Source organism: Actinoplanes sp. NBRC 103695, from assembly GCF_030269485.1.
Classification (GTDB): domain Bacteria; phylum Actinomycetota; class Actinomycetes; order Mycobacteriales; family Micromonosporaceae; genus Actinoplanes.
In genome coordinates, this window is sequence record NZ_BSTL01000008.1 from 330,432 (window position 1) to 374,196 (window position 43,765).

Here is a 43,765-nt window from a genome sequence, read left to right on the forward strand (position 1 = left end):
GGTGCTGTCGCGGTACGTCTCCGCGATCGTGCTGCGCACCCACGGCGACGATCGGCTGGCCGAGCTCGCCTCCGACGTCCGCGTCCCGGTGGTGAACGCGCTGACCGACGGCTACCACCCCTGCCAGCTGCTCGCCGACCTGCAGACCGTGCGGGAACGGCTGGGCGCCACCAAGGGCGTCAAGCTCGCCTACGTCGGGGACGCGGCCAACAACATGGCGCACTCCTACCTGCTGGCCGGGGCGACCGCGGGCATGCACGTCCGGGTCTCGGCGCCCGCCGGCTTCGACCCGTCGGCCGCGGTGGTGGCCCGGGCGGCCGAGATCGCGGCCTGGACGGGCGGCTCCGTCGAGGTGCTGCGCGACCCGCGCGAGGCGGCCGACGGGGTGGACGTGCTGGCCACGGACACCTGGACGTCGATGGGGCAGGAGGGCGACGGGCGGGACAGGTTGACGCCGTTCTGGCCGTACCAGATCTCCGCCCAGCTCCTCGGTGTCGCGAGCCGCGACGCGATCGTCCTGCACTGCCTGCCCGCGCACCGCGGCGAGGAGATCACCGACGAGGTGATGGACGGGCCGCAGAGCGCCGTCTTCGACCAGGCGGAAAACCGCCTGCACGCACAGAAGGCGCTGCTGGCCTGGCTGGTCGAACACGGCGAGGAGTCGTGACCGGGCCCGGGACGCGGGCCGGCCGGCACGCGCGCGTCGTCGAGCTGATCCGTGAGCGCGCGGTGCGCTCGCAGACCGAGCTGGGCGAACTGCTCGCGGCCGACGGGGTGCAGGTCACCCAGGCCACCCTCTCCCGCGACCTGGAGGAGCTCAACGCCGTCAAGGTGAGCGGCGCCTACGTCATCCCCGAGGACGGCCGCCGCCCGCTGCGCGACGCCGAACAGGCGCCGGCCCGGCTCATCCGGCTGCTGCGCGAGCTGCTCACCGGCGTCGACGCCAGCGGCAACCTGACCATCCTCCGAACCCCGCCCGGGGCGGCGCAGTTCCTTGCCAGCGCGCTGGACCGCTCCGGGCTCTCCGACGTCGTCGGCACCATCGCCGGCGACGACACGATCCTCGTCGTGGCCCGCGACGTCTCCGGTGGCAAGGCCCTGGCCGACAAGCTCGCCGAGTGGGCCGGCCACGCCAGCGACACCATGGAAGGGAGCACCCCGTGACCGAGCGGGTCGTACTTGCGTATTCCGGAGGTCTGGACACCTCCGTGGCCATTCCGTACCTCGCCGAGCAGGTGGGCGGCGAGGTGATCGCGGTCGCGCTCGACGTCGGGCAGGGCGGCGAGGACATGGAGGTCATCCGGCAGCGCGCCCTCGACTGCGGCGCCGTGGAGAGCGTCGTGGTGGACGCCAAGGACGAGTTCGCCGCCGACTTCTGCCTGCCGGCGCTGCGCGCCAACGCCCTGTACATGGACCGCTATCCGCTGGTCTCGGCGCTGAGCCGGCCGCTGATCGTGCGTCACCTGGTCGAGGCGGCCCAGCGGTACGGCGGCACCGTGGTCTCGCACGGCTGCACCGGCAAGGGCAACGACCAGGTGCGTTTCGAGGTCGGCATCGGCGCGCTCGCGCCCGGTCTGAAAGTGATCGCGCCGGCCCGGGACTTCGCCTGGACCCGGGACAAGGCGATCGCGCTGGCCGAGGAGAAAGGCCTGCCGATCGACGTGTCGCACCGGTCGCCCTACTCCATCGACCAGAACCTGTGGGGACGCGCCGTCGAGACGGGCTTCCTGGAGGACATCTGGAACTCGCCGATCGAGGAGCTGTACTCGTACACGGCGAACCCGGCCGAGCCGCGGGACGCCGACGAGGTCACCATCACCTTCGACCAGGGCGACCCGGTCGCCGTCGACGGTGAGACGGTCACCCCGCTCGAGGCCGTCGCGGAGCTGAACCGCCGGGCCGGCGCGCAGGGGATCGGCCGCCTCGACATGGTCGAGGACCGTCTCGTCGGGATCAAGAGCCGCGAGGTGTACGAGGCGCCCGGCGCGATCGCCCTGATCGCCGCGCACCAGGAACTGGAGAACGTGACCGTCGAGCGGGACGTCGCCCGGTTCAAGCGGTCCGTCGACCAGCGCTGGGGCGAGCTCGTCTACGACGGCCTCTGGTTCTCGCCACTGAAGGACGCCCTCGACGCGTTCATCGCCGACACCCAGAAATACGTGACCGGCGAGGTGCGGCTGACCCTGCACGGCGGCCGCGCGGTGGTCACCGGACGGCGCTCCGAGGCGAGCCTCTACGATTTCGGGATGGCTACCTACGACACGGGGGACACCTTCGACCAGTCCCTGGCGAAGGGTTTTGTGCAGCTCTGGGGCTTGCCCTCCCGGATGGCGTCGGCGCGGAACAAGCGGCTCGGGTGATGGCGGACAACAAGACGTCCCTGTGGGGCGGCCGGTTCGCCGGTGGGCCCGCCGAGGCTCTGGCCCGGCTCTCCGTCAGCGTGCAGTTCGACTGGCGGCTGGCCCCCTACGACCTCGCCGCCTCCCGGGCACACGCCCGGGTGCTCGCCGCGGCCGGCCTGCTCGACCCGGACGAGCTCGGCAAGATGCTCGCCGCCCTGGACGACCTCGAGGCGGCGTGCGCGTCCGGCGAGTTCCGGCCCACCGTCGACGACGAGGACGTGCACACCGCGCTGGAACGCGGCCTGCTCGAGCGGCTCGGGTCGCTCGGCGGCAAGCTGCGCGCCGGCCGGTCCCGCAACGACCAGGTCGCCACGGACCTCCGGCTCTACCTGCGCGACCACGCCCGCGGGGTGGCCGGCGCGGTGATCGAGCTGGCCGACGCGCTGACCGAGCAGGCGGCGCTCAATGTGGACACCCCCGCGCCCGGGCTGACCCACGTGCAGCACGCGCAGCCGGTCAGCTTCGGCCACTGGCTGCTGGCCCACGTGCAGCCGCTGCTCCGCGACCTGGACCGCCTCGCCGACTGGGACCGCCGCTGCGCGATCTCCCCGCTCGGCAGCGGCGCCCTGGCCGGTTCGTCGCTGCCTCTCGACCCGGCGGCGGTGGCCAAGGAGCTCGGCTTCACGGCGCCCGCCGCCAACTCGATGGACGCGGTGGCCGACCGCGACTTCGTGGCCGAGTTCCTCTTCGTCACGGCCCTGATCGGTGTGCACCTCTCCCGCCTCGGCGAGGAGGTCGTGCTCTGGACGTCCACCGAGTTCGGCTGGGTGGAGCTGGACGACGCCTTCGCCACGGGTTCGTCGATCATGCCGCAGAAGAAGAACGCGGACATCGCCGAACTGGCCCGCGGCAAGAGCGGCCGGCTGATCGGCGGCCTGGTCGCGGTGCTGACCATGCTCAAGGGGCTGCCGCTCACCTACGACCGGGACATGCAGGAGGACAAGGAGCCGGCCTTCGACGCGGTCGACACCCTCCAGCTGCTGCTGCCCGCGCTCGCCGGGATGATCTCCACGATGACCGTCCGCGTGGACCGCCTCGCCGCGGCCGCCCCGGTCGGCTTCTCGCTGGCCACCGAGGTCGCCGACTGGCTGGTCCGTAAGGGTGTGCCGTTCCGCGACGCCCACGAGATCACCGGCCGCCTGGTGGCCTTGTGCGCGGCGCGCGAGTGCGAGTTGGAGGACGTCACCGACGACGACCTGAAGACCATCAGCGAGCACCTCGACCCGTCGGTCCGCCAGGTCCTCTCGGTCCGTTCGGCGCTGGCCGCCCGCACCACCTTCGGCTCGACGGGCCCCGGCCCCGTCGCCGAGCAACTGGCCACCGTCCAGCACCGCCTCGACACCTGCCGCCAATGGGCCATCGAGACCGTGGTGCCCCGGTGACCATCGACAACGTCCTGCCCGCACGTCGGTGAGCAACGATGACCGTATTCCGCTGGCGGTTCACTTCTCCGAGCGGTCGGTCTTCAACGGCGAGCACGACGGCCTGGCGATCGCCGACCGCAAGCTCGACGGCGTGGAGGCCGACCTCGCCCTGGCCCGTGGGCGCGTCATCCACGCGCGCTTCCTCGCGGCTCCTCCTGCCGAAAGACGGGAGGAGCCCCAGGAGCTTGCCCTCTTCGAGCGGGCGGCCGAGCTTTACCGCGAGCTGGGCGACCAGCGCGGTGAAGGCGAGGCCGTGCTCTGGGCGGGCCTCTTCCACCAGGTCGTCCGCGACGACGAGGCGGCGGCCGTGCCGGCGCTGGAACGCGCGGCCGAACTGGGCGACCCGCTGACGATGTCCTATGCGCTGCGGCACCTCGGATACGCCGACCATGTCGCCGGGCGGCTGGACGACGCGCGTCGCCGGTTCGAGGAGTCGACCCGCCTGCGCCGGGAGCTCGGTTTCCTCCCCGGGGTGGCCGCCAACCTGGTCGGGCTGGCCTACGTGGCGGCCGCGCAGGGCAACCGCGACGAGGCGATCGCTTTCGCCGACGAGGCCATCCAGCTGGCGACGGACAACGCCGCGTCGGTCATCGCCGGCATGGCCGCGCAGGCCCGCGCCGACGTCTCCGCCTGACAGAGCGCCTGTCTCTGGGAGTGTCTAGCGGGCGTGTCGCTCGCGATGAGTAGCACCCAACACTTCCGGCTCACACCCGTAGTACCCGGTGAGAGAGAAAGGGTGTGAACCGTGATGTCGGACATGTACCTGCTCGCCGTGGTGCGCATGAAGGAACTGCGGCGCGAGGCCGAGCTCCACCGGCGAGGCAAACCACCGCGCAGGCCCCGGGCGAGGATTGTTTTGGCAACCTGGTTGGTGGCCCTGGCGACACGACTGGCGCCGGAGACCACCCGCTACGCGATCGGGGGCACGCGATGACGGACAGAGGCGTGATCGAGGGACAGGGCGTGCTCGACCTGACCCACATGTCGAAGGAGGACCTGGCCGGGATCAGCGGCCTGGCCAAGATCGGCGCGGTCATCGTGCCGGCGTCGCTGGCCGGCGCGTACGCGGCCATTCCCGCCGAAGACATCGGGGGGACGGTCTACGTGCCGGACGGCGCGAAGGTCCGCGTGCACGCCGGCACGCTGGTGGTCGGCGGCGACGGGCTCGGCGCGTCCGACGAGACGCTCGTCCTGGTCGGCGCCATGGTCATCACCAGCCCGGTCACCGGCGAGGTGCCGCAGCGGATCAACGTGGTCGGCTCGCTGATCGCGCCGCGCGGCAGCGAGGCCGCGCTCGGCCCGGTCCTCGGCGACATCACCGGCGCCGTCACCTACTACCGCTACGTCGAGGGACAGCAGGTCAAGGTCCAGAGCGGTCAGGTACGCCTGTCGGGCGCGGCGCTGGCCAACACGGCCGGCGAGCCCAGCGACATCCTGGTCGCCTCCGGGCAGGTGATCATCACCGGCGAGGTGGGCGAGATCGGCTACTCCCAGCTGTTCCTCTCCGGTCAGGTGATCGCCCCGGAGGCGGCTCAGGCCCTGCTCGAGCCCCGGCTGGACGTGCAGGGCCAGGTCGTCTGGTACCGCTCGGGCGACCCGCGGCTGTTCATGGACGACGTCGAGCTCGGCGCGGACTACTTCCGGCTGCTCGACCACAAGATCACCCTGCTGGTGTTCGGTGATCTCATCCTCTCGGCGGGCGTCACGGCCGAGCAGCTCATGGAGAAGGTCGCGGACGTGGTCCTGTTCGGCGACGCGGTCGGGCCGGCCGAGGCGGTGCCGGCCCTCCAGGTGCTGGCCACCTCCGAGTTCGGCCGGATCCGGACGGCCGATGGATCGCACGGTTGAGTTCCGCGAGCTCTACGACGCGCACCGGGTCGCCGTGCACGCCTACTTCGTGGGCCGCACCGGCGACCGGTGGCTCGCCGCCGATCTGATGCAGGAGGCGTTCCTGCGCGCGTGGCAGCGTCTGCCGGAGCTCGCCGGCCTCCCCGACGACGACGCGCGGCGGGCGTGGATCTTCGCGGTGTCCCGGAACCTGTCCATCGACGAACACCGCAAGGCCCGCACCCGAGCCGCGACCGACGCCGCCATGCGCCGCGAGCCCCCGGACGTCGGTGCGCCGGCCAGCACGACGGTCATCGCGGCCGAGCGGGTCGCGGTCGTCGCCGAGGCGATCAAGCGCCTCCCCGAGCAGCAGCGCGTCACCCTGTCCCTGGCCGCCGCCGGAGGCCTGACCAGCGCCGAGATCGCGTCGGCGCTGGGCATCCCGGCCGGCACCGTCCGCTATCGACTCTCCCTGGCCCGCCGCACCCTGGCCGCCGCCCTGGACTCCTACGAGGAGGATCACCCATGAGCCTCGACGACGCCCTGCAGTCCTGGGCCTCCCAGGTCGCGCTCCCCGAGACGGCCGCCGACGAGATCTTCCGTGAGATCGTCGCGGCACCGCCCGCCGCGCGTGTCCGCCGCCGGGCCGCAGCCCCCGCGCCCGGCGTCGATCCACAGTGGTGGAAGCGGTTCTCGACCCAGCTCACCAGCACGATCGTCATCAGCACCCGGCCACGGCGCGTCTTCACCTGACCGCCGGTGTTCGACCCTGATCGAAGATCCCCGCACAGACCCGCCGAACCTCGATACCATCGTCGGACATCGATCGGAGGTCATCTTGATCATGTCCCGGAAGCTCGCCGCGGCCGCCATCGCCCTGGCCGGCCCCCTCGTCGCCGCGCCGGCCGCGTCCGCCGCGCCGCCCGCCTGTTTCGACCGGTCCGCCGCCACCACGTTCGAGGAGTCGCGGATCGACACGCCCGCGCTGCCCGGCGGTCAGCAGGTGCCGTCCGCGCTGGTCGAGGCCGGCGGGTTCACGTCCTATGTGGAGAGGCTCCGGACCGACCTGTGCAAGGCGCGCTCGGTGGCCGCCGCCGACCGGGTGCTCGCGCAGCACGGCCGGCGGCTGTGGCACGACGCCGTGGAGCGCGCCCAGGGCCGGCTGTGGATGGGGACGATCGAGCGCTACGACGACCGCCCGCTCTACTGGACCCGCCTGATCGGCACCCGCGACCTGCGGCAGTGGCGTCCCTCCTTCGGAGTGTCCGACGAGGCCCGGGCGGGTCTGTTGCGCACTTTCGAGTACGCCGCCCGCGGCGTCACCACGGCGAAGTTCCCCACCCGGGACGCCGTGACCAAGGTGCTGGTCAGCGGCTTCGACCCGTACCAGCTGAACAACGAGATCCGCCGCTCCAACCCGTCCGGGGCGTCGGCCCTGCAACTGGACGGGGTGACCTTCAAGGCCGGCGGTAAGACGATCCGCATCGAGACGGTCGCCCTGCCGGTGACCTGGTCGGGCTTCAACGCCGGCATCGTCGAGGACGCGTTCGGCCCGCACCTCGCGGCGAACGCCGGCGGTCAGCGCGCCGATCTGATCATGACGATCAGCCAGGGCAACCGCGGCACCATGAACATCGAGCAGTGGGCCGGCGCCTGGCGCGGCGGCAGTCCCGACAACAACAACGAGGGCACCCCCGAGCCGATCCCGCCGGCGGCCGGCTGGCCGCAGCCGAGCCCGCAGCCCGAGTTCATCGAGACGACGCTGCCCTACCAGGCGATGATCGACGCCCGGACCACCCCGTGGCCGACCCGTCTCAACCAGCAGCTCTGCGAGTGGGCCGCCGGCGACCGCCCGACCGGCCCGGTGACCTGCAAGACCACCGGCCCGACGCCGGGCGGCCAGGCCGAGTCCGGCGGCGGCGGCAGCTACCTCTCCAACGAGAGCATGTACCGCTCCAACCGCCTCCGCCTGGCCCTCGGCGCCACCGACATCCCCGGTGGCCATCTGCACATCTCGGCCCTCGTCTACCCGAGCAACCCGCTGGTGATCATCGACCAGGCCTTCGCCGCCGACCGCGCCCAGACCATCGAGCAGACGATCGCCCTGGTCAAGGCCGCCGGCGCGAGCGTGTCCGGATAAAGATCAAAGTTCAAGGGCCTTCTTTCCCGCGTCCGTCGGGGTCCGGACCGTATGCTCCCGCGGGCTACGGGCTGGGGCCCATCGGGGATGGCCCGAGCCCTTCCGGGTCCGTGCGCGCAAGCACAAGACTGTTCCTGCGCGACGGTGACGAGGTCCGCACCTGCAGCACCTACGCGAGAGGCGTCGACCGGCTGCTGTTCAGCAACAACATTCGTGACCTGAGTGTCTGCGGCCGCCAGGAGGACTGGGAGGACTCGCCTCCCGGCTGGCCGCAGCACCCGACCTACGGCTGAGGATCAGCCGAGAACCTCCCGCAGCTTGGCGGCGAACTCCGGGGGCTTGCCCGCGTAGCCGAACTCGCCGCCGAGGAAGCCGCCGTGGTGGCTCGGGAACACCGTCGCCTCCTGGCCGAGCAGCCGCGCGGTCGCTCTGGCCGTACGCCCGGTGTAGGTGTTGCCGGTCTCCTCGCCGACCGCGATCACGATCCGGGTGGACGTCGAGCCCAGCGCCGCCGCGTCGGGGCGGTACTCGACGATCGCCGAGGAGTTGTTCGACAGCAGTGGGTCGTCGCGGGTGCCGTCGTCGCCGGTGGGCATCCCGAACGCCGCGGGGTCGGGAGCGGGCCGGGCGAAATACTCGTCGGTGAACTCGCCCTCCCACGATGTCATGGCGATGAACGCGGCCATGCCGGCGCCGTGTCCCTTCGACTCGTACGCCTCGTTGAAGCCGGCCCGCGCCCGGTCGGCCGCCTCGGTATCGGGCAGCACCGCGTTGATCGGCGGCTCGTGGGCCACCAGCGTCGCGACGTCCGCCGGGTGGGTGGCGACCAGTTCGAGGGCGGTCACCGCGCCGCCGCTGCTGCCGAAGACGTCGACCGGCCCGAGTCCGAGCGCCTCGATCAGCAGGTGCAGGTCGGCCGCCTGCTGCTGGGGAGTGTTGGTGAGGAGCGCGTCGGTGCGCTTGCTGCGGCCGAGGCCCCGCGGGTCGTAGGTGATCACCGTACGGTCGGGGAAGTGTCCGGCGAGCGCGCCGAACCCCTCAGCCGTCATCGGCTGGCCGATCATCAGCAGCGGGCGGTGTGGACCGCCGGCCGGGCGGACGTCGTAGACGAGCTCGGCGCCGGGCACCGCGAGTGTGTGCGTCTCCATGCCGTGAGACTACGACCGGTAGGCGCGTTCCTGCAGGTGGTAGAGCTGCGCATACGCCCCGCCGGCGGCCATCAGCGCGGTGTGCGTGCCGGATTCGGTGACCCGGCCGTCGTCGACGACCACGATCAGGTCGGCCATCCGTACCGTGGTGAAGCGGTGGGAGACCAGGACCGTGACCGCACCTCGCGCCGTGGCCTCCCGCACCTGGCCGACGAAGTGCTGGAACAGCTCGTGTTCGGCGAGCGGGTCGAGCGCGGCCGTGGGTTCGTCGAGCACCATCAGCAGGGGCGGCGCCGGGCGCATCAGGGACCGGGCCAGGGCGAGACGCTGCCACTGGCCGAGGGAGGGCTCGATGCCGCCGAACGCGGCGCCCAGCCGGGTGTCCAGCCCGTCCGGCAGCGCCGCCAGCACCGGGTCGGCGCCCGCCCGCCCGACGGCCGCCACGATGGAGTCGCGGTCGCGGATGTGGCGGACGTCGCCGACGCCGACGGTCTCCCGGGCGCTGAGGCGCAGCCGGGCGAAGTCCTGGTACATGCCCGACATCCGGGACCGCCAGGCGGCCGGGTCGATCGTGGACAGGTCGCGGCCGTCCGCCTCGATGCGGCCGGAGGTGGGCTCGTACAGGCCGGTCAGCAGCTTGATCAGGGTGGACTTGCCGGCGCCGTTCGCGCCGACGACGGCCACCGTGGACCCCGCGGGCAGGCGCAGGTCGAGGCCGTGCAACGTGTCCTGGTCCGCGCCGGGATACCGGAAACGTACGCCGGTGAGCACGATCCCGCCGGCCAGACGCTCCGGTGCGGGCTCGCCACCGCGGGACGCGGCCGCGTGGTAGCGGCGCAGCCACCAGTAGTGCCCGACCACCTCGCCGGCCTGCGCGACCGTGGTCAGGTTGCGCAGCATCGTGCGCAGCTGCTCCTGCAACTGGGCGGCCAGCGACACCACCATGACGACCGCCCCGGGACTGCCGGCCACCGCGAGGGACGCCACCCCGAGCGCGGCGCCGAAGCCGGCCGCGTACAGCAGCCAGGCCGCCGCCTGCGTGACCGCGCCGTGCGCCCGCGCCCGGGCCTCCAGCGCGACCGCCTCGTCCCACAGCTCCGCGGCCCGCGCGCTCAGCGCCGGGCCGCCGCCGGAGAGCATGACCTCCTTGGCCGGTTCCGGCTCGACGCAGAGATCGTGCAGCCGGCGTTCGCGGCGCAGCAGCTCGGCCCCGGTGTCGCGGGCTTCGCGGAGCAGCCGGTCGGCGCGGCGCTGGGCGAGGAACAGCGGGACGGCCAGCAGCGCCAGCGGGACGAGCAGCGGGCTGACCCAGGCCAGCAGCCCGATCGTCACGGCCAGGCTGAGCAGCGCGGTGCCGGCGTTGAGTGCGGTCCACGGCATCGCCACGATCGCCTCGCCGCCGCTCAGCACCCTGTTCCAGCGGTTCACGTGCGGCCCGTGCTCCAGGTGCGCGACGGTCGGCGTGGCCGCCACGGTGTGCACGATCTCGGCGCTGAACGCGATCCGGACGCGGCCGGTCAGGTAGAGCGTCAGGTTCCCGGCGACCCGGCCCGCGGTCGACGACGCCGCGTAGGCGAGCGCGCCCAGGATGACGGCCCCGGCGGTGACCGCGCGATCGGAGGCGGTGGCCCCGTCGACGAGCCAGCGCTGGCTGAGGCCGATGCCGGCGATGACGCCCGCCTGCCCCGCGGTGAGCGCGGCGAGCACGATCGCGGCGCGGCGGTCGGTCCGCAGGGTGAGCGCGGCGATGTGCCGCAGCAGGCGTACCCAATCTCTCATCTTTGAAAGGCCTCGGCCTGCAGCGTGAAGAAGCGGTGGTAGTCGCCGCCCAGGGCCAGCAGTTCCTCGTGCGTGCCGTCCTCGGCGACGCGGCCGTCGCGGATCAGGACGATCCGGCCCGCGGGGCGCACGGTGGAGAGGCGGTGGGAGATCAGGACGGTGGTGGTGGTTTCCGGTACGCGGGACACGACGCGCTCGTGGAAGTCCGCCTCGGCCCGCACGTCCAGATGCGCGGTCGGCTCGTCGAGCACCAGCACACGCCGGCCCGCCCCGATCGCGAACAGCGCCCGGGCCAGCGCCACCCGCTGCCACTGGCCGCCTGAGAGATCGGTCCCGCCGGTGCCCTCCGTCCACAGTGATCGGTCCAGTCGATCGGCGAGCTCGTGCCCGCCCGCGTCGTGCAGCGCCTCGCGCACGGCGTCGTCGTCGCCCGGCGTGAGCGAGGTGATGTTGTCCCACATGGTCGCCGGGTAGTGCACGAAGTCCTGGAAGAGCACCGCCAGCCAGGCATTCGCATCCACCGTGGACGAATCCGCGCCGCCGACCGTGACCCGCCCGGACGTGGGACGGTAGAGGCCCGCGAGCAGCTTGACGAAGGTCGTCTTGCCGGCGCCGTTCTCGCCGACCACCGCGACCGTCTCGCCCGGGCGCAGCGTCAGCGAGAACCCGTCGAGCACCGGCCGGTCGGTCCCCGGATAGTGGAACACCACGTCCTCGAAGCGGATCACCGGCTCGCCGGCGCTTCCGGTGCCGTCACCGCGCCGCGGCATCGCCGCCAGCTCGTCGTAGGCGGTGACGCCGCGCAGCCCGTACTCGATGTCGAAGGCCTCCATCCCCATCGCGCCGATCGCCAGCACACCCATCCCCGCCAGCACACAGGTCACCAGCCGGGCCGGATCAAGATCACCATTCAGGACCGAGATCGCGGGTACGCCCGGAGCGGCCGCCCCGGTGACGGCGGCGAGCAGCACGAACCACCACTGCCGGTGGAGCGCGACCATCATCCGGCGGTAGACGGGCCCGTAGGCGCGGTGGGCGGCCACCCGGAACCGGCCGGTGAACCAGCCGGCCAGCCCGAAGAGCCGCACGTCCTTGGCCGCGCCGATCACCGCCTGCTCGGCCACGTAGTGCTCGTGGCGCTGCGCGGCGGTGTCCGCGTCCAGGACGGCGATCATCGCCAGCCACTCCCGGCGCAGGAATGCCCGGCCCACCAGCGACACGACCAGCAGCCCGACGGCCAGCGGCACCGAGAAGGTGGCGAGCACCCCGGCCGCGGCGACCGCGCCGGCCATCCGGAACATCAGCTCGACCTGCCCGGTGGCGGCGTTACCGGCGCTGCGTTCCCGGGCGATCCCGATGCCCGCGTCGACCACCCGCGCCGCCCGGTCCTGGAAGTCGCGGCTCTCCAGGTCGGCGAGCGTGGGCAGGGCGGTGGCGATCCGGCGCAGGCCGGCCCGCAGCTCGCCGTCGATCCGTTTGGCGACCAGCTCGCGCAGCGGCACGAAGGCGGTCCACGCCAGCTGATCGGCCAGGAACAATGCGGCGACCACCGCGACGTTGCCCAGCGCCGGGCGGGCGACGAGCGCCCCGACGGCGACGGCCTGGGCGGCGGGCAGCAGCGCCCGGGCGACCTGCACGACGAGCAGCGCCACGGTCAACGGGCGCCCGGCGTACCCGAAAAGCCGCAGCAACCGCAACCGCTCGCGCACCACCCGATGACGATATCGGTCACAGCGCGACAGTGGCGGCCCGTGGCCGCGGGGGAGTAAACCGGGATCATGACAGCACCCACGTCCGGCGACGAGCCGAAACCCTGGCGGGTCGAGGGCGGCCCGCCGAAACGATCGCGCCGCCGGCCCTGGGTGCAACTGGTCGTCATGCTGCTGGTGCTGCTGGCGGTCAACTGGATCGTGACGTCGGTGCTGCTGCGGCCGGAACCGCGGGTCGCGGTGTCCTACACGTTCTTCGTCACCCAGGCGCAGAAGGCCAACATCGAGGAGATCACCTCCACCGGCGACACCATCGAGGGGACGTTCCGGGAGAAGGCGGCCTACACGCCGCTGGGGGAGAAGAAGAGCGAGCAGGTCGACCGCTTCACCACCGAGCGGCCCACCTTCGCGGCGGACAACCTGTTCGCGCTGCTCCAGGCGCACGGCGTGGCGGTGAACGCGAAACCGCCGGATGCCCCGGCGCCGGTCTGGCAGCAACTGCTGCTCGGCTTCGGCCCGGCGCTGCTGATCATCGGCCTGCTGGTGTGGTTCTTCCGGCGTGCCGCGGCGGGCGCGGCCGGTGGCATCGGCGGCTTCGGCCGGTCCCGGGCCAAGCTGTTCTCGCCGGACAGCGGGCCGCGCACCACGTTCGCCGACGTGGCCGGCATCGAGGAGGTGGAGCAGGAGGTCACCGAGATCGTCGACTTCCTGCGCGACCCGGAGCGCTACCGCAAGCTGGGCGCCCGCATCCCGCACGGCGTGCTGCTCTCCGGGCCGCCCGGCACCGGCAAGACGCTGCTCGCCCGGGCGGTGGCCGGCGAGGCGAAGGTGCCGTTCTTCTCGATGTCCGCGTCCGAGTTCATCGAGATGATCGTGGGCGTCGGCGCCAGCCGGGTGCGTGACCTGTTCGAGCAGGCCAAGAAGGTCGCGCCGGCCATCGTCTTCATCGACGAGCTGGACGCGATCGGCCGGGCCCGCGGTGGCGCGCAGTCGCTGGGCGGCAACGACGAACGCGAGCAGACGCTCAACCAGATCCTCACCGAGATGGACGGGTTCACCGGGAGCGAGGGCGTGGTGGTGCTCGCGGCCACCAACCGGGCCGAGATCCTCGACCAGGCGCTGCTGCGGCCCGGCCGCTTCGACCGCCTGGTCACGGTGAGCCCGCCGGACGTGGCCGGGCGGGAGCAGATCCTCGCCGTGCACACGCGAGGCGTACCCGTGGATCCTGATGTCGATCTCAAGAAAATTGCCGCGACCACGCCCGGGATGGTCGGGGCGGACCTGCGCAACCTGGTCAACGAGGCGGCGCTGCTGGCGGCGCGGCGGCGGCACGAGACGGTGACCACGGCGGACTTCGGCGACGCTCTGGAAAAGATCCTTCTGGGTACGGTGCGCGGCATCATGCTCACGCCCGAGGAGAAGGAGCGCACCGCCTTCCACGAGGCCGGCCACGCCCTGCTCGGCATGCTGACGCCCGGCGCCGACCCGGTTCGCAAGATCTCGATCATCCCGCGCGGCCAGGCGCTCGGCGTGACCTTCCAGAGCCCCGACACCGACCGGTACGGGTACTCGAGCGCCTACCTGCGCGGCCGGATCACCGGGGCGCTGGGCGGGCGGGCCGCCGAGGAGGTCGTCTTCGGCGAGGTGACCACCGGCGCGGAGAGCGACCTCGACCAGGTCAGCAACATCGCGCGGCAGATGGTCGGCCGGTGGGGGATGTCCGAGGCGATCGGGCCGGTCACGGTGCTGCCGGCGCCGGGCACCGAGTCGCCGCTCGGCCTGGACGGGGTCGCCCCGGCCACCCGCGAGCTCGTCGACAGCGAGGTGCGGGCCATCGTCGACGATTGTTACAGCGACGCGTTGCGGCTGCTGCGCGAGCACCGGGCCCGGCTCGACCGGCTGGCGCAGGCACTTCTGGCTGCCGAGACGCTGGATGAGCGTGCCGCGTACGAGGCCGCCGGGTTGTGACCGCTAACAGGGGGCATGTGTCCGCCTGGTTTCTCAGTTCTTACGCCTTGACTACAGAATTGTTAGCGATAACACTTCTTCGCAGCGGTGCCCATCGATGCTGCCGAGGAGGTCCCCCATGACCCGCCGAAGCGGACACCTGACCAGTGCCGACCATCACACGACCGGTGTGGTGCGCGCGATGTCCGACGGTGTTGCCGCAGGTCGGCTGGAATTGCGGCAATTGCGGTTTTTCGTAACGGTCGCCGAGGAACTCCACTTCGGCCGGGCGGCGAACCGCGAGCACATCGCGCCGTCGGCGCTCACCACCCAGCTCCAGCGGCTGGAGCGGACACTCGGCGTACTCCTGGTCGACCGCACCGGCCGGCAGATCTCGCTGACCGCGGCCGGTGCCCGCTTCCTCATCGAGGCGCGGCAGATCCTCGAACACGTCGACCGTGCGGCGATGGTCGCCCTCGGCGCCGCGCTCACCCCGCCGACGCTACGGATCGGGATCCTCGACGAGGGGTACGACGCGATCCGTCCCGTCCTGCGTGCCGTCCGCGCCGCCCACCCCGAGCTGGAGATCCACCAGGTCACCGCCGGCGTGCCCGAGCAGTGCCGGTTGCTCGCCGACGGCCGGCTCGACATCGGCGTCGGGCGGGTCACCGGCGCCCCACCGGCCTTGGCGTCCGAGTTGTTCCGGCTCGACCCCTTGGGCCTTCTGGTACGCGCCGACCACCCGCTCGCCGGCCGGTCCGCGGTGCCCGTCGCCGGCCTGCGCGACGAGACCCTGCTCCTGGCCGACGAGGACCGCGCACCCGAGTTCAACGAGTTCGTGGCCGACGTGTGCCGGGCGGCGGGCTTCTTCCCGACCATGTTCCCCGGCACCGTACAGAACCTGCGGGCCGCCGCCGACCTGGTCCTGCAGGGCACCTGCGTCGCCTGCGTCCCCGGCTCGGCGTCCGGCTTCGGCGACGAGCTGACCTGGCTGCCCTTGGAGCCGGCCGTCCCGCACTACCCGTGGTCCCTGCTGTGGCGCGCCCAGAACCCGTCCCGCCACGCGATGTCCCTGGTCGCCACGGCCCGGCAGCTCTGCCACGACAACGGCTGGCGGGCGGTCGCCGGATTGGCCAGCTGACCGGCCCCGCGTTCACGCCTCATCCGCGTGTTGTCGACGTCCCGCGTTCACCGGCCGTCGTTCTCAGCTGGCCGTCGTTCTCAGCTGGCCGTCGTTCTCAGCTGGCCGTCGTTCTCAGCTGGCCGTCGTTCTCAGCTGGCCGTCGTTCTCAGCTGGCCGTCGTTCTCAGCTGGCCGTCGTCCTCAGCCGGCCGTCGTTCTCAGCCTGGACCGTCGTCCTCAGCCTGAACGGCCGGGCATCTGGGCCGGGCGTGGGCCTCGTCGGGCGCTCGCTCACGGTCGCTGCCGCCGCTGTCGGTCGGCGCGGGGTCGGGCCGGGTATGCCAGGCGCCCGGGGTGCCCGCTCATGGTCGCTGCCGCCACTTACGGCCGTAGCCGGGCGCTCTCGGTGGGAGAACCCGGCGTGAGTGGTGGGCCGCGGCGTGAGTGGTGGGCCGCGGCGTGAGTGGTGGGCCGCGGCGTGAGTGGTGGGCCGCGGCGTGAGTGGTGGGCCGCGGCGTGAGTGGTGGGATCGGGCACGCGGTGGTGGGCTAGCGCGGCATTGGGCCTCGATATGGCGCGCTGAGCTACCACGGCCCGTGCGAGTGGTAGCGAGGAGCGCCACGGGCTACCACCCGTCTGCTCAACTACCACCGCGAGTGGCGGCTACCACCGCGAGTGGCGGCTACCACCGCGAGTGGCGGCTACCACCGCGAGTGGCGGCTACCACCGCGAATGGGGGTCAGCGGCGGGCCAGGCGGCGTTCGCCGGCCGTACCGGTCTGGTAGAGGAGGTCGTAGTGGGCGAAGACCCCGGGCTCGTCGGCGGCCGTGAGCTCGCCGTCGAGGTCGATGCTCGGGGCGTTGCCGACGAGCTTCTTGTCGTAGCGGACGCGGACCGCGGCGGGTTTCACGGTGGCGCCGTCCAAGGGTACGAAGACCAGACGGTGCCGGCCGATGAACCCGACGCGGACGGTGACGAAGGCGGGCTCATCGGTGGCCGTGTCGACGTAGACGGCCTCCAGATCGCCGATCTTGTCGTCGTTGGGGTCGATGACCTTTTCGCCGCGCCAGTCGCGCAGGTTCTCAGCGGGGAACATGCTCAGGGCATGCCCTGCGACGGCGCGGCGAAAACGTCAGCTGAGCTGGATCATGTTCCAACTCAGGGGCGGGAGCACCGCCTGGAGGCGGCCGCCGTCGAGCTTCGGGTCCTCGCGGCGGTGCGGCGTCACCCGGTCGGGGGCGCCGATCGTGTTGATCGCGTCCGGGTCGTCGTCGGCCAGGGCGGTGTGTTTCGCGCTCGACAGGTCAGTGAACGCCCGCAGATCGACGTCGAGGGTCAGCGGTGAGGTCTGCGACCGGTTGACCGCGAACACCACCAGACCGGACGGTCCTTGAACCGCCACCGCGTCCAGCAGCGGCACCTCGCCCTGCTCGGCCGTCTCATGCACCGGCGACCGCGGCTCCACCCGGAGCACGGTGCCCCGGCCGAACCGGGCGGTCAGGGCGATCGGGTGGAAGCTGGCCTGCCGCCACGCCGCGCCACCCGGCTCGGTCATGATCGGGGCGATCACGTTGACCAGCTGGGCCAGGCAGGCGATCTTCACCCGGTCGGCGTGCCGGAGCAGGCTGATCAGCAGGTTGCCGACGACCACCGCGTCGGTCACCGAGTAGACGTCCTCGATCAGGCGCGGGGTCTGCTCGATGTCCAGGTTCTTCTCGCCGGCGAAGCGGCTCTGGTACCAGACGTTCCACTCGTCGAACGAGATGTTGATCTTCTTCTTGTGGCGGCCGACCGCGCGCACGTGGTCGGCCGTCGACACGACCGCGTCGATGAAGCGGTCCATCCCGGCGGCGCAGGCCAGGAAGCTGTCCCGGTCGTCGCCGTGCTGCTGGTAGTAGGCGTGCATGGAGACGTAGTCGACCGCGTCGTACGCCTCGGTCAGGACGGTGTTCTCCCAGGATCCGAAGGTCGGCATGTTCAGGTGCGAGCTGCCGCAGGCGACCAGTTCGATCGTCGGGTCGACCTGCCGCATCGCCTTGGCCGTCTCGTTCGCGAGCCGGGCGTACTCCTCGGCGGTCTTGTGCCCGATCTGCCAGGGCCCGTCCATCTCGTTGCCGAGACACCAGAGCTTGATCCCGTACGGATCGCCGCCGCGCTTGTCCGACCATGCCGTGCCGCCGCGCACGTTGCAGAACTCGACCAGGTCCCGGGCCGCGTCGATACCCCGGGTGCCGAGGTTGACCGCCATCATCGGTTCCACGCCGACCGACTTGGCCCACGTCATGAACTCCTGCACGCCCACCTGGTTGGTCTCGACCGAGCGCCAGGCCAGGTCGAGTCTCGAAGGCCGAAGATCACGCGGTCCGATCCCGTCCTCCCAGTTGTAACCGGAGACGAAGTTGCCGCCCGGATACCGGACGAGAGGAACACCCAGCTCGCGGACCAGCTCGGCGGTGTCCTGGCGGAACCCGTCCGCGTCGGCGGACGGGTGCCCGGGTTCGTAGATGCCGGTGTAGACGCAACGTCCCATGTGCTCCACGAACGATCCGTACAGGCGGGGGTCGACCTCACCCACCCGGAACGACGGGTCGACGGTGAAGGAGGCGTTGAGCATGGATCACCCTTTCAGGCCGGTGCCGGCAATGCCTTCGACGATGTTCTTCTGGAAGAGCAGGAAGACCGCCACGAGCGGGATGGCGCCGAGTACGGCCGAGGCCATCACGTCGGCGTAGCGGATGCCGAACGAGCCCTGCACGGTGGCGAGGCCGACCGGGATCGTCATGATGTCCGGGTTGCTCAGCACGAGCAGTGGCCACAGCAGATCGTTCCACGACTGGACGAACGCGAAGATGACAACGGCCGAGATGGCCGGCCGGGACAGCGGCATGATCACCCCGCGGTAGATCCGCCAGAAGCCGGCGCCGTCCACCCGGGCCACCTCGTCGAGCTCGCGGGGGAGCCCGTCGAAGAACTGCTTGAAGATGAACACCGCGATCGCGGTCGGGATCTGCGGCGCGCTGACCGCCCAGAACGTGTTCAGGATGCCGAGCGAGTCCATCTCCCGGAACTGCGGCACGATCAGCACCTGGCCGGGGATCATGATGCCCGCCAGCACCAGCCAGAACACCACGTTGCGGTACTTGAACCGCATCCGGGACAACGCGAAGCCGGCCATGCTGGCGACGATCACGACGCCGAGCGCGGTGATCGTGGCGATGATCAGGCTGGAGCCGAACCAGCGCAGGATGTCGGTGTCGCGCAGCACCCGGCCGAACGCGTCGAAGGTCGGGTTGTCGATCAGCCACCGCGTCGCGGTGGTCTCCTCGTTGGGTTTGAACGCGGTGTCCAGCGCCCAGGCGATCGGGATCAGCCAGATCAGGGCGAACGCGATCAGCACACCGGCGCAGACCCGGTTGAAGATCTTGGTGCGCGAGTCGGCCCGCGCGATGTCGGCCCGGACGGCGGTGGGCCGCTCGGGGGCGTCGACGGCCATCTCAGGCCTCCTTCTGCTGGCGGCGGACGATCCCGAACCAGACGGCGGAAACCGCCAGGATGACGACGAAGAACAGCATCGACGCCGCGGCCGCGTAACCGGTGCGGAAGTTGGTGAAGCCCTCGTCGTAGATGTACTGCAGCACTGATCTGGTGGCGAAGTTCGGGCCGCCCTGGGTCATGATGTACATCTGGTCGAAGACCTTCAGGGACGCGATCACCTGGAGCACCACCACCAGCGTGGTGGTCCGGCCGAGCAGCGGGACGGTGATCTTCCAGATCTGCTGCCACGGGGTGGCGCCGTCCATCGCCGACGCCTCGTACAGATCGCGCGGGATGTCCTGCAGGCCGGCCAGGTAGAGCACGAAGTTGAAGCCGAGCGTCCACCAGATCGTGGTGATGGCCAGCGACGGCATCGCCCAGTTCGGGTCGCCCAGCCAGTTCGGCGCGGTCATCCCCAGTTTCGCCAGCCCGGTGTCGAGCAGGCCCAGTTCCGGCGTGTAGAGGAAGATCCAGATCAGCGCGACGACGGCCGACGGCAGGATGTACGGCATGAAGAACGCCAGCCGGAAGAACCAGCGTCCGTGCTTGGCCCGGTCGGCGAGCAGCGCGAACACGAACGCCAGGATGATCAGCGGCGGCGTGGTCAGGATGGTGAACCAGACCGTGTGCCACAGCCCCGCCCAGAAGTCCGAGCTCTGGAACGCCTCGGCGTAGTTGCCGAAGCCGGCGAACGTGCCCAGGCCGGGCTGGACCAGGCTGGTGTCGAAGAAGCTCATCAGCAGGCCGTAGAGGCCGGGCCCGATGATGAACGCCAGGTACAGGACCAGGAACGGCGCGAGGAAGCCGAAGGCGGGCAGGCCGTTGGACTTCGGTTTGCTGACCGGCCCGGATTCCGATGTGCCGCTCCGCGGGCGTACCGCGGTTTCGGTGGTGGACACCGTCGTACCCCCTTTAGCTGGGCTCGCCTAGATGGGCGAAGCCGTTCTGGCGAGGTTGGTGAGCGCCGAGCGCATCTGCGCCAGCGCCACGGCCGGTTGCTGCTGGCCGTTCAGCACGGTGGCGATGTTGGAGCCGGTGACGATCTCGAAGTTGGAGCCGGAGCCGGAGTACCAGCCGTCCGGGTCGTACACCGCGCCCTCGGCGGCGGCCGCGTAGTTGGACTGCGGGGTCAGCGCCTTGAACTCGGCGCTGTCCCGGAACGGCAGCCAGGCCGGCACGTGACCGCCCTCGGCCCAGGTCTTGCTCTGGTCCAGGAACGACTTGATCAGGCCGAGCGCCCGCTTCTTGCGTTCCGGGTCGGGCCGGTGCTGCTTGGGGATCACCAGGGTGTGCGAGTCGGCCTGCACCGCGTATTTTCCGCCGCCGTACAGGTTGGGGAAGAGCGTCATCGAGAACGGCGTCTTCGCGGTCTGGAAGGTCGAGATCTCCCACTCGCCCTGGAAGTAGAACCCGGCCTGCCCGGTGGCGAACGCGGCGACCGAGCCCGCGTAGTCCAGGGTGGGCGGGACCAGGCCCTGCGTGGTGAGGCTCTGCATGAAGCTCAGCACCTGGGTGGCCTTGGCGTCGTCGATGACCACCTGACGGCCCTCGTCGGCGAGCACCTCCCCGCCGAGCTGGCCGTACCAGGACTGGAACATCCGCCACGGCGTCGAGGTGTCGGCGGTGATCGCGACGACCCCGCCGTACGCCTTGGTGACCTCTTTGGCCTTGCGCAGCGCCTCGGTGAACTTCTCCGGGCTGTCGAGCGGCGTCAGCGCCCCGGACGAGTCGAGCAGTCCGGCCTTCTCGCAGATGTCCGTGTTGTAGAACATCACGAACGGGTGGGTGTCCAGCGGTACCGCGTACGCCTTGCCGTCGACCAGCCCGGCCTTCCACGCCGTCTGGTCCAGCTGGTCCGGCGAGATGCCGACCCCGGCCAGGTCTTCGGTGGTGAGCTCCTCGAGCAGATCCGCGGCGACCAGGGTCTTGGCGCGGGTGAGGTGCGCGACGGCCATGTCCGGCGGCTTCCCGCCCAGGGTGGCCAGCGACAGCTTCGTGTAATAGGGGTTGCCCCAGGCCAGCGTGACGGCCTTGAGATCGATGGCGGGATTGGCCGCGCGGTAGGCGTCGATCATCTGCGTCATGCGGACGCCGTCGCCACCGCCGAAGAGATTCCAGTACGCGAGCGAGCCGGCCGCGTCACCGCCGGTGCCGAGCCCGCTGAGCACCGGCGTCGAACAGCCGGCCAGGGTCGCTCCCGCGCCCAGGCCGACCACTCCGCGCAGCAGGGCGCGCCGGCTCAGATAGCTGGTCATGGCCAGACTGTGCCGCTGGCGCCGGAACCACGCCAGATGAGACGACACCCTAAACAGAGAACGTGCGAACGTGATTCGAGAATTTACGACGTTGAAGCGGTCATGAGGTCGCCGTCAGATGGTGCAGGACGCCGCCGGTCCAGGGCGGGTAGCCGGCCGCGAGCACCGAGGCGACGTCGCCGCCGGCCGGATCAACGACCAGCCCGGCGTCGAGCGCCTTCCGGGCGGCGGCTGCCATCGCGTCCGGGTCCGGTCCGGCGTCCAGCAGCGTCCGCACGAAGGAGCCCCCGTCGACGACCACCGGGATGCCGCCCGGTGCGGCCGTGCCGGCCGACTCCACGATCGGGGCGTCCGGTGGGAAGAACACCGCGGCCAGCGGGTTGGCGGCGACCTGCGGGAACGTGCGGTCCGGCCGGCCCGAGCCGGTCGCGGCGGCCACGGTGCGCAGGGCGTAGAAGAAGTGGCTCAGGCCGGGGAATTCGGGAGCGCTCAGCAGCGTACGGCAGGCATCGGTCTCGATCGTGAAAGCGTCGTCCACGGGAACCGACGCGCTGCGGACCGCCACGTCCAGCACTGCCGCGAGCGCGCGCACCGGCGAACCCGCGGACCTGCGCCGCACCTCCTCGGCGAGACCCGGCGGCTCGGCGGTGCCGCCCGGGATGAGATAGCCGGGCCGCTCCCAGCGCTGCGCGAACGGCCCCGGCGGCTGGGACAGCACCCAGGCGCGGGCGGCGGCCACCACGTCGTCGGCGAGCTCGTCCACGAGACCCGCGGCCAGCGCCTGCGCCGGGTGGTAGGCGGTTCCCGGGCCGACGATGTCGAGCACGGTCGCGGCGATGCCGGCCATCCGGGTCACCCGGACCGTCCCGCCGCCGGCCGGGATGATGCCCATGCCGGTCTCGGCCAGCGACCAGACCGCCGACGCGTCGGTCGTGCCGACCCGGTGATGGCAGGCCAGCGCGATCTCGAAGCCGCCGCCGAGCGCCGAGCCGTTCAGCGCGGCGGCGACCGGCCGGCCCAGCGTCTCCAGCCGGCGGAGCTGGTCGCGGATCGGCACCATCAGGTCGTAGGTGGCGGCCGCCTCCTCGGGCGTGATCTCGGCGGGCACGAAGTCCGGCCCGGAGAAGAACGACCGCTTCGCCGACGTGACCACCACGCCCCGCAGCCGGTCCGGGTGCGCGGCCAGATCGTCGAGGCAGGCGCCGAGCCCGTCGTGGTGGCGCCGGTTGACCATGTTGGCGGTGCGGCCCGGGTCGTCGAGGGTCACGGTGACCACCCCGTCGGTGTCCCGGACCCAGCGAACCGCGCCGGATTGTTGGATGTCCGTCATACCGTTGAGGCTAGGGGATTGTTGGATGATCGTCCAACGGTAGGGTGGGGTACATGGCGAGCGACGACTTCCCGGTGCCGGACATGTCCGACGTCGCCCTGGTCGACGTCCTGCGCGCCGTCGGCGACCCGATCCGGCTGAGCATCGTCCGCGTCCTGGCCGACGGCCGCCCCCACCCGAAATGCAGCGAGGAGTGGGGTTTCGGCGTGCACAAGTCGACGATGACCCACCACTTCCGCACGCTGCGCAAGGCGGGCCTGACCCAGACCACGGTGACCGGCCGCACCCACACCGTCGAGCTCCGCCGCGCCGAGCTCGACGCCCGCTTCCCCGGCCTGATCGACGCGATCACCAGCGGTTGAAAGCCCGGGGTGGGAAGGGCGGGACCTCCCCTCCCACCCCGGGGTCTGTCAGGCCCGCACCTCCAGTTCGTAGATCCGGGCCGCGGTGTTGCCGTCGTTGGCCGGTGTGACCACGTTCAGACGTACGTAGCGGGCGTCCACACCGATCGACGTCGTCGTCGAATCGGCAGTGTTGCCGCGGATCTGGGAGCGGGTGGTCCAGGTGCTGCCGTCGTCGGAGGTCTGCAGGTCGAAGTCGCGGGTGTTCCAGGCCGGGTACTCGCCGCCGGCGCCCGCGTGGCGGATCACCACCGAGCCGACCCGCTGCTTGGCGCCCAGGTCGACCTGGAGCCACTTGGTGCCACCGGTCGAGCACCACTTGTCGGTCCAGCCGGCCAGCCAGCTGCCGTTGACCGCCCGGTCGGGAGCCTCGCCCGTGCAGGACGAGTCGGCGGTCGCGGTCCTGCGCAGTGCCACGTCGCCGGTCGGCTGGCCGTACGCCTCGAGTTCGTAGATCCTGGCCGTGCCGCTGCCGTCGTTGGCCGCCGCACTGATGTCGAGCCGCACGTAGCGCGCGGTCCTGGGCGGGATCGGCAGGTACGACCGGCTGGCCCGTGACCCGCTGACCGTGATCGCGTTCGACCAGGTCGTGCCGTCGGTGCTGGTGGAGAGGCTGAACGCGCCGGTGTTCCAGTTGGTGCCCTCGCCGCCGAGGCCGGCGTGCTTGACCACGAACGCGGACACGGTCTGCGCCGAGCCGAGGTCGGCCTGCGCGGTCAGCGGCGTGGTCGACGAGCACCACTTGCTGTTGCCGCGGATCGCGCCGTCGACCGCCTTGCCGGCGGCCTCCGCGGTGTTGCAGCCGGCCGATCCGGTCACCGTCTTGCCTTGGAGCAGGTTCGGTCCGAGGTCCGGTTCCGCCGGCGGCTGGGTCGCGCCGTCGGCAAAGCTGGGGGGTACGTCCTCAGCCCGCGTGCCCCACGTCGAGGCGGAGGCGCCCTGCGTGAACGCGAGGGTGCCACCGGTCGCGATGTCGCCGTACCGGATCCAGCTCCTGGCGACCGCGGAGCCGCCCAGGGTGACCGACTGCACGAAGCGGTTGGCGCTGCTGCCGCCGGTGATCGTGATGTCGCCCGCCGAGCGCTTGATGACCGCGCTGGGGAACAGCGCGCCGTGCAGGGCGAGCGTGTCCGCGCCGGGGGTCACCGGGTACAGGCCGAGCGCCGACCAGACGTACCAGGCGGAGGTGGCGCCGAGGTCGTCGTTGCCGGGCAGGCCGCCGGCGCCGGTGGTGAACGACTCGCTCATCACCCGGCGGACGGCGTCGCTGGCCCCGGCCGGCTTACGCGCGTAGTTGTAGGTCCACGGCACGTTGTGCTCGGGCTCGTTGCCGATGTAGAAGTACGGCCGGACCAGTCCGCCGTTGAGTTCGGTGAAATGGTGGTCGAGCCGCTGCGCCGCGGTGGCCGGGCCGCCCATCGCCGTCACGAGGCCGCCCAGGTTGTGCGGGACCATCCAGGTGTACTGGGCGGCGTTGCCCTCCACGTACGGGTTCTCCTGCGCCGGGTTGAGCGGCCAGGTGAAGCCGGTGTCCCGGGTGTGGATGTACGACGACTCGCCGTTGAAGATCATCCGCCAGTTCTGCGAGCGGGTCGACGCGCTGTTGTACGTGGCGGTGTCACCGAGCGCCTTGGCGAACTGGGCGATCGCGAAGTCGCTGCTGGCGTACTCGAGGGTCTCGGAGGGGTTGCCGGGGATGTAGCGGTTGGCGTTGTAGGTGGCGTAGTTGCCGCGCAGCACATAGCCCTGCTGCCCGCCGCCGGCGACGCTCTTCTTCATCAGGTCCAGGGCCGCCGCGGTGTCGAAGCCGCGCACCCCGAAGGCGTACGCGGAACCGACGATGATCGGGCCCGGGTCGCCCGGCATCACGAAGTCCTCCCGGGTCTGGTGCGACCACTTGGGCAGCAGACCGCCCTGCTGGCCGTCCAGCACCATCGACTTCACGATGTCGGTCATCACGTCCGGCGCGATCAGCGCGACCAGCGACGCCCACGAGCGGTAGATGTCCCAGCCCGAGTAGTTCTGGTAGACGGGGTGGCTCGCGGTGTGCACCGCCTGGTCGAACCCGCGGTACTGGCCGTTGGTGTCGCTGGACAGGTTCGGGTTCTGCAGGACGTGGTAGAGCGCGGTGTAGAACTTCTGCAGGTCGGTGGTGGAGCCGCCGGTCGCCTGGACGCGGTTGAGTGCGGTGTTCCAGGCCGCGTCGGCGTTCGTGCGGACGGTGTTGAGCGCGCCGGCCTCGGCCGTGGCGTTGGCCTGGGCGTTCGCCACGCTCACGAACGAGATGCCGACGGTCGCGTTGACCACCTGGTTGCCGGTGGTGTCGAAGGTGACGAACGCGCCGGCCTGGTTGCCGCTGACACTGGTAGCCCCGTTGTTCACGGTGCCGCCGTTGAACGTGCCGACGCCGGACGGCGTCCGGTCGAACTGGATGGAGAAGTACATCGGGAACGTGCCGCCGCCGCAGAAGCCGCCCGCGGTGTGCTCGCCGTAGACCCGGTTGCCGGCGATCGTCACGTTGCCGGCGCGGTCGCCGGTGGCCGAGCGGCTGGCGTTGATCAGCACCCGCGCGGCGGTGGTGGCCGGGAAGGTGAGCCGCATCGCGCCGGTGCGCTTGGTGGCGCTGAGCTCGACGTCGGTGGAGTACTTGTCGAGCCGGTTGGAGTAGTAGCCGGCCTGGGCCACCTCGTTGGACTTGGTGTACGCCGAGGCGTAGCTGGTCCAGCTGTTGCCGGGGGAGTTCCCGAGGTTGCCGGTGATCGGCAGGATCGGCAGGTCCTCGTTGTTCGGGCAGCCGGCCCCGTTGAAGTGGGTGAGGCTGAACGACTCGATGGTGCGGTCCCGGTCCCGGTAGCCGGACGGGGATCCGGTCGGGGTGTCCGGGGAGAACTGGACCATGCCGAACGGCACGGTCGCGCCGGGGAAGGTGCTCCCGCCGGCGCCGCCGCCGACCGGGTTGGGCGAGTTGCTGTCGTCGGTGCCGATCAGCGGGTTGACGTACTGGGTGAGGGGAAGATCAGCGGCCTGGGCCGGGTTCGCGGTGATAGCGAGGCCGCCGAGGGTGAGGACGAGAGAGGCGAGACAAGCGAGCGTACGACGCATGGGAGCCGTCCTTGACATCGTTGTCACCGATTGGTGAATGTCTATAGAACTACACCTCCATAGAGCACTGTCAATACTGTTAACTGGGCGGCATGCGGATTGTGATCACGGGTGCGACCGGTCACCTCGGGCGGCGGCTGGTGGCGCGGGGTGCGGCCGCCGGGCATGACGTGGTGGGGACGTCGCGATCACTCGGGCTGGACATCCGGTCGCGCGCCGCGGTCGGCGCGTTCCTGGCCGAGGCCCGGCCGGAAGCGGTGATCCATACGGCATCGGCCCGTACCGACTGGGCCGTGATGGCTGACGGCGCCGCGCATGTCGCCGCGTTCCATGCCAGGCTGGTCCACGTCTCCAGCGACGCGATCTTCAGTGGGCGAGCGTCCGAATACGATGAATCGGAAATGCCGGACCCGGTCTACACCTATGGAGCTGCCAAGGCCGCCGGCGAGACCGCGGTGCGGGCTCTGAACCCCGGCGCGGCCGTCGTGCGCACCTCGCTGATCCTCGGCGGGGACGGCACGCACGAGACCCTGGTCCACGACCTGATCGCCGGCCGTGCGGACGGCGCCCTCTTCACCGACATGATCCGCAAGCCGGTGCACGTCGACGACCTCGCCGACGCGCTCCTCGAACTCGCCGGATCCGACTACGCGGGCATCCTCAACGTGGCCGGCCCCGACCCGATCAACCGCTACGACCTCGGCGTCCGCGTCGCGCATCGGGACGGCCTCGACGCCTCCGCGCTCAAGGCCGCCAGCATCGCCGACCTCGGCCTGCGCCTGCCCACCGACGTGCGGCTGAATGTCACGAAGGCCCGGACGGTGCTCAGGACGCGGCTGCGCGGCGTGAACGAGTTCCTGCCCGCCGGTACGCGCTGACCGTCGGGTCGCCCTTCGCCCAGAACCGCCACGTCACGTCGTGTGCGCTGGTCGCACCGACGCGCGGTCCCGCCTCGACCTCGCTGGCCGAGCCAACCGGCGGCGGCGTGAGCAGGGCCGATCCCGTGCCGTCGATCAGCGACGTGCCGTACGCCGACTTGTCCAGCCCGGGCACCTGCATCAGCTTGGCCGGCCCGCGCGCCAGATCGTGATCCCCGCGCGCGGCCGGCCGCCGCTGCCGAGCGGTTTCCAGACCGTCGATCACGGCCCCGGCCCGCAACAGCACAGCGGCCGCGTCGCCTTCCGGCCCGCACACGACGTTGGCGCAGAAGCGCATGCCGCAACTCTCCTACGCTCACGACGTACATCAGATCGACGGTGACCTCGACAAGATCCTCGACCTTGTGATGGCCGTCGCCAAGAACCCCGCCGCCCGGGACTGCCCGCAGTCGATCTTCGACGCGGCGCGGCCGGACTGCACCGGCCCGGCACCTGGTGTCCGCGTCAGGGCGAGCAGCGGGCTCCTTCATGAATCGCTGAGGATTTGAGGAACCGGGCGAGGTGAGTGGCGGGTGTTCGCCTGCCGCGGGACTTCGACACGTAGTCGGTACGGACGGCGCGGTGGTCTCAGCCCTGCCGCACGACCATGCGCGACGATTGCTGACCCCCGGCGTAGCGCCGCGTCACGGACCAGGCGACGGCTGCGCGCACGCTCGGCGGCAGATGAGGATGCTGGCAGCATGTCGGCTCGCTGATGCGCTCTGCCGCTGGCTACGGTTCGGTGATGATTGTGTGGGTTGCGTCGTTTCCTCGTTCTGGCAACACCTTCCTGCGGATCGTCCTCCACAGGCTGTATGGCGTCAGAACCTCGACGGTCTATGACGTTGACGGTGTTGCTGAGCGCCTCGGGAAGGATTTGATCGGGTTCACCGATCGACCAGGAAGCCTTTCTGAGATGCGGGCGACCGACGAGCTGCATTTCGTCAAAACCCACCGGCAGCATGATGCCGACGTCGACGAGGACGATCGGGCGATCTGCCTGGTGCGAGACGGCCGTGACGCCTTGGTCTCGTGGGCCCGCCAAGCGAGCGAGGAAGACCCGAACACCTACAGGGCCGAACTGAGGTCGAAGATTCTGCGAGTGAGCGCGTCCGGAACCGGAAAGTTGGGGATCCAACGTTCTCAGCTGGCTGCGACCGTCGGCGCCGCATCGTGTGGTCCTGCGGTACGAGGATCTGATTCGTGACCCGCATGCGGCGGTCACTCCGGTCATCGCCACGGTGGCCCCCGCGCTTGGTCTGCGGCCGGACGCTGCCATTCCATCTCTCGACGAGCTGAGGGGGCAGGACGACCTGTTCTTCCGCCGAGGTCGCACCGGCAGCCATCAGGACGAGTTGCCCGTCGAGTTGCACCAGCTGTTCTGGTCGCGGGTCGACAACCAGGCGGCGATGGACCTACTCGGCTATCCCAGGCCCGACGACGGTGAAGCCTGGAAGCACTAACCTGCGCGCGGATCGCGCCTGAGAGTGCGGCGGCGGATCCCCGTCGTCGTCTCCTCAGGCGTTTCCGATTGAGGATTACGACGGCTTCTTTAGGATGGCCGGCATGGGTGACCAGCAAAGGTTCAGTGCGGAGACACATGTTGACGCGCACCAGTTCCTGCTGTCGGATTTTCCTGTCTCGTTCGACGAGCCGCCCGTGCCGGCCAACGGCCTTTTCAGCGTTCTGCCAGGGGAAATGGTCGTCTACGTCGGAGCGAGCAGCGGTGCCGTGACCGTCACCGTCGAGCCGCGATACAACCCCCCTGAGGCAGTCGAGCTTGACGAGTGGGAAGAGGTCGCCGAGGCCGACGTGGACGTTCCGAACGGCCAGCTCGGCGTCCGAGCGATCATGGCGGAATCGCCGGACCTGCCACTTCTTTCCGCTCACGGCCCCGGTCTGTACCGAGCGCGAGTGCACGCCCGCGGCCGGGACATCGCCTTCGACGTCGTTGCCTTCGAAGCCGTCGAGGACTACCTGCTCCAAGCATGGCCGAGTACCACCGGCGGCGAGGAGCACGTCTTCAAGGCCTCAGATGCCCGGGGTCACCGGTTGCGCCAGCAGGGGTTTGCGGTAGGGGATGATCACTTCGGATAGTGACGGCTGTTGCGGAGCCGCCTGCGATGCACACTGCGGCTAGATAGAGTGCGGCTCGTGGCTGCGCCCGGGTCCGGTCGCGCCTATTCAGGGTGCCGTTCGTGCATCACGCGTGCGACCGCCCCGTGAGTCGCCTCGTACTGCTACCGGTTCGGCCTACGGCCTCGGGCGCCCCGGTGCGCCTGTTGTCGGGACCTGACGATTGTCACATGTAACCCGTTGACGCGATAGCCGATTGGCGTCCATCGTGGTCGCTCGGTCAGCGGCAGATGAGGACGCTGCGGTGGTGACCATGAATACGAATGCACCGTTCAGTGACGGCTGATCGGGATTATCGAGTCGGGCTCTATCCGGTGTCAGGTCAGATGCACGCCTAGTCCGGTCAAGCCTGGCGCCACATCCGGCCGGAGCACCAATTTCTCGTCGTAATCTCCACTACTTTGCGTCCGATATGGGATTGGTTCGGCCGTAGGTATCGCGAGTAGACGCTCGCGCAACTCCTTGGCGGCGGCGTCGCCTTCCGCGGGTGTAAATCGGTCAGCGCCAGACATCAACACCGGGGGAAGCACTTCCGCCCCCGCGTAGAACAGCATGCCGTGCTGCAGCGGGAACAGTAGTTCGTCGATGCTTCCGTGAATGCCTCGCTCGCCGTACAACCACGTAGGACCGCCCATCGTCACCACCGCCAGCGCGCGTTTGCCGGCAAGAAACCCATCTCCGTAACCGATCCATTCGCCGTGCGGGCCACGCTTGCCGTATGCGTAACCTTGATGCCAGATCCGATCGAACCAACCTTTGAGGATGGCAGGCATTCCGAACCACCACATCGGGAACTGCACGATGATCGTGTCCGCCCGGTTGATCTTCTGCTGTTCGGCTCGGATGTCCGGAGTCAGCCCGCCGCTTTGATAGGCCTTTTCTGCTGCTGAAGCGACGTGAAATCGCAGCGCCGGGTCGTGGGCGTAGCTCGCCGCATCGACGACGGGGTTCCAGCCCATCGCGTAGAGGTCCGAGATCTCGACCTCATGGCCTGCGACGCGGAGTTCGCGCTGGCCCTCCGCCGCTAGGAATCCGCTCAGTGAGCGAGGTTCGGGGTGGGCCAGGATCCAGAGAACGTTCATGAGGTTGATCATCCAAGGGCGGGATCACCGCGACGACTGGCCCGAAGGCCAACATGTGCGAAGATCGGGCCATGACCGGCTTTGTTGGCGACGGCCGCCACCGCGTGGCGGTCCTGGCCCGAGACGGCGTGCTGCCCTTCGAGCTCAGCATCGTCCATCGACTGTTCGGCCAGGCCTGCGGGCCTGATGGCGCTGCACTCTACGAGGTCGTGACCTGCACTCTTGTCCCTGGCGAGATCCGAACGGATGCCGATTTCACCATCACCGTCACGTGCGGCCCCGAGGCGCTTGCCGAGGCTGACACCGTCGTCGTCCCAGGATCGGACGTTGACTACGAACCCCACGCCGGTTACCTCGAGCCGTCGCTCGCCGACGGGCTCGCGAGGATCCGACCTGGCAAGCGAATCGCCTCAATCTGTACGGGATCCTTCGTACTCGCCGCAGCGGGACTGCTCGACGGACGGCGGGCAGCCACTCACTGGCGCTCGTCGGCACAGGCACGGGAGCGTTTTCCCGACGTCACGTTCGACCTCGATGTCCTATACGCCGATGACGGCGGCGTTCTCACCTCGGCCGGCGCGGCAGCGGGAATCGACCTATGCCTGCACATGATTCGTACCGACCACGGCGCCGCAGTGGCGAATGACGTGGCCCGCGGCACGGTTGTTCCGCCGCACCGCGAAGGCGGGCAGGCGCAGTATCTCAATCGGCCGGTGCCGGATCCCCGAATCTCGTCCACCGGTCGGGCGCGCGAATGGGCGCTCGCGAACCTGCACCAGCCGGTTACGCTGCGAGAACTAGCAGCCCAAGAATCAACGAGCACGCGGACGTTCACCCGGCGCTTCCGCGACGAGATCGGTACCTCACCAGGGCGATGGCTAACGCAGCAGCGCGTCGAACGCGCCTGCGCTCTCCTGGAAAGCACCGACCTGCCTATCGACGAAATCGCCGCCTCCACCGGGTTCGGCACGGCCGGGTCAATGCGGTTACACCTCCAGGCCGAACTGGGCATATCGCCCAGCGCCTACCGCACCACATTCCGCGGACGCGACCGCTAGCCCGGATGGACGTTCCCGGAACGACACTCAATGAAGTTTCGGGTGAACTGTCATCGGCAAGACAGTGCGGCTGCCAACAGCACGGCAGCGCGACGCGAAGGGGTGTTCGAGTGTGCCCTCGGACCGCTCTCACGATCAAACTTCGCGCCGGTTGCCATCACTGATAGAGCGACTCGGCGAATGTCGAGGCCTTCCACCGCGGGCCCATCCGCTTCCGCGAGATCGTCAACGACTATCTCCGGCCAGGCCGGTAGCTGCCGAGCGTTCGTGCAGTTTGGGAACGGGCCGCGAGATCATCTGTGTCATCACGCCGTTCAGTCCGGATTGGTGCATCGAGGTGTCGCACTGCTAACCAGCCCACAAATGTGATCTCTCCGTGTCGATGGTGACGTTGGTGAAAAGTTTGTGAGTGGGTGAGATCGGCGACGACTCGCGCCCGGTCTGGAGGTCCTGATTGGACGCGATCAGGATCCGATAGATCGTCATCTTGAGGAGTTGATCGAGTGCCCGCAGCTGAGCTGCGAAAGTTCGATAAGACGGTGGTCCAGAGTTCTTCGTACTGACAAACCCGGCGACCACGTCTGACGTAAACCTGTCAGAGTTTCCTGGCAACCGTTCGCGGCGGTTCTCCTAGGCTAAGAGTCAATCTAGGACTTGGGGGCCGATAGGATGGCCAAGAGGAAACGGGCCCGACGACCGAAAGCGCCCGTCGTACCGGCCTCGCCGCCGACACCTGCTACACGCAGAAGAATCCCCGGGTGGCTCGTTGCCACCCTGAGCGCGGTCCTTGCAACAGCGATCTCGGCAGTGGCCGCTACGGTGGTGTATCAGCTGGTCAACGTGACAGGAGCTAAGGACGACCTGCGGGATAAGGTCGGAGGCCAGCCTCGGCCCGTCCAATCGCTACCGCCGTCCCTGCCGACAGGATCCGGCCTGCGTGTCTCCGTGCTTGATATCGAAGGTAACGATGGCGGTTCCTCCGTGGTGTTCCCCGCCAGAGGTGTGACCGCATCGCGCAAATTCATCGACGCAGAGGCTCAGCCCTCCTTTCGAGACATGATCGCAGCGGGTGGCTTCGCCGTCGATGCACTCCAGCTGCGCGTGTCACTCGAAGGGCTGCGCAACCAGCGTATTACGGTTCACAATGTTCGAGTGAGCGGCCTGCGCCGCGAAGACATACCTACCGGGGCTCTCGTGAAAATCCCCGGCCAAGGCGTCCCCACCAACCAGATGGCCTTCGCGATGGACGCTGCCAAGCCGGTCGCGCATCAGGTGGTCGAGGGTGTCGAGGTCGACCGGGCCTTCTTCGACAACGAGTTCATCGACCTGGCGGACGGTGAGAAGACCGTTCTCGTGTTGAGATTCCATACCGAGTTGTGGGCGTACGCCTTCGATGTCGCTATCGACTACGAGATTGGCGGACGGTTGCTGACGCAGCCCGTTCCACGCACCACCGACCAGCCGTACCGGGTGGCTGCTGGCGTCTGCTTCGGCGACAGCTTCCTGGCCAAGCTGTCCTCAGCGGACAGGCAGCGGCTGGGTTCATTGCGGTACAACGAGATCAGCGAGGTTGCGGGCATGGCCGTTGAGGCGGACGGCTCTCAGCATTACCGCATGGAGCGTGCCGATCCAGCCCGACACTGCGCTGGATGACTCTGGCTCGAGCCCTGGCGAACCCTGACCGCGCCGTCGATCCAGCCGGTCCAGTATCCGTCTACCGGCCATTTCAGATGCTCGGCGCGCGGGTGATCAGCGCCCGAACCTCCCAGCGTTCTAGCTCTGTGCTCGCGCCCTGTGCCTGCAGCCGGATCGCGCCGGGAGCGGCAAGGCGCGAGCGGCCGGCCCGATGGGCCCCTTGAAGACGATCGAAAGTCTCGTCGCTGCTGAAGCCCAGCACTTTCTAGATCCGGGGTGCCCTCGGCCCGCCTTCATCGGTGTATCGAGGCTGAGTGATCCGGGCGGAAAGAGTCAGCTCGGCGCCTGCTTGTCCGGCCGATCAATCGCGTCGGCAAGCACGACACCGGGCTCGAGGAGCTTTGCGAACTCCTCGGCCGGCACGGCACGCGAGAACAGGTACCCCTGGCCGTGCGGACACCCGAGCCGACGTACGAAACCGAGTTCCTCGTCCGTCTCGATGCCCTCGGCGATGACGTCGAGGTTGAGGTTCAGGCCCATGGTGACGATCGTGCGGACCAGCTCCTTGCCGCGCGGGCTGGTCGCGATGCGCGAGATGAACGACCGGTCGATCTTGAAGGCGTCGATGGCCAGATCCTGCAGTGCCTCGAGAGAGGAGTAGCCAGTGCCGAAATCGTCGATGTGGACCTGCACGCCCAGCGTCCGCAGGCCGCTGAGCACGGAAGAGGCGAGCTTGGCGTCGTCCATGATGACGCCCTCGGTGATCTCGACGGCGAGGCGGTCGGGACTCAGACCGAAGGCGCGCAGGTTGTCGTCGACGTCCTCGATCAACGTGCCCTGCCAGAACTGCCGGTTGGAGACGTTGACGCTCATCATGAACGGTCGGGAGTCGCCGCGGTGCAGACCCCACCGGCGCAGCTGCCGGCAGGACTCTTCGAGCACCCACGTCCCGATGCTGAGACTGAGTCCCGACTCCTCGGCGACACCGAGGAACTCGTTCGGCGGCACCAGCCCTCGGGTGGGATGTCGCCAGCGGATCAGGGCCTCAGCACCACTGAGGGTCAGCGTCCGGAGCTCGACGATGGGCTGGTAGAAGAGCACGAGCTCACGGTTGTCCAGCGCCCTGCGAAGGCCGCTCTCGATGGTGAGACGGTCGGTCGCGGCGTTGTGCATGGCGGGGTTGAAGATGGCGTGCGACCGCTTGCCGTGGGTCTTGGCGTGGTACATGGCGATGTCCGCATCGCGCATGATCGCCTCGGTGTCGCCGTACTCGGCGGACCCGACCGCGATGCCGATGCTGACCGAGACGACGACCTCGGTGTCGCCCAGCCGGTGCGGCTGTGACAGGTCCCGCTGGAGGCGTTCGGCCACGATGACCGGATTGTTGTCGTCGGCGACGTCCTCGATCAGGATGGCGAATTCGTCGCCGCCGAAGCGCGCGGCGGTGTCGGTGGAGCGCAGCGTCGTGGTCAGCCGGGCGGCCACCTGTTGCAGGAGCCCATCGCCGGCGTGATGGCCGAGGCTGTCGTTGACGATCTTGAAGCCGTCGAGGTCGAGCATCAGGACGGCGTACTTGTAGTCGCCGCGCCGATTCGCCCGGGCGATCGCGGCGGTGAGCCGGGTGCGGAACTGCGCCCGGTTGGGCAGCCCGGTGAGCTCGTCGTAGAGCGCGGCGCGGCGCAGATCCTCCTCCTGCTCGCGCATGGTCTTGAGCAGCGCCTGGTGTGCCAGGGCGACGCTGAGCAGGGCCGCCCACTGGTTCATCGTTTCCCGGCCCTCGGGGGCGTACGCCTGGATCGGCCCCACGACCGCCAGCATGCCCCAGTCACCCGGGCCGACCTTCAGATGTGCGATGTAGACCATGTGGTCGGTGGTGACATCGGCCAGCGACACCAGTCCCGCGGGCGGGAAGGCGTTGAGCGGCACCAGCTCGTTCGGGCCGCCTGTGCCGCCGTTCTCCCGGTCGAACTGCCCGACGACGGTCAACGCGGTCCGTTTGCCGGAGGCCGGCTCGCGTTCCGGCCACAACCCCAAGCAGCCCGCTCGCACGTCGGTGGCCTGGAGCCAGTCCAGGGAGCATGGGTCCTTCTCCTGGCTGCGCAGCAACTGGAGACTGACCGAGTACTGCGTGCCCAGGCTGCTCATCATCGACTGCGCGTGCAGGGAGAGCTGGACGATCTGGGCCTGGGCCAGCAGCAGGAAGATCTCCTGCAGGCATCCCTCCATCCGGCGGGTGACGCCGAGGTCCTGGTCCAGTCCCGCGCCGGACTGCAACTGCCACGCGTGCCGCCGGATCAGGCCCGCGATCTCGGCGAGACCCTCGCCGTCCTGGAGCATCCCGGCCAGCGGGACCAGGCTCCGGCGTAGCACGGGACCGACCATCCTGCCCCCCGCCAGGGCGAACTTCAGCGCGTCGTCGATCGCGGCCGCCGGCCCGCCGAAGTCAATCGGGTAGTTCAGGTACCGGCTCCCCGCGTGCCAGGTCACCAGCAGGGTCGGCAGGCTCGACGCCGAGTCCAGGCCGGCGACGTCGGCGGCCTCGAACGCCTGGGACGCGATCTGCAGCAGGCCGGCGCACCCGCACGACTCGCGGACGGTCAACGAGGTCGGCATCGCGTGCTTCCCGGACGGGACCTCCTCGCCGCCGTGCATCTGGATCAGCAACCGCACTGCGAGAGCGCCGATGTCCTCCAACGGCTGCCGCACGCTCGTCAGGCTGGGGGTCATCCGGGCCCCGGCCTCGTTGTCGTCGAAGCCGATCACCGCGAGGTCGTTCGGCAGGTGGAGACCGGCGTTCGTAAGCGCCCGGGTCAGGCCGATGGCGTTGCGGTCGTTGCCGGTAAGCACTGCGCTCGCCGGCATTCCCCGCTCCAGCATCATGCGCGCGGCGCGCTCCCCGCTCGCCTCCTGCATGTCGTCCACGACGAACAACAGATCCGGGTCCGGCGCCAGGCCGTTGTCGGCCATCGTCTTCCGGTACGCGTGGATGCGCTCGTGGACGTCCAAGTTTCCCGGAAAACCGACATACCCGATTCGGGTGTGACCGTGGTCGATGAGGTGCTGGGTCGCCGCGCGGGTGCCGGCGAAGTTGTCGGGCAGGACGACCGGGCAGTCGAAGCCGGGCGGAGCGTCACTGATCACGACGACGGGGCGGCCGCTGTCTCGGGCCGCCCGCAGATAGTCGGTGCCCACGCTGTTCAGGATGACGACGAAGCCACCCACATAGTCCCAGGCCACGTGGTGCGGGAAGGGCGGCGGCTCGGGGAAGTCCTGCTCGACGGTCCCGGCGTCGACGGTCTGGATCGCTACCATCCGGCCGCCTGCGGATGCCAGTTCCGTCGCGATCCCGGCCATCAGTTCACCGAAGTACGGCCCGCCGAACGCGGTGGACAGGACGCCGACGTTGAAGGTGTCCGCCTCGCTCAACATCCCTCCGGCTGACCTCATGGGCGCCTCACCGCCGGAAGCACGATCGCCCGGTCGGCTAAGGCAAACGCCGATTACTCACTGTATCGACGCGAGCGGACTCACATGCCGCAATCTGCGCAAATCGACTGACCTTCGTCCTCCGGGCGCGTGAGGACGGCGAAGCTAACAGCGAGATCATTTGACCACCGCGGACGTTCGGACGAGACAGCGCGACACTGTGCTGGGAGCCAGCGCCCGAGCAAAGGGCAGGCCTATGGGGCTGTGGTGGTGAATTGTCGGGGGGTGTTGTCGGTGAGCGCGGTGTTGAGTGCGGTGAGGAGTTCGACTTTGGTGAACGGCTTGCCCAGGACGGTGACGCCGGGGTCGAGGAGGCCCTGTTCGGTCATGAGGGGTGCGGCGTAGCCGGACATGTACAGCACGGACATGTGCGGTCGCTCGGCGCTCAACGCCGCGGCGAGTGTGGGCCCGTTCATGTGTGGCATGACGACGTCGGTGAGCAGGCCGTGGATGGGCCCATCGTGTTGGCGGGCGATGGTGAGGGCTTCGTGACCGTTGGTTGCGCTGAGGACGTGGTAGCCGGCGTTGGTGAGGATCCTGTTGGCGGCGTGTCGGAGGCCGTCTTCGTCTTCGGCGAGCAGGATGGTCCGGTTTGTGGACGCTTGCGTCGTGGCGGCGGGTCGGCTGGTGTGGGCCGGTTCGTCGGTGGCGGGTAGGTAGATGTTGATGGTGGTGCCGCGGTCGACGACGGAGTCGATGATCAGGTGGCCGCCGGCCTGTTTGATGATGCCGTAGGCGGTGGCGAGGCCGAGGCCGGTGCCTTGTCCATTCGGTTTGGTGGTGAAGAAGGGTTCCATGGCCCGGTCGATGACCTCGGGTGGCATGCCGTCTCCGTTGTCGATGACGGCGACGTGGACGTACTCCCCGGTGGGAAGGCCCCCGGCGGGTGGATCGGTGTCAGTGTCCGTTTTGTTGGTGCTGCGGAACATCAGCGCACCGCCGCGGGGCATCGCGTCGCGGGCGTTGATGGCGAGGTTGAACAGGGCTTGGCACAGCTGGCTGGCGTCGGCGCGGGTGTTGCGCAGGTGGGGGTCGAGCTGGGTGGTGACGGTGATCTGTTCTCCGACCGCGGTGGCCAGCATGCCGCAGACCTCGTCGACTATCGCGTTGAGGCTGATGACGGTCGGTTGCATGACCTCCCGGCCGCCGAAGGTGAGCAGTTGGTGCGCGAGGTGCGCGGCGCGTTTGCTGGCTCGGGTGATCTGGCCGAGGTCGTGCAGGATCGTCTCGGCGTTCGGCGCGGTGAGCGTCTGATCGATGGCGTCGCCGACGGCTTCTTCGACGAATTCGCTGAGGGAGAGGATGACGCCGAGCATGTTGTTGAAGTCGTGGGCGACGGCTCCGGACAGCCGGGCGAGGCTGTCGAAACGGTGGGCGATCTGCCGGCGTTCCTCGATTTCGCGTTCCCGCTCTTCGGCGTGCCTGCGTTGTTCGGCTTCCACCAGTGGCGTCACGTCGGTGATGACGGCGACGAAGCCGTCCTGGTCGTCGAGGACACGGACGACAACCTGCAGGTGGCGTTGTATCCCGGGGGCCAAAGCTACGGGACCGTAGTAGGTGGTGGCGCCGGCGAGGGGCGGATTGCTGTTGTCGAACTCGCTGTGGCGCTCGGGTGCCAGGCAGCGCAGCCATCCCGCGCCGAGCAGGTCGGCGACCGGCGTCGCGGTGATCTCGCTGAGCCGGGAGTTGACGTAGGTGGCGTGCATGTCCGGTCCGCCGAAGGCGATACCGACCGGGGACAGTTCGGCGAAGGCTTCGAAGCGTGCCTCGCTTTCGTCGAGGGCGAGGATTTTTTCCACCAGTTTGGCGTTGACAGCGCGCAGGTGTCCGGATCGGTCTTCGCTGCCGGTGTCGGGTACGGGCGGGGGTTCGTGGTGCAGTGCTTGCTCGACGGCGGCGAGCAGTTCGAACGGGTCGGCGGATTTGGCCAGGACCTGGGTGACGCCGTAGGCGGTGGCCAGTGGTTGGGCTTCTGCGGGGCTGTAATTGGCGGTGAAGAACAGTACCGGGATGTCGGTGGTGTCGGCGTCGGCGTGCAGCGCGTGGGCGAGTTCGTAGCCGTCCATGCCGGGCATGACCACGTCGGTGAGGATCACGTCGGGGTGGGTGGTGCGCGCCATGGCGAGGGCTTGATGGCCTTCGGTGGCCTCGATGACGTGGTGGCCGCCGTGGTCGAGGGTCGCGCGGGCGACCTCCCGGTTTGCGGCGCGGTCATCGACGATGAGGACGGTGGCCATGGCAACTCCTCAGATCGGTGTGGTGGCGGCGGCTGGGGGGTTGAGTTGGATGGCGAAGGTGCTGCCCGTCGATGGCGTGCTGTGCATGCTGAGTGTGGCGCCGCAGTGGGCGGTGAGCTGTTGGGCCAGGTAGAGGCCCAGCCCGCTGCCTGGCACGTCGTGTTGTTCGGCTGCTGTGCCGCGGGTGAACGGCTGGTAGATGCGCGTCTGCTCGTCGGTGGTCATGCCGGGGCCGTTGTCGCTCACCTCGATCAGCGGGTATCGCTGGGGCGTGAGGCGGCAGTGGATGCGGATGTCGGTCTGGTCGGTGTACTTGATCGCGTTGTCGACCAGCTCGGTCAGCAGCCGTTGCAGGGCGTGTTCGTGGCCGGTCGCCATCACTGGCTCGTCGGGTACCTCGACGATCAGTCGCCGTGCGTGGGTGTCGGCGCTCGGCGTGGCTTGCGCCACGACGGTGGTGATGGCGGCACGGCAGTCGAACACGTCGTCGGGCGGGGACGTTGCCACCTCGAGTTTGGCGATCGTGACGACTCGCTCGATGGTGTCGAGCATCTGGACCGCGCTGGTGCGCATCAGCTCCAGCTGGCGGATCTGCTGCTCGGGGGCAGGGGAGCCGTCTGCGAGTTTCACCAGCATGATGCGGGTCAGGCCCACGATGCCGGTGAGCGGGCTACGCAGCTCGTGCCCGAGTTTCGACAGCAGCAACGTACCGGGAAGTGCCCCGCCGGAGGCGGATCTGGGAGCGCTGCCGGCGGCCTGGACGTTCACGGTTGTCGCGGCAGCTCCTGGGCGGTCGTCCACGTCGGTTCCCCCGAATCGCTCTGTGCTTACACGAGGTCCGGCTTCCTCGACGGCCCAGTTAGTCCCTTCGACGGTTTTTCATCCGAATTCGTCTCATAATATAGTCTATGTGGTATTCAGCATGGCTGGTTGGCGGAACTCGTTGGCGGTCGCGAGTCGTTGCCGCGGTCAGCGCAGGGACGATTCTGCTCGCCGGAATGGCCCTGCTGGGCTACGCCGTGGGTGCACGGATGCTCACGTATGTCGTTCCGCCCAGTCCGGCGATGGTTCCGGTCACCGCGGTGGCGTTGGGTCTGGCGGGTGCTGGTCTGTGGCTCGTCGTCCCAGCGTCAGTTTCGGTTTCTCGTCGCCGTGTCGGCCAGGGGCTGGGCCTGCTGGTGGCGCTGGTCGGCGCGTGGGTGCTCCTGGAATATCTGACCGGTCGGAGTCTGGGCGTGGACATGCTGATGTTCCCCGGCCGCATGCGGGAGTGGTCGAGCGTCGACCTTCCCGGCCGTCCGTCGCCGCACACGGCGGTCGCCTTGGTGGCCACCGGATTGGCCCTGATGTTCCTGGACGCCGACGCGGACCGCGGCTATCGGCCGGCCAAGGTCCTCGCCCCGGCGGGCGGCCTGGTGGCGGCAGTGGCCCTGCTCGGTCACGCCTACGGCCTGAGCTACCTGTCCGGCGCGTCGACGATGACGTCGATGTCGTACGGAGCGGCCTTGGCGTTCATCGCCTTGACCGTCGGCCTCTGGGTCTGCCGTCCGGGCCGCCCGGAAGCGCAGGTGTTCCTCGGCAGTGGTCCAGGGGGCAGAGCCGTGCGGCAGTTGGCTCCGGTGTCAGTCGCGGTGATTCTCCTGGTTGGGGTGTTGCTGACCGCGGCCGGCAGGAACGACTTGTGGAAGCAGAAGAGTGTCGTCGCCGCCGCCTCCGCCCTGCTGGTGTTGACCATGTATGTGGTGTTCCTGCGCGCCGGCGCGGCGTTGAATCAGGCCGGCCGGGCGTTGCACGACGAACGCGAGTTCCGCCAGGCGATCCTGCATTCCCTGCGCGAGGGTGTCATCGTCGTCGACGCGGCCGGCACGGTGCTGGAGGTCAGCCCCCGCTGGTGCGAGATCACCGGATACGCCGTTCAAGATGTCCTCGGCTGCACACCGCCGTATCCGTGGTGGGCGCCGGGCCGGCAGGACGAACGCATGGCGGACCTCGCGGCGGCGGTGAACGCAACCAGCTCCGTCGAGTTCGACATGCTCGTCCGCCGGCCTGACGGCACCGACGTCGAGGTCAACGTCACCATGTCGCTGGTGCTCAACGCCACCGGGCGGGCGACGATCGTCGGTAGCTACGGGGATCTGACCAGCCGTAACCGAGTCGAGGCTGCCCGGCGGCGCGCCGCGGACCAACTGGACCACTTCTTCGACCTCTCTCCCGACCTGTTGTGCATCGCCGGGACCGACGGCTACTTCAAACGGCTGAACCCGGCCTGGGAACACATCCTGGGCCACACCGCCGAGGAGCTGATGAGCCGGCCGTTCCGGGAATTCATCCACCCCGACGACGCGATCCGCACCGACGCCGAGTCGACTGACCAGCTCGAGCAGGGCAAGGTCACAATCTCGTTCGAGAACCGGTATCGCTGCCGCGACGGTTCCTACCGGTGGCTGAACTGGAACGCCGCCCCCACCCCCGACGAAGGGCTCGTCTACGCGGTGGCACGCGACACCACCGCGCAGCGCGCAGCCGCTGACGACCGGGCATTCCTGGCCGCGATCGTCGACGGCACCGACGACGCGATCATCGGCAAGACCCTCGACGGCACCATCATCAGCTGGAACCACGGCGCCGAACGCCTCTACGGCTACCCGGCCGAGCAGGCCATCGGCCGGCCGATCCAGATCCTCACCCCACCCGAGCAGCACGAGGAGATCAACGAGATCCTCGGGCACATCGTGCTGAGCGAACCGGTCTCCCCTTACAGCAGCGTCCGGGTCCGCGAGGACGGCACACAGGTCCACGTCGAGGTGACCACCTCCCCGATCCACGACGGCGCCGGCACCGTCATCGGGGCCGCCTCCATCACCCGGGACATCTCGGACCGGTTCCGCGCCGAGGAACGGATCCGGCAACTGGTGCAGGGTGCCCCCGACGCCATGGTGATCGTCGACGAATCCGGCACCATCGTGCTGATCAACGACCAGACCGAGCGCCTCTTCGGATACTCCAGCACCGACCTCGTCGGCCAACCGATCGAATTGCTCGTCCCGCGACAATTGCGCGACCAACACGTCCGCGACCGGCTGGACTATGTCACCGCACCGCAGCTGCGCAGGACGGGCGCCGGCCGGGAACTGGCCGGACTACGCCGCGACGGAAGCCAGTTCCCCGTGGAGATCAGCCTCGCCCCGCTGGACACCGACCAGGGAACCATGGTCTCGGCCGCCATCCGAGACATCACCGAACGCCGACAGGTCGAACAGGCCCTCGCTCGCGCCCGCGACGAAGCACTGGCCGCGGCCCGGCTCAAGTCGCAGTTCGTGGCCATGGTCAGTCACGAACTGCGCACCCCGATGAACGGCGTCGTCGGACTCACCAGACTCCTGCTGGACACCTCGCTGCAGCCCGGCCAACGACGCTACGCCGAAGCCATCCGTACATCCGGCCGTGCGCTGCTCACGATCATCAACGACATCCTCGACTTCTCCAAGATCGAAGCAGGCAAGATCGAACTGATCGAGAACGACTTCGCACTCGACCACCTACTCGAAGAAGTCGTCCAGGTCGCCGCCGAAATCGCCCGCGACAAGGACCTTGAAGTCCTCGGCTACTACCCGCCCGAACTGCCCACCACCCTGCGCGGTGACGACGGACGACTACGCCAAATCCTGCTCAACCTCCTCGGCAACGCCGTGAAGTTCACCGAACACGGCGAAGTAGTCCTCCGCGCCGAGCCCGCCGCCCCCACCGAGGACGGCACACCACAGATCACCTTCACCGTCCTCGACACCGGCATCGGCATCGCGGCGCAGGACCTGCCCCGCCTGTTCCAATCCTTCTCCCAAGTTGACTCCAGCACCACCAACCGCGAGTTCGGCGGCACCGGACTGGGCCTGACCATCGCCCGGCAACTCGTCGAACTCATGGGCGGCCGGCTCGAGGTCGAAAGCCAACCCGGGCGCGGAAGCCGGTTCTGGTTCACCCTGCCCGCCCGGCTCCGGCGCAACGCGCCCCTCGACGGCATCACCCCGAAAGGCCTCATATCCGGCAAGCGGCTCCTGGTCGTCGACGACAACCCCCACAGCCGCCAGCTCATCACCCAGCACAGCCGGGCATGGGGCATGATCCCCACGGCGGTACCCGATGGCCACGCCGCCCTCGACCGGCTGCGACACGAGCCGCACTACGACATCGCCCTCATCGACCAGCACATGCCCGGCCTGGACGGCGTCGAGCTCATCAGCCGCATCGCGGCCGAACCCACCATCGCCCACCCACCCGTCGTCCTGATGACCGCCGGCTACCACGACGACGATCAGATCGCCACCAATGCCGGCGCCGACGGCATGCTCCCCAAACCGATCGGCCCCTCCCAGCTCTACAACTGCCTGCTGGAAATCCTCAACCCGGACATACCCCAGGCCGGCGAACCCAGCACCATCGCACCAGCTCACCCAGCCGACGGCGACAGCCACGGCCCGATCCTGCTCGTCGAAGACAACCTCATCAACCAGATGGTCGCCGTCGACACCCTCGCCACCCTCGGCTACCAGGTCGACATCGCCGGCAACGGGCTGGAGGCACTCGAACTCGCGGCCACGAAGCCCTACCAAGCCATCCTCATGGACTGCCAAATGCCCAAAATGGACGGCTACACCGCGACCGCCGAGCTACGCCACCGCGAAGGCACGAACCAGCACATCCCCATCATCGCCATGACCGCCGGCGCCCTCGCCGAAGACCGGCAACGCTGCTACGCCGCCGGAATGGACGACTACCTCGCCAAGCCCATCGACCCCGACCAACTCCAAGCCGCTCTCGACCGATGGTCCACCGACACAGACGCCCCAGCGACCTCCGGCCCACACGTACCTCAGGAATGATCCGGCCGGATACCGCCAAAGGTCGCACCTGACCCGCGCCAGGCCATCACTGGCCTCCACAATCCAGGCGAAACGGTATTCGAGTGAACTAGAGCGCATCTGACGGATCATGGTCGGCTCCGGTCGGGTTTGGCGCGGAGCCAGATCATGATCGAGGCGATGGTTACCGTTGCCTCGTAACGGTTTTTCAGCTTGTCGTACCTGGTCGCGACGG

At 69.4% G+C, this 43,765-nt stretch carries 36 protein-coding genes and 1 pseudogene (1 of these 37 running past the window's edge); 22 read left to right on the top strand and 15 right to left on the bottom strand.

The genetic code is table 11. The features are described 5' to 3' along the window. The 11 genes from argF to QSK31_RS16805 all read left to right on the top strand — a co-directional run. On the top strand, positions 1-667 hold the 3' portion of the coding sequence (gene argF, locus QSK31_RS16755) for an ornithine carbamoyltransferase (RefSeq protein ID WP_285684901.1). Its footprint begins 266 nt before the window's first position; the window shows 667 of its 933 coding nt (coding positions 267-933); its start codon lies off the left edge, out of view; it ends in the stop codon at positions 665-667. Continuing rightward, a complete protein-coding gene (locus tag QSK31_RS16760; protein WP_285684903.1) occupies positions 664-1,164 on the top strand; it encodes an arginine repressor in 501 nt (166 codons plus the stop codon). Before argF ends, QSK31_RS16760 begins: the two co-directional genes overlap by 4 nt. Continuing rightward, positions 1,161-2,360 (top strand): argininosuccinate synthase, encoded by a 1,200-nt coding sequence (locus tag QSK31_RS16765; RefSeq protein WP_285684904.1) that lies wholly within the window; start codon positions 1,161-1,163, stop codon positions 2,358-2,360. Before QSK31_RS16760 ends, QSK31_RS16765 begins: the two co-directional genes overlap by 4 nt. Next, positions 2,360-3,784 (top strand): argininosuccinate lyase, encoded by a 1,425-nt coding sequence (gene argH, locus QSK31_RS16770; protein WP_285684905.1) that lies wholly within the window; start codon positions 2,360-2,362, stop codon positions 3,782-3,784. Before QSK31_RS16765 ends, argH begins: the two co-directional genes overlap by 1 nt. A 28-nt stretch (positions 3,785-3,812) precedes the next feature. After that, positions 3,813-4,460 carry a tetratricopeptide repeat protein gene (locus QSK31_RS16775; protein ID WP_285684907.1) on the top strand — a complete coding sequence of 216 codons (648 nt, stop codon included), beginning with the start codon at positions 3,813-3,815 and terminating at the stop codon, positions 4,458-4,460. Positions 4,461-4,571: 111 nt separating this feature from the next. Next, positions 4,572-4,760 (top strand): hypothetical protein, encoded by a 189-nt coding sequence (locus tag QSK31_RS16780; protein ID WP_285684908.1) that lies wholly within the window; start codon positions 4,572-4,574, stop codon positions 4,758-4,760. After that, positions 4,757-5,674 (top strand): hypothetical protein, encoded by a 918-nt coding sequence (locus QSK31_RS16785; protein WP_285684909.1) that lies wholly within the window; start codon positions 4,757-4,759, stop codon positions 5,672-5,674. Before QSK31_RS16780 ends, QSK31_RS16785 begins: the two co-directional genes overlap by 4 nt. Continuing rightward, the gene (locus tag QSK31_RS16790) at positions 5,658-6,182 is read left to right on the top strand and encodes an RNA polymerase sigma factor (protein WP_285684910.1); all 525 of its coding nucleotides are present in this window, start codon (positions 5,658-5,660) and stop codon (positions 6,180-6,182) included. The genes QSK31_RS16785 and QSK31_RS16790 overlap by 17 nt, the downstream gene beginning before the upstream one ends. After that, positions 6,179-6,406 carry a hypothetical protein gene (locus QSK31_RS16795; protein ID WP_285684911.1) on the top strand — a complete coding sequence of 76 codons (228 nt, stop codon included), beginning with the start codon at positions 6,179-6,181 and terminating at the stop codon, positions 6,404-6,406. Before QSK31_RS16790 ends, QSK31_RS16795 begins: the two co-directional genes overlap by 4 nt. 91 nt (positions 6,407-6,497) lie before the next feature. Continuing rightward, complete coding sequence (locus QSK31_RS16800) at positions 6,498-7,793, top strand: PA0049 family protein (RefSeq protein WP_285684913.1); 1,296 nt, start codon at positions 6,498-6,500, stop codon at positions 7,791-7,793. 110 nt (positions 7,794-7,903) lie between these two features. After that, on the top strand, positions 7,904-8,086 hold the full coding sequence (locus QSK31_RS16805) for a DUF899 family protein (protein ID WP_285684914.1): 183 nt from the start codon (positions 7,904-7,906) through the stop codon (positions 8,084-8,086). A 3-nt stretch (positions 8,087-8,089) separates the two neighbouring features. Here the strand turns inward: QSK31_RS16805 and QSK31_RS16810 are convergent, their stop codons facing one another. From QSK31_RS16810 to QSK31_RS16820, 3 genes are read right to left on the bottom strand one after another with little or no spacing between them, the layout of a single operon-like run. After that, positions 8,090-8,941: an alpha/beta fold hydrolase gene (locus tag QSK31_RS16810; RefSeq protein WP_285684915.1), complete on the bottom strand. Its 852-nt coding sequence runs from the start codon at positions 8,939-8,941 to the stop codon at positions 8,090-8,092. A gap of 9 nt (positions 8,942-8,950) precedes the next feature. After that, positions 8,951-10,720, bottom strand: coding sequence for an ABC transporter ATP-binding protein (locus QSK31_RS16815; RefSeq protein ID WP_285684916.1), 1,770 nt, complete (start codon positions 10,718-10,720; stop codon positions 8,951-8,953). After that, the gene (locus QSK31_RS16820; RefSeq protein WP_285684917.1) at positions 10,717-12,432 is read right to left on the bottom strand and encodes an ABC transporter ATP-binding protein; all 1,716 of its coding nucleotides are present in this window, start codon (positions 12,430-12,432) and stop codon (positions 10,717-10,719) included. Before QSK31_RS16820 ends, QSK31_RS16815 begins: the two co-directional genes overlap by 4 nt. A 66-nt stretch (positions 12,433-12,498) precedes the next feature. Here QSK31_RS16820 and ftsH point away from each other — a divergent pair, with 66 nt between their 5' ends. Both ftsH and QSK31_RS16830 read left to right on the top strand, forming a co-directional pair. Next, the gene (gene ftsH / locus QSK31_RS16825; protein ID WP_285684918.1) at positions 12,499-14,397 is read left to right on the top strand and encodes an ATP-dependent zinc metalloprotease FtsH; all 1,899 of its coding nucleotides are present in this window, start codon (positions 12,499-12,501) and stop codon (positions 14,395-14,397) included. A gap of 118 nt (positions 14,398-14,515) precedes the next feature. Beyond that, positions 14,516-15,517, top strand: coding sequence for a LysR family transcriptional regulator (locus QSK31_RS16830; RefSeq protein WP_285684919.1), 1,002 nt, complete (start codon positions 14,516-14,518; stop codon positions 15,515-15,517). 720 nt (positions 15,518-16,237) lie between these two features. Here the strand turns inward: QSK31_RS16830 and QSK31_RS16835 are convergent. From QSK31_RS16835 to QSK31_RS16860, 6 genes are all read right to left on the bottom strand, one after another. Further along, positions 16,238-16,594, bottom strand: coding sequence for a PRC-barrel domain-containing protein (locus tag QSK31_RS16835; protein WP_285684920.1), 357 nt, complete (start codon positions 16,592-16,594; stop codon positions 16,238-16,240). Positions 16,595-16,630: 36 nt separating this feature from the next. After that, positions 16,631-18,112 (bottom strand): arabinosylfuranosidase ArfA, encoded by a 1,482-nt coding sequence (gene arfA / locus QSK31_RS16840; RefSeq protein ID WP_285684921.1) that lies wholly within the window; start codon positions 18,110-18,112, stop codon positions 16,631-16,633. A gap of 3 nt (positions 18,113-18,115) precedes the next feature. After that, positions 18,116-18,991, bottom strand: a complete 876-nt coding sequence (locus tag QSK31_RS16845) for a carbohydrate ABC transporter permease (protein WP_285684922.1) — start codon at positions 18,989-18,991, stop codon at positions 18,116-18,118. A 1-nt stretch (position 18,992) separates the two neighbouring features. After that, a complete protein-coding gene (locus QSK31_RS16850) occupies positions 18,993-19,931 on the bottom strand; it encodes a carbohydrate ABC transporter permease (protein WP_285684923.1) in 939 nt (312 codons plus the stop codon). A 27-nt stretch (positions 19,932-19,958) separates the two neighbouring features. Further along, positions 19,959-21,287 carry an extracellular solute-binding protein gene (locus QSK31_RS16855; RefSeq protein WP_285684924.1) on the bottom strand — a complete coding sequence of 443 codons (1,329 nt, stop codon included), beginning with the start codon at positions 21,285-21,287 and terminating at the stop codon, positions 19,959-19,961. 100 nt (positions 21,288-21,387) lie between these two features. Beyond that, on the bottom strand, positions 21,388-22,617 hold the full coding sequence (locus QSK31_RS16860) for an enoyl-CoA hydratase/isomerase family protein (RefSeq protein ID WP_285684925.1): 1,230 nt from the start codon (positions 22,615-22,617) through the stop codon (positions 21,388-21,390). 53 nt (positions 22,618-22,670) lie between these two features. Here QSK31_RS16860 and QSK31_RS16865 point away from each other — a divergent pair, with 53 nt between their 5' ends. Beyond that, a complete protein-coding gene (locus QSK31_RS16865; protein WP_285684926.1) occupies positions 22,671-22,979 on the top strand; it encodes an ArsR/SmtB family transcription factor in 309 nt (102 codons plus the stop codon). A gap of 48 nt (positions 22,980-23,027) precedes the next feature. Here the strand turns inward: QSK31_RS16865 and QSK31_RS16870 are convergent, their stop codons facing one another. Beyond that, entirely contained in the window at positions 23,028-26,120 is a 3,093-nt protein-coding gene (locus tag QSK31_RS16870) for a GH92 family glycosyl hydrolase (RefSeq protein WP_285684928.1), read from the bottom strand. A 92-nt stretch (positions 26,121-26,212) separates the two neighbouring features. Here QSK31_RS16870 and QSK31_RS16875 point away from each other — a divergent pair, with 92 nt between their 5' ends. Continuing rightward, positions 26,213-26,998, top strand: coding sequence for an SDR family oxidoreductase (locus QSK31_RS16875; protein WP_285684930.1), 786 nt, complete (start codon positions 26,213-26,215; stop codon positions 26,996-26,998). On the opposite strand, the pseudogene QSK31_RS16880 reads toward QSK31_RS16875, so the two are convergent. After that, positions 26,946-27,338: pseudogene (locus tag QSK31_RS16880) on the bottom strand (DNA-3-methyladenine glycosylase); the annotation flags it as partial. The gene QSK31_RS16875 and the pseudogene QSK31_RS16880 sit on opposite strands and share 53 nt — an antisense overlap. Here QSK31_RS16880 and QSK31_RS16885 point away from each other — a divergent pair. The 4 genes from QSK31_RS16885 to QSK31_RS16900 all read left to right on the top strand — a co-directional run bounded on the left by QSK31_RS16885 (position 27,334) and on the right by QSK31_RS16900 (position 29,134). Continuing rightward, complete coding sequence (locus tag QSK31_RS16885; RefSeq protein WP_285684931.1) at positions 27,334-27,546, top strand: hypothetical protein; 213 nt, start codon at positions 27,334-27,336, stop codon at positions 27,544-27,546. The pseudogene QSK31_RS16880 and the gene QSK31_RS16885 overlap by 5 nt on opposite strands. Positions 27,547-27,782: 236 nt before the next feature. Beyond that, complete coding sequence (locus tag QSK31_RS16890; RefSeq protein ID WP_285684932.1) at positions 27,783-28,244, top strand: hypothetical protein; 462 nt, start codon at positions 27,783-27,785, stop codon at positions 28,242-28,244. A gap of 34 nt (positions 28,245-28,278) precedes the next feature. Continuing rightward, on the top strand, positions 28,279-28,500 hold the full coding sequence (locus QSK31_RS16895) for a hypothetical protein (protein WP_285684934.1): 222 nt from the start codon (positions 28,279-28,281) through the stop codon (positions 28,498-28,500). A gap of 103 nt (positions 28,501-28,603) precedes the next feature. Then, entirely contained in the window at positions 28,604-29,134 is a 531-nt protein-coding gene (locus QSK31_RS16900; protein ID WP_285684935.1) for a hypothetical protein, read from the top strand. Positions 29,135-29,490: 356 nt separating this feature from the next. Here the strand turns inward: QSK31_RS16900 and QSK31_RS16905 are convergent, their stop codons facing one another. Then, positions 29,491-30,255, bottom strand: a complete 765-nt coding sequence (locus tag QSK31_RS16905; protein WP_285684937.1) for an NAD(P)H-dependent oxidoreductase — start codon at positions 30,253-30,255, stop codon at positions 29,491-29,493. 71 nt (positions 30,256-30,326) lie between these two features. Between QSK31_RS16905 and QSK31_RS16910 the strand changes: the two genes are divergently transcribed. Together QSK31_RS16910 and QSK31_RS16915 are read left to right on the top strand one after the other, a co-directional pair. Beyond that, entirely contained in the window at positions 30,327-31,313 is a 987-nt protein-coding gene (locus QSK31_RS16910; protein ID WP_285684939.1) for a GlxA family transcriptional regulator, read from the top strand. Positions 31,314-32,258: 945 nt separating this feature from the next. Next, on the top strand, positions 32,259-32,966 hold the full coding sequence (locus QSK31_RS16915) for a hypothetical protein (protein ID WP_285684940.1): 708 nt from the start codon (positions 32,259-32,261) through the stop codon (positions 32,964-32,966). 315 nt (positions 32,967-33,281) lie between these two features. On the opposite strand, the gene QSK31_RS16920 is transcribed toward QSK31_RS16915, so the two are convergent. From QSK31_RS16920 to QSK31_RS16930, 3 genes are all read right to left on the bottom strand, one after another. Continuing rightward, positions 33,282-36,395 (bottom strand): EAL domain-containing protein, encoded by a 3,114-nt coding sequence (locus tag QSK31_RS16920; RefSeq protein ID WP_285684941.1) that lies wholly within the window; start codon positions 36,393-36,395, stop codon positions 33,282-33,284. Between the two features lie 233 nt (positions 36,396-36,628). Further along, positions 36,629-38,671 (bottom strand): hybrid sensor histidine kinase/response regulator, encoded by a 2,043-nt coding sequence (locus QSK31_RS16925; RefSeq protein WP_285684942.1) that lies wholly within the window; start codon positions 38,669-38,671, stop codon positions 36,629-36,631. A gap of 9 nt (positions 38,672-38,680) precedes the next feature. Next, on the bottom strand, positions 38,681-39,472 hold the full coding sequence (locus QSK31_RS16930; RefSeq protein WP_285684944.1) for a sensor histidine kinase: 792 nt from the start codon (positions 39,470-39,472) through the stop codon (positions 38,681-38,683). 230 nt (positions 39,473-39,702) lie between these two features. Between QSK31_RS16930 and QSK31_RS16935 the strand changes: the two genes are divergently transcribed. Next, positions 39,703-43,551 (top strand): PAS domain S-box protein, encoded by a 3,849-nt coding sequence (locus tag QSK31_RS16935; RefSeq protein ID WP_285684946.1) that lies wholly within the window; start codon positions 39,703-39,705, stop codon positions 43,549-43,551. The last annotated feature ends 214 nt before the right edge of the window (positions 43,552-43,765 follow it).

Excerpts from the sequence above, each read along its gene's own strand:
- argH (WP_285684905.1), top strand. The coding sequence starts at position 2,360 with ATGGCGGACAACAAGACGTCCCTGTGGGGCGGCCGGTTCGCCGGTGGG.
- QSK31_RS16785 (WP_285684909.1), top strand. The coding sequence starts at position 4,757 with ATGACGGACAGAGGCGTGATCGAGGGACAGGGCGTGCTCGACCTGACC.
- QSK31_RS16790 (WP_285684910.1), top strand. The coding sequence starts at position 5,658 with ATGGATCGCACGGTTGAGTTCCGCGAGCTCTACGACGCGCACCGGGTC.
- QSK31_RS16795 (WP_285684911.1), top strand. The coding sequence starts at position 6,179 with ATGAGCCTCGACGACGCCCTGCAGTCCTGGGCCTCCCAGGTCGCGCTC.
- QSK31_RS16800 (WP_285684913.1), top strand. The coding sequence starts at position 6,498 with ATGTCCCGGAAGCTCGCCGCGGCCGCCATCGCCCTGGCCGGCCCCCTC.
- QSK31_RS16810 (WP_285684915.1), bottom strand. The coding sequence starts at position 8,941 with ATGGAGACGCACACACTCGCGGTGCCCGGCGCCGAGCTCGTCTACGAC.
- QSK31_RS16815 (WP_285684916.1), bottom strand. The coding sequence starts at position 10,720 with ATGAGAGATTGGGTACGCCTGCTGCGGCACATCGCCGCGCTCACCCTG.
- ftsH (WP_285684918.1), top strand. The coding sequence starts at position 12,499 with ATGACAGCACCCACGTCCGGCGACGAGCCGAAACCCTGGCGGGTCGAG.
- QSK31_RS16830 (WP_285684919.1), top strand. The coding sequence starts at position 14,516 with ATGACCCGCCGAAGCGGACACCTGACCAGTGCCGACCATCACACGACC.
- QSK31_RS16835 (WP_285684920.1), bottom strand. The coding sequence starts at position 16,594 with ATGTTCCCCGCTGAGAACCTGCGCGACTGGCGCGGCGAAAAGGTCATC.
- arfA (WP_285684921.1), bottom strand. The coding sequence starts at position 18,112 with ATGCTCAACGCCTCCTTCACCGTCGACCCGTCGTTCCGGGTGGGTGAG.
- QSK31_RS16845 (WP_285684922.1), bottom strand. The coding sequence starts at position 18,991 with ATGGCCGTCGACGCCCCCGAGCGGCCCACCGCCGTCCGGGCCGACATC.
- QSK31_RS16855 (WP_285684924.1), bottom strand. The coding sequence starts at position 21,287 with ATGACCAGCTATCTGAGCCGGCGCGCCCTGCTGCGCGGAGTGGTCGGC.
- QSK31_RS16860 (WP_285684925.1), bottom strand. The coding sequence starts at position 22,617 with ATGACGGACATCCAACAATCCGGCGCGGTTCGCTGGGTCCGGGACACC.
- QSK31_RS16865 (WP_285684926.1), top strand. The coding sequence starts at position 22,671 with ATGGCGAGCGACGACTTCCCGGTGCCGGACATGTCCGACGTCGCCCTG.
- QSK31_RS16870 (WP_285684928.1), bottom strand. The coding sequence starts at position 26,120 with ATGCGTCGTACGCTCGCTTGTCTCGCCTCTCTCGTCCTCACCCTCGGC.
- QSK31_RS16875 (WP_285684930.1), top strand. The coding sequence starts at position 26,213 with ATGCGGATTGTGATCACGGGTGCGACCGGTCACCTCGGGCGGCGGCTG.
- QSK31_RS16885 (WP_285684931.1), top strand. The coding sequence starts at position 27,334 with ATGCCGCAACTCTCCTACGCTCACGACGTACATCAGATCGACGGTGAC.
- QSK31_RS16890 (WP_285684932.1), top strand. The coding sequence starts at position 27,783 with ATGATTGTGTGGGTTGCGTCGTTTCCTCGTTCTGGCAACACCTTCCTG.
- QSK31_RS16900 (WP_285684935.1), top strand. The coding sequence starts at position 28,604 with ATGGGTGACCAGCAAAGGTTCAGTGCGGAGACACATGTTGACGCGCAC.
- QSK31_RS16905 (WP_285684937.1), bottom strand. The coding sequence starts at position 30,255 with ATGAACGTTCTCTGGATCCTGGCCCACCCCGAACCTCGCTCACTGAGC.
- QSK31_RS16910 (WP_285684939.1), top strand. The coding sequence starts at position 30,327 with ATGACCGGCTTTGTTGGCGACGGCCGCCACCGCGTGGCGGTCCTGGCC.
- QSK31_RS16920 (WP_285684941.1), bottom strand. The coding sequence starts at position 36,395 with ATGAGGTCAGCCGGAGGGATGTTGAGCGAGGCGGACACCTTCAACGTC.
- QSK31_RS16925 (WP_285684942.1), bottom strand. The coding sequence starts at position 38,671 with ATGGCCACCGTCCTCATCGTCGATGACCGCGCCGCAAACCGGGAGGTC.
- QSK31_RS16935 (WP_285684946.1), top strand. The coding sequence starts at position 39,703 with ATGCTCACGTATGTCGTTCCGCCCAGTCCGGCGATGGTTCCGGTCACC.